This is a genomic window from Providencia sp. 2024EL-00732, assembly GCF_044006275.1.
Classification (GTDB): Bacteria; Pseudomonadota; Gammaproteobacteria; order Enterobacterales; family Enterobacteriaceae; genus Providencia; species Providencia huashanensis.
Genome location: NZ_JBIPDG010000007.1, coordinates 1 through 57,671, shown reverse-complemented (window position 1 = coordinate 57,671; position 57,671 = coordinate 1). Strand labels below are relative to the sequence as shown.

52 protein-coding genes, 1 tRNA gene and 1 other RNA gene (1 of these 54 running past the window's edge) are annotated in these 57,671 nt (G+C 39.3%); 22 read left to right on the top strand and 32 right to left on the bottom strand.

What is annotated here, in order from left to right; genetic code table 11:
• Nucleotides 1-294, top strand: partial view of a LysR substrate-binding domain-containing protein gene (locus ACHB7C_RS12605; protein ID WP_187550652.1) — the 3' end only. Its footprint begins 561 nt before the window's first position; the window shows 294 of its 855 coding nt (coding positions 562-855); its start codon lies beyond the left edge, outside the window; it ends in the stop codon at nt 292-294.
• A 2-nt stretch (nt 295-296) separates the two neighbouring features.
• Nucleotides 297-665, top strand: coding sequence for a DUF4440 domain-containing protein (locus ACHB7C_RS12600; protein ID WP_395347487.1), 369 nt, complete (start codon nt 297-299; stop codon nt 663-665).
• 51 nt (nt 666-716) lie between these two features.
• Here ACHB7C_RS12600 and ACHB7C_RS12595 read toward each other — a convergent pair whose 3' ends face one another.
• Entirely contained in the window at nt 717-1,682 is a 966-nt protein-coding gene (locus ACHB7C_RS12595; protein WP_240133343.1) for an agmatinase, read from the bottom strand.
• A gap of 38 nt (nt 1,683-1,720) precedes the next feature.
• Nucleotides 1,721-2,941 (bottom strand): sodium/glutamate symporter, encoded by a 1,221-nt coding sequence (locus ACHB7C_RS12590; protein WP_048608321.1) that lies wholly within the window; start codon nt 2,939-2,941, stop codon nt 1,721-1,723.
• 281 nt (nt 2,942-3,222) lie between these two features.
• Between ACHB7C_RS12590 and ACHB7C_RS12585 the strand changes: the two genes are divergently transcribed.
• Nucleotides 3,223-4,098: a LysR family transcriptional regulator gene (locus ACHB7C_RS12585; protein ID WP_129466851.1), complete on the top strand. Its 876-nt coding sequence runs from the start codon at nt 3,223-3,225 to the stop codon at nt 4,096-4,098.
• 64 nt (nt 4,099-4,162) lie between these two features.
• On the opposite strand, the gene fbaA is transcribed toward ACHB7C_RS12585, so the two are convergent.
• The 12 genes from fbaA to dnaQ all read right to left on the bottom strand — a co-directional run bounded on the left by fbaA (nt 4,163) and on the right by dnaQ (nt 19,383).
• On the bottom strand, nt 4,163-5,239 hold the full coding sequence (fbaA, locus tag ACHB7C_RS12580) for a class II fructose-bisphosphate aldolase (protein ID WP_042846877.1): 1,077 nt from the start codon (nt 5,237-5,239) through the stop codon (nt 4,163-4,165).
• 60 nt (nt 5,240-5,299) lie between these two features.
• On the bottom strand, nt 5,300-6,463 hold the full coding sequence (gene pgk / locus ACHB7C_RS12575) for a phosphoglycerate kinase (RefSeq protein ID WP_166685884.1): 1,164 nt from the start codon (nt 6,461-6,463) through the stop codon (nt 5,300-5,302).
• A gap of 96 nt (nt 6,464-6,559) precedes the next feature.
• The gene (gene epd, locus ACHB7C_RS12570) at nt 6,560-7,588 is read right to left on the bottom strand and encodes an erythrose-4-phosphate dehydrogenase (RefSeq protein WP_042846879.1); all 1,029 of its coding nucleotides are present in this window, start codon (nt 7,586-7,588) and stop codon (nt 6,560-6,562) included.
• Nucleotides 7,589-8,079: 491 nt separating this feature from the next.
• Complete coding sequence (tkt, locus tag ACHB7C_RS12565) at nt 8,080-10,074, bottom strand: transketolase (protein ID WP_042846880.1); 1,995 nt, start codon at nt 10,072-10,074, stop codon at nt 8,080-8,082.
• 603 nt (nt 10,075-10,677) lie between these two features.
• Complete coding sequence (locus ACHB7C_RS12560; protein ID WP_042847024.1) at nt 10,678-11,367, bottom strand: hypothetical protein; 690 nt, start codon at nt 11,365-11,367, stop codon at nt 10,678-10,680.
• Nucleotides 11,368-11,401: 34 nt separating this feature from the next.
• A complete protein-coding gene (locus ACHB7C_RS12555; RefSeq protein ID WP_349483907.1) occupies nt 11,402-13,018 on the bottom strand; it encodes a fimbrial protein in 1,617 nt (538 codons plus the stop codon).
• Between the two features lie 7 nt (nt 13,019-13,025).
• The gene (locus ACHB7C_RS12550) at nt 13,026-15,524 is read right to left on the bottom strand and encodes a TcfC E-set like domain-containing protein (RefSeq protein WP_166685883.1); all 2,499 of its coding nucleotides are present in this window, start codon (nt 15,522-15,524) and stop codon (nt 13,026-13,028) included.
• Between the two features lie 18 nt (nt 15,525-15,542).
• The gene (locus tag ACHB7C_RS12545; RefSeq protein WP_048608337.1) at nt 15,543-16,226 is read right to left on the bottom strand and encodes a hypothetical protein; all 684 of its coding nucleotides are present in this window, start codon (nt 16,224-16,226) and stop codon (nt 15,543-15,545) included.
• A gap of 91 nt (nt 16,227-16,317) precedes the next feature.
• Nucleotides 16,318-16,923, bottom strand: a complete 606-nt coding sequence (locus ACHB7C_RS12540) for a common pilus major fimbrillin subunit EcpA (protein WP_395347482.1) — start codon at nt 16,921-16,923, stop codon at nt 16,318-16,320.
• A 131-nt stretch (nt 16,924-17,054) separates the two neighbouring features.
• Nucleotides 17,055-17,375 (bottom strand): helix-turn-helix transcriptional regulator, encoded by a 321-nt coding sequence (locus ACHB7C_RS12535; protein WP_042846884.1) that lies wholly within the window; start codon nt 17,373-17,375, stop codon nt 17,055-17,057.
• 1,017 nt (nt 17,376-18,392) lie between these two features.
• Nucleotides 18,393-18,469, bottom strand: a tRNA-Asp gene (locus ACHB7C_RS12530).
• A 152-nt stretch (nt 18,470-18,621) separates the two neighbouring features.
• Nucleotides 18,622-19,383 carry a DNA polymerase III subunit epsilon gene (gene dnaQ, locus ACHB7C_RS12525; protein WP_042846885.1) on the bottom strand — a complete coding sequence of 254 codons (762 nt, stop codon included), beginning with the start codon at nt 19,381-19,383 and terminating at the stop codon, nt 18,622-18,624.
• Between the two features lie 54 nt (nt 19,384-19,437).
• On the opposite strand from dnaQ, the gene rnhA reads away from it, so the two are divergent.
• Entirely contained in the window at nt 19,438-19,908 is a 471-nt protein-coding gene (gene rnhA, locus ACHB7C_RS12520) for a ribonuclease HI (protein ID WP_042846886.1), read from the top strand.
• On the opposite strand, the gene ACHB7C_RS12515 is transcribed toward rnhA, so the two are convergent.
• Nucleotides 19,905-20,639, bottom strand: a complete 735-nt coding sequence (locus ACHB7C_RS12515; protein WP_210856240.1) for a class I SAM-dependent methyltransferase — start codon at nt 20,637-20,639, stop codon at nt 19,905-19,907. The two genes, rnhA and ACHB7C_RS12515, sit on opposite strands and share 4 nt — an antisense overlap.
• 33 nt (nt 20,640-20,672) lie before the next feature.
• Here ACHB7C_RS12515 and gloB point away from each other — a divergent pair, with 33 nt between their 5' ends.
• The 4 genes from gloB to ACHB7C_RS12495 all read left to right on the top strand — a co-directional run bounded on the left by gloB (nt 20,673) and on the right by ACHB7C_RS12495 (nt 24,053).
• Entirely contained in the window at nt 20,673-21,425 is a 753-nt protein-coding gene (gloB, locus tag ACHB7C_RS12510; protein WP_042846888.1) for a hydroxyacylglutathione hydrolase, read from the top strand.
• 81 nt (nt 21,426-21,506) lie between these two features.
• A complete protein-coding gene (gene mltD / locus ACHB7C_RS12505) occupies nt 21,507-22,877 on the top strand; it encodes a murein transglycosylase D (protein ID WP_048608373.1) in 1,371 nt (456 codons plus the stop codon).
• A gap of 529 nt (nt 22,878-23,406) precedes the next feature.
• A complete protein-coding gene (tomB, locus tag ACHB7C_RS12500; protein ID WP_042846890.1) occupies nt 23,407-23,775 on the top strand; it encodes an Hha toxicity modulator TomB in 369 nt (122 codons plus the stop codon).
• Nucleotides 23,776-23,849: 74 nt separating this feature from the next.
• Nucleotides 23,850-24,053 (top strand): HHA domain-containing protein, encoded by a 204-nt coding sequence (locus ACHB7C_RS12495; RefSeq protein WP_042846891.1) that lies wholly within the window; start codon nt 23,850-23,852, stop codon nt 24,051-24,053.
• A gap of 343 nt (nt 24,054-24,396) precedes the next feature.
• Here ACHB7C_RS12495 and ffs read toward each other — a convergent pair.
• Nucleotides 24,397-24,493, bottom strand: an RNA gene (gene ffs, locus ACHB7C_RS12490) — signal recognition particle sRNA small type.
• 143 nt (nt 24,494-24,636) lie between these two features.
• Complete coding sequence (locus ACHB7C_RS12485) at nt 24,637-25,095, bottom strand: YbaY family lipoprotein (protein ID WP_166685880.1); 459 nt, start codon at nt 25,093-25,095, stop codon at nt 24,637-24,639.
• 239 nt (nt 25,096-25,334) lie between these two features.
• Here ACHB7C_RS12485 and tesB point away from each other — a divergent pair, with 239 nt between their 5' ends.
• Nucleotides 25,335-26,201 (top strand): acyl-CoA thioesterase II, encoded by an 867-nt coding sequence (gene tesB, locus ACHB7C_RS12480; RefSeq protein WP_042846893.1) that lies wholly within the window; start codon nt 25,335-25,337, stop codon nt 26,199-26,201.
• A gap of 140 nt (nt 26,202-26,341) precedes the next feature.
• On the opposite strand, the gene amtB is transcribed toward tesB, so the two are convergent.
• From amtB to ACHB7C_RS12455, 5 genes are all read right to left on the bottom strand, one after another.
• Nucleotides 26,342-27,625 carry an ammonium transporter AmtB gene (gene amtB / locus ACHB7C_RS12475; RefSeq protein WP_042846894.1) on the bottom strand — a complete coding sequence of 428 codons (1,284 nt, stop codon included), beginning with the start codon at nt 27,623-27,625 and terminating at the stop codon, nt 26,342-26,344.
• 10 nt (nt 27,626-27,635) lie between these two features.
• On the bottom strand, nt 27,636-27,974 hold the full coding sequence (locus ACHB7C_RS12470) for a P-II family nitrogen regulator (protein WP_042846895.1): 339 nt from the start codon (nt 27,972-27,974) through the stop codon (nt 27,636-27,638).
• Between the two features lie 172 nt (nt 27,975-28,146).
• The gene (locus ACHB7C_RS12465; RefSeq protein WP_042846896.1) at nt 28,147-29,931 is read right to left on the bottom strand and encodes a SmdB family multidrug efflux ABC transporter permease/ATP-binding protein; all 1,785 of its coding nucleotides are present in this window, start codon (nt 29,929-29,931) and stop codon (nt 28,147-28,149) included.
• Nucleotides 29,928-31,673 carry a SmdA family multidrug ABC transporter permease/ATP-binding protein gene (locus tag ACHB7C_RS12460; RefSeq protein WP_071547717.1) on the bottom strand — a complete coding sequence of 582 codons (1,746 nt, stop codon included), beginning with the start codon at nt 31,671-31,673 and terminating at the stop codon, nt 29,928-29,930. The genes ACHB7C_RS12465 and ACHB7C_RS12460 overlap by 4 nt, the downstream gene beginning before the upstream one ends.
• A 75-nt stretch (nt 31,674-31,748) precedes the next feature.
• Nucleotides 31,749-32,210 (bottom strand): Lrp/AsnC family transcriptional regulator, encoded by a 462-nt coding sequence (locus ACHB7C_RS12455; protein WP_042846899.1) that lies wholly within the window; start codon nt 32,208-32,210, stop codon nt 31,749-31,751.
• 278 nt (nt 32,211-32,488) lie between these two features.
• Here ACHB7C_RS12455 and queC point away from each other — a divergent pair, with 278 nt between their 5' ends.
• Nucleotides 32,489-33,190, top strand: a complete 702-nt coding sequence (queC, locus tag ACHB7C_RS12450; RefSeq protein WP_198861145.1) for a 7-cyano-7-deazaguanine synthase QueC — start codon at nt 32,489-32,491, stop codon at nt 33,188-33,190.
• A 41-nt stretch (nt 33,191-33,231) separates the two neighbouring features.
• Here queC and ACHB7C_RS12445 read toward each other — a convergent pair whose 3' ends face one another.
• The 9 genes from ACHB7C_RS12445 to bolA all read right to left on the bottom strand — a co-directional run bounded on the left by ACHB7C_RS12445 (nt 33,232) and on the right by bolA (nt 44,268).
• Nucleotides 33,232-33,660 (bottom strand): thioesterase family protein, encoded by a 429-nt coding sequence (locus ACHB7C_RS12445; protein WP_129466855.1) that lies wholly within the window; start codon nt 33,658-33,660, stop codon nt 33,232-33,234.
• 195 nt (nt 33,661-33,855) lie between these two features.
• Complete coding sequence (locus ACHB7C_RS12440; protein ID WP_071547714.1) at nt 33,856-34,227, bottom strand: ComEA family DNA-binding protein; 372 nt, start codon at nt 34,225-34,227, stop codon at nt 33,856-33,858.
• A gap of 144 nt (nt 34,228-34,371) precedes the next feature.
• Entirely contained in the window at nt 34,372-36,243 is a 1,872-nt protein-coding gene (gene ppiD / locus ACHB7C_RS12435; RefSeq protein WP_349483829.1) for a peptidylprolyl isomerase, read from the bottom strand.
• A gap of 175 nt (nt 36,244-36,418) precedes the next feature.
• Nucleotides 36,419-36,694 carry a nucleoid-associated protein HU-beta gene (gene hupB, locus ACHB7C_RS12430; protein ID WP_004914513.1) on the bottom strand — a complete coding sequence of 92 codons (276 nt, stop codon included), beginning with the start codon at nt 36,692-36,694 and terminating at the stop codon, nt 36,419-36,421.
• Nucleotides 36,695-36,920: 226 nt separating this feature from the next.
• Nucleotides 36,921-39,359 (bottom strand): endopeptidase La, encoded by a 2,439-nt coding sequence (lon, locus tag ACHB7C_RS12425; protein WP_042846905.1) that lies wholly within the window; start codon nt 39,357-39,359, stop codon nt 36,921-36,923.
• Nucleotides 39,360-39,564: 205 nt separating this feature from the next.
• Nucleotides 39,565-40,842 (bottom strand): ATP-dependent protease ATP-binding subunit ClpX, encoded by a 1,278-nt coding sequence (gene clpX, locus ACHB7C_RS12420; RefSeq protein WP_395347479.1) that lies wholly within the window; start codon nt 40,840-40,842, stop codon nt 39,565-39,567.
• A 116-nt stretch (nt 40,843-40,958) separates the two neighbouring features.
• Nucleotides 40,959-41,579: an ATP-dependent Clp endopeptidase proteolytic subunit ClpP gene (gene clpP, locus ACHB7C_RS12415; protein ID WP_042846907.1), complete on the bottom strand. Its 621-nt coding sequence runs from the start codon at nt 41,577-41,579 to the stop codon at nt 40,959-40,961.
• A 695-nt stretch (nt 41,580-42,274) separates the two neighbouring features.
• Entirely contained in the window at nt 42,275-43,579 is a 1,305-nt protein-coding gene (tig, locus tag ACHB7C_RS12410; protein ID WP_042846908.1) for a trigger factor, read from the bottom strand.
• A gap of 350 nt (nt 43,580-43,929) precedes the next feature.
• The gene (bolA, locus tag ACHB7C_RS12405) at nt 43,930-44,268 is read right to left on the bottom strand and encodes a transcriptional regulator BolA (RefSeq protein ID WP_071547712.1); all 339 of its coding nucleotides are present in this window, start codon (nt 44,266-44,268) and stop codon (nt 43,930-43,932) included.
• 265 nt (nt 44,269-44,533) lie between these two features.
• Between bolA and ACHB7C_RS12400 the strand changes: the two genes are divergently transcribed.
• The 9 genes from ACHB7C_RS12400 to ACHB7C_RS12360 all read left to right on the top strand — a co-directional run bounded on the left by ACHB7C_RS12400 (nt 44,534) and on the right by ACHB7C_RS12360 (nt 55,018).
• Nucleotides 44,534-45,115 carry a YajG family lipoprotein gene (locus tag ACHB7C_RS12400; protein ID WP_042846912.1) on the top strand — a complete coding sequence of 194 codons (582 nt, stop codon included), beginning with the start codon at nt 44,534-44,536 and terminating at the stop codon, nt 45,113-45,115.
• Nucleotides 45,116-45,260: 145 nt separating this feature from the next.
• Nucleotides 45,261-46,763, top strand: coding sequence for a muropeptide MFS transporter AmpG (gene ampG / locus ACHB7C_RS12395; RefSeq protein ID WP_042846915.1), 1,503 nt, complete (start codon nt 45,261-45,263; stop codon nt 46,761-46,763).
• Between the two features lie 272 nt (nt 46,764-47,035).
• Entirely contained in the window at nt 47,036-47,806 is a 771-nt protein-coding gene (locus tag ACHB7C_RS12390) for an outer membrane protein OmpK (protein WP_198861143.1), read from the top strand.
• Between the two features lie 428 nt (nt 47,807-48,234).
• The gene (gene cyoA / locus ACHB7C_RS12385) at nt 48,235-49,206 is read left to right on the top strand and encodes a cytochrome o ubiquinol oxidase subunit II (protein ID WP_042846918.1); all 972 of its coding nucleotides are present in this window, start codon (nt 48,235-48,237) and stop codon (nt 49,204-49,206) included.
• Nucleotides 49,207-49,210: 4 nt separating this feature from the next.
• Nucleotides 49,211-51,202, top strand: a complete 1,992-nt coding sequence (cyoB, locus tag ACHB7C_RS12380) for a cytochrome o ubiquinol oxidase subunit I (protein ID WP_042846919.1) — start codon at nt 49,211-49,213, stop codon at nt 51,200-51,202.
• Complete coding sequence (locus ACHB7C_RS12375) at nt 51,192-51,806, top strand: cytochrome o ubiquinol oxidase subunit III (RefSeq protein ID WP_042846920.1); 615 nt, start codon at nt 51,192-51,194, stop codon at nt 51,804-51,806. Before cyoB ends, ACHB7C_RS12375 begins: the two co-directional genes overlap by 11 nt.
• Nucleotides 51,807-52,139 carry a cytochrome o ubiquinol oxidase subunit IV gene (locus ACHB7C_RS12370; RefSeq protein WP_042846921.1) on the top strand — a complete coding sequence of 111 codons (333 nt, stop codon included), beginning with the start codon at nt 51,807-51,809 and terminating at the stop codon, nt 52,137-52,139.
• A gap of 12 nt (nt 52,140-52,151) precedes the next feature.
• On the top strand, nt 52,152-53,039 hold the full coding sequence (gene cyoE / locus ACHB7C_RS12365) for a heme o synthase (protein ID WP_042846922.1): 888 nt from the start codon (nt 52,152-52,154) through the stop codon (nt 53,037-53,039).
• A 614-nt stretch (nt 53,040-53,653) separates the two neighbouring features.
• Complete coding sequence (locus ACHB7C_RS12360) at nt 53,654-55,018, top strand: MFS transporter (RefSeq protein ID WP_042846923.1); 1,365 nt, start codon at nt 53,654-53,656, stop codon at nt 55,016-55,018.
• Between the two features lie 61 nt (nt 55,019-55,079).
• Here ACHB7C_RS12360 and ACHB7C_RS12355 read toward each other — a convergent pair whose 3' ends face one another.
• Entirely contained in the window at nt 55,080-55,571 is a 492-nt protein-coding gene (locus ACHB7C_RS12355) for a YajQ family cyclic di-GMP-binding protein (protein ID WP_042846924.1), read from the bottom strand.
• Nucleotides 55,572-55,760: 189 nt separating this feature from the next.
• Between ACHB7C_RS12355 and panE the strand changes: the two genes are divergently transcribed.
• The 3 genes from panE (at nt 55,761) to ACHB7C_RS12340 (ending at nt 57,640) form a co-directional block, all read left to right on the top strand.
• A complete protein-coding gene (gene panE / locus ACHB7C_RS12350; RefSeq protein ID WP_395347476.1) occupies nt 55,761-56,672 on the top strand; it encodes a 2-dehydropantoate 2-reductase in 912 nt (303 codons plus the stop codon).
• Complete coding sequence (gene yajL, locus ACHB7C_RS12345) at nt 56,635-57,228, top strand: protein deglycase YajL (protein WP_042846926.1); 594 nt, start codon at nt 56,635-56,637, stop codon at nt 57,226-57,228. Before panE ends, yajL begins: the two co-directional genes overlap by 38 nt.
• Before the next feature lie 268 nt (nt 57,229-57,496).
• On the top strand, nt 57,497-57,640 hold the full coding sequence (locus ACHB7C_RS12340; protein WP_004914564.1) for a Hok/Gef family protein: 144 nt from the start codon (nt 57,497-57,499) through the stop codon (nt 57,638-57,640).
• Nucleotides 57,641-57,671 lie beyond the last annotated feature (31 nt).

Genomic DNA, 57,671 nt, shown 5'->3' with positions numbered 1-57,671 from the left:
GAAAATGGCCTATACCGCAATGATATGTTTAAACTATTGGATAGTGAACAACGCCCTTGGCACATTACCTATACCTGTTCCAGCCTTGCTGGTATCCAGAGCGCTATTGCTGATGGGTTAGGCGTTAGTTTATTACCTCTACGTGCGAAACTCCCGCAACATCGGGTTTTAACAGAAGAAGAAGGTTTTCCTGTTGCTCAAGAAATGGAAATCGCCATGCATTTTCACACTAATACCTCCGATATAATTAATCAATTAGCCGAAAAACTGGCTCAACAATTAGGGGAGCGCTAGCTATGGAAGCATTATTTAATAAATTAATTGATGTAGAAAAAAAGCTACATCTTTCAACTAACCGGCAAAATATTAATTTCCTTCGTGAGGTGCTACATGAGGATTTTTTTGAATTTGGACGCTCAGGGAGGACGACGAATAAGACCAATACTTTATCCGTACTTGTTGATGAACAGCCTAAAACAATTTATTCAGAAGATTATCATTGCACGTTATTGAGTGATAATACGCTGCTAATGACCTATACCAGTTTTGAGCGACAACAAAATATTAAAATAAAGTTAACCCATCGCTCATCTATTTGGCTGAAAAACTCAAAAAACCAATGGCAATTAAGGTTTCATCAAGGGACGCCGACGGGCGGTCAATAAAGTGGGAAAATATCTCCCACTTTATGATGAGTACGATATTAGTTCGTTGAGTTATTTCTTATCAAAATACCCTGCTCGAATCGATGCGCCAATTAAATTCACGACAAAACGCCCCGCGGTCACCCCTGTTAATTTCGAGGGTATATCCTTAGCTGGGGTGATTTCGACGATATCCATCCCCACAACTCGGCCTTTTTTCACTAAGCCGTGAATTAAGCTACGCGCTTGTAAGTAAGTCACCCCGCCCGGTGCAGGGCCATCAACCCCCGGCATAATGCTTGGGTCGATACCATCAGCATCAATACTGATATAGTAATTTGAGTTATCTGGAATACGGTCTAAAATTGCCTGTATCCCCACTTCATGCAATTCGTAGGCAGGAATAACATGGGCTCCATGGTCTTTGGCAGCTTGGTAATCTGCGGGACGACCACTTCCTTGAGCACGCAAACCAATTTGGAATATTTCACCAATATGTTTCATTTCAGATGCGCGACGAATAGGGCTCGACAGGCCAGTATCTACCCCATTAACCTCTTCGCGCCAATCTAAATGAGCATCAATATGAACCAAAGTAACAGGGCCTACCTCGTCAAAACCTTGCAAAATAGGCGTGGTAATTCCATGGTCTCCACCTAAAACAATCGGTAGTGCATTTGCTCTTAATAATTGCCGAATAGCTTGTGCTGCTCGTTGGTGATGCTCTCCCAATGGTTTTGATAAGTCAGGGATGACATCACCGCAGTCGACAAATTTGATGTCTTCCCGCCCTTGTAATAATGGCCCGTCAATATCAAAATCATAATGATCTGGGTGTCTCACAATCCTATCACTCATATCACGTAGATATTGTGGAGCCCTCGACTGATCATTGGTAAAAGCATGGGCACTGTAAGCTGAGCTAAATGGCATCCCTAGTATGGCAATATCCGCTTCAATATTGGTCAAGTCAGTCACAAGCTCTGAATATAAAAATGTTTTATGACCAACATGAGGAGGTGTCGTTAATTTTTTCATATAACATAATCCTTATTAAATTTATTTTTATTTCTTAATTAGCTGCCAAATGTATTGGCTAAAAAGACAAATAATGGAACTCCGACAATATCTGTTAATACCGTTCCGGCAATAGGGATAATGATGAAGGCTTTTCGCGAAAACAGCCCATATTTATTACAAATTGCATCCATTACGACTAACCCATTTGGTGTCGCACCTAACCCATGACCAATAAACCCTGCTGACATGACAGCAGCATCATAATTTCGCCCTAATGCACGATAAACAATAAATATAGCAACGAGCACTGTTGCAATAACCTGAGTGATTAATATTATGGTTAATGGCAATGCTAATTCGTAAAGTTCCCAAAGCTTTAATTTCATCATCGCCATAACTAAAAACATTTCTAACGATATTGTTGAAATTAATACCACTGTACTACGCGATATTTTGATAATTGGTTTTCTTTCATTAAATGAATGGAAAATAACACCAACAAATAAACTAAAAATATGTCCTGGAATAGTAAACCCTGTAGCTTCACTGATCCATTTAGCTGTTGGCATACCAATAGCAAGTATTGATAAAATAACGGCCCCTGTGACGATACACTGCTGAGGCGTGACCTTATCTTCCTTACTTTCCTTTTCAGTTAAGTCATCCAAATCAATATGATCGGTTTCAATTTTTAAGTTATTTCTTTTTATCAACCAGTTTCCTACTGGCCCACCTAATATTGAGCCGGCGATCAGCCCAAATGTTGAAGCGGCGAGTCCGACATTCAGTGCTTGGTCGTAGCCAAAAGATTCGATAAGAGGAGCCAAAGAAGCCGCCATACCGTGGCCACCTTGCATGGAGGCTTGGCCCGCCATCATCGCAATTAATGGTTCGATATCTAAAACATAAGATAAGCCAAGGCTAACACCATTTTGGGCGAACGCTAGCCCCCAACAAATAACCATATACAATAATAATATCTTACCGCCACTAACAAGTAATTTAACCCCCGTCATCAAACCGATAGTGACGAAAAACACATACATAGATAAATCATATAATGTATTATCAAAACTTAGTTCTACAATATTAAATTGGTATGCTAACCACATAATGACGGAAAATATAAACCCGCCAATAACAGGGCTAGGAATCGAATACTTCATAAAAAATGGAAACTTTTTTATAATTACATTGCTCGCAATTAATAATAAGGCCCCTAATGCTGTAAATGTAATCATATCCAGTTTTATTGTTAACATTTCATCTGTGACCATAAATTAGAATCCTTTTGTATTTATATATATTTGGATTAATTATTATTTTGTGGCGCCACTTTGGTAATAATTTATTAACAACTACAACTTTAAGATATACATATCTGCTAAGAATAAAAGTGATATTTTTGATCCTATGGTTTCATAAAATGAAACCTTTTCTGAAATAAAAAATAATTTTAAAAATTAAAATAAAAACATATCAATTATGTTATTTGTGTCTCAATAGAAAGTAAGTTAAATTAACAATTAGTGATTGATTTCACGTAATAGGTATAAATATGCATAATAAAAAATTAACTGAAAAAGATTTAAAATCATTGCGGGTTTTTATTTCCGTTGCTGAGGCGGGGGGCTTTTCTATCGCAGAGAAAAAACTCAGTATGTCTAAAGCCTCAATAAGCCGTCACATCCGTGAAATTGAAGATAAATTAGGAGTACAGCTCTGTGAAAGGGGCCCCGCAGGCTTTAAACTCACAGAATCGGGTTTGTTAGTGATTGAAAAAGCTAACATGGCCTTGACAGCTTTGGATAATATTAAGACAGAAGTAGATGAGTTACATGGAGTTTTATCTGGGACACTTGTGATTGGTGTTATCGAACATATCTTGATTGACCCACTTTGCCACCTTTCATCCACCATTTCTCAATTCACCCAAGCGGCTCCCAACGTTAAATTAGAGCTGATTATACTCAACCATAACCAATTAAACCGAGCACTTAGTGATAGAACTATTCATATTGGTATTAGGGGGCAATATCATGAAAATAGCCGTTTTAATTACCAATTTTTATTTATTGAAAAACATAAGCTGTATATTTCGGCTAAAAGCGCTCCAAATAAGCACAATCTAGCATTAGTCTACCGCCCTCACCCATTCACAGAAAGTATTCTAGCTTCAGGTGAATTTAATAAAGGCCCTGAAGCTGCGGGGCTTGAAGCTGTCGCAACCTTTATTGCATCAGGTCACTATGTCGGAATATTGCCTGAAAATTACGCATCTCAAATTAATTTTCGCCATTCCCTTATAGAAGTGGAACACTCTCCCGTTTTTCATAACCGAATTTGTGCTATCACTGAAGCCAGCAAACCCCTCACACAAAGTGAGTCATTATTTTTAAAATTACTCTCACATTCAGGTGAACAACTTGATTAAACAAATAAAAAACCCCCAATAAGTCACCTTACCGGGGGTTTATTAAAAATTAAATCAGTATCAATTATAGAACATCAATACAGTTTAATTCTTTAAATGCCTGCTCTAAACGAACAACCATTGAATCTTGTGCTTTACGCAGCCATACACGTGGGTCATAGTATTTTTTGTTAGGTTTATCAGCACCCTCAGGGTTACCTAACTGACCTTGTAAATAGCCTTCGTTCTTTTTGTAGTACTGTAAGATACCATCCCAAGTAGCCCATTGGGTATCAGTATCGATGTTCATTTTGATCACACCGTAGCCTACAGCTTCTTTGATTTCTTCAGCGCTTGAACCTGAACCGCCATGGAATACGAAATCTAAACTGTTGTGTGGCAGGTTATATTTCTCAGAAACATAGTCTTGTGAATTACGCAGAATTTTTGGCGTTAACTGTACGTTACCTGGTTTATAAACACCATGGACGTTACCAAATGAAGCCGCAATAGTGAAACGAGGGCTAATTGCGCTCAGTTTCTCATAGGCGTATGCAACATCTTCTGGTTGAGTATACAGTTCTGAGCTATCCATACCAGTGTTATCAACACCGTCTTCTTCACCGCCAGTACAGCCTAATTCGATTTCCAGAGTCATATCGATTTTAGCCATACGCGCTAAGTATTTAGAACAGATTTCAATGTTTTCTTCTAAAGATTCTTCTGATAAGTCAATCATATGGGAAGAAAACAGTGGTTTACCTGTTTTCGCATAGTGTTTTTCACCTGCATCCAGTAAACCGTCAATCCATGGCAGTAATTTACGTGCGCAGTGGTCAGTATGCAGAATAACTGGAACACCGTAATGTTCTGCCATTTGATGTACGTGATAAGCACCTGAGATTGCACCTAAAATTGCTGCTTGTTGCCCTTCTGCTTTCAGGCCTTTACCTGCGATAAATGCAGCACCACCATTTGAAAACTGAACGATAACTGGTGCACGTACTTTTGCAGCTGCTTCAAGTACCGCATTAATTGAATCAGTACCAACACAGTTCACTGCTGGCAATGCAAAGTTATTTTCTTTGGCAACTGCGAAAACTTTCTGTACATCATCACCCGTGATAACACCCGGTTTAACAAAATCAAAAATTTTAGACATGTGAAAAGGTCCTGTGGTGAACAGGCAGCCTACGCTGCCTGTTGTGTATGAAAAAATTAATTACGATTTAGCTCGTTCTTCTAGCATCACAACGGCAGGGAGTTTCTTACCTTCAACGAACTCAAGGAAAGCACCACCGCCCGTAGAGATATATGAAATTTTGTCAGCGATACCGAATAAATCGATAGCTGCTAAGGTGTCACCACCTCCTGCGATAGAGAATGCGTCGCTATCTGCGATTGCTCTCGCCACAATTTCAGTTCCTTTGCGGAAATTAGGGAACTCAAACACGCCAACAGGGCCATTCCATAAAATGGTTTTTGCATTTTTGAGGATTTCGGCCAAACGCTCTGCTGACTTATCACCTAAATCCAGAATTTGCTCGTCATCTTTAATTTCAGTGCTTGATTTTAATGTTGCTTCTGCGGTTTCTGAAAACTCGGTTGCAACACGGACATCAGTCGGCACTGGAATTTGGCAGTTAGCCAGTAGTTTTTTCGCTTCTGGGATTAAATCATCTTCATACAAAGAGCGACCAACATTGTTCCCTTCAGCTGCGATGAAGGTATTTGCAATCCCCCCACCTACAATCAGTTGGTCAGCAATTTTAGACAGAGAATCTAATACTGTCAGTTTAGTGGATACTTTAGAGCCACCCACAATCGCCACCATTGGACGTGCAGGGTTACCCAATGCTTTACCCAGTGCTTCCAGTTCATTGCTTAACAGTGGACCCGCACAAGCAACTGGAGAGAATTTTGCAACGCCATGAGTTGACGCTTGCGCACGGTGAGCCGTACCAAATGCATCCATGACATATACATCACATAGTGCTGCATATTGTTTTGATAGCGTTTCATCGTCTTTTTTCTCGCCTTTATTAAAGCGAACGTTTTCCAGAACAACTAATTCGCCATCTGCGATTTCGACGCCGTTTAAGTAGTCTTTAACTAAACGAACAGGGTAATCAATTTTGTCGGCCAGATAGTCAACAACAGGTTGCAGTGAAAACTCTTCGTTGTACTCGCCTTCGGTCGGGCGACCAAGGTGAGAAGTGACCATGACTTTAGCGCCTTGTTTAAGAGCAGCTTCAATGGTTGGTAATGAAGCACGAATACGTGCATCAGAAGTAACTTTGCCATCTTTTACAGGGACGTTTAAGTCAGAACGGATGAAAACACGTTTACCCGCTAAGTCTAAATCGGTCATCTTAATTACAGACATGGTGAATCCTCTTGTTGATTCTCTATAAAGTTGCTATTAACTACTGCGCGGAAGCTATCTAGGATAGTGTCCGTTGTCTGTCAGTAGCCAATTAGTTTAAACCTGTTCGCCGAAACCGACGGCTGCCATCGCTAGTGTAGTATCTAGCATCCGGTTAGCAAACCCCCATTCGTTATCACACCAAACCAGGGTTTTAATTAAATGTTTTCCGCTAACTCGCGTTTGCGTACCATCAATGATAGCACTGTGCGGGTCATGATTAAAATCCATCGACACGAGCGGTAATTCTGTGTAGTCCACTATACCACGAAAATGCCCTTGTGCAGCGCTTCGCAATAGTTGGTTCACTTTTTCGACGCAAACATCGTCATGTACGGTAACACTCAAATCAATCGCTGTCACATTGGTCGTGGGTACACGGACGGAAATCGCTTCAAAGTGATCTTTAAATTTAGGGAAAATACGGGTAATCCCCGCAGCTAATTTGGTGTCAACTGGAATAATCGACTGGCTTGCCGCACGTGTTCTGCGTAAATCTTTATGATAAGCATCGATAACGGGTTGGTCATTCATGGAGGCGTGGATAGTGGTCACAGTGCCCGATTCAATGCCAAAGCTGTCATCCAGTAATTTGATAATCGGGATAATGCAATTTGTCGTACAAGACGCGTTAGAAACAATGTTATCGCTTGCCGTTAAGCTTTCATGATTAACCCCATACACGATCGTGGCATCAAGGTCATCCGTACCGGGGTGTGAAAATAATACTTTTTTTGCCCCTGCGGTTAAATGTTGCAAGCCATCATCCCGCGAGCCATAAACCCCACTACAATCAAGAACGATATCAATGCCTAATTCTTTCCAAGGTAGCTCACCAATATCGGCTTGGTGAAATAAGCGAATGTTGTCATCACCAACCTGTAAAAGTTCACCGCTAAGCCTTACATCCCACGCAAACCGCCCATGACTAGAGTCATACTTTAGCAAGTGCGCAACCCCTTCCGGTTCAGCGAGTTCATTAATTGCGATAACTTGAACTTCGGCTCGGCGGCTAGTTTCATATAACGCCCGTAATACACTGCGACCGATTCGGCCAAAGCCATTAATTGCTACCCTGATAGCCATTGCGTACCTTGTATATAAGCAAAATCATACGGTTGCTAAAGACTGCTGACGCATGTGAGTTTATTTTCAACTTACCCCGTAAACAGACTTTAGTCATGATATTTAAACCTGTGATTTGAAGTCATTAGCTGCTAACTATTTAGTATAAAACATAAGCACTTACTACATTCAAACCTGAAGTGAGTCACTAAAATAACCAGAGAACTTCAGCAGGCCATAAGGATAACTGACTCACATTAACTCTACTGCTCATTTTAACAGTCAAACATCAAAAATGTGCTACAACCGACATTTTTTGAAAAAATTTTCATTCTACGCTACTCAACTGAAACGCTTCAGCTTATCTAGAGTTAGATTAAGGGATATATTTACAGAACGCAATAGAAAAGCAGATATTCATGCACAAAAAAACAACGCCCAACTCATCGTCAAGCGTTGTTAAGTCACATAACCGGAATTAGCCGTAAACCCCTGCTAATTCCTTAACATTTTTATTTCAATAAAGACTTAGCCGCTTCAACCGCTTTTTCTACGGTAATGCCAAACTCTTTGAATAGCTCTTCAGCCGGTGCAGACTCACCAAAAGAATGCATACCGATGATGGCGCCATTTAAGCCTGTATATTTGAACCAGTAATCGGCAATACCAGCTTCAATAGCAACACGTGCGCTAACATTTGCAGGTAATACCGCTTCACGGTAAGCCGCATCTTGTTTATCGAATGCATCGGTAGAAGGCATGGATACAACACGAACTTTACGGCCTTCTGCTGACAGTTGTTCTGCCGCTTTAACCGCTAATTCCACTTCAGAACCTGTCGCAATAAAGATTAGCTCAGGAGTGCCCGCGCAATCTTTCAGGATGTAAGCACCTTTCTCGATATTCGCTAGTTGCTCAGCAGTACGTGGCTGTTGCTCTAAATTCTGACGAGAGAAAATCAGTGCGCTTGGGCCATCTTTACGCTCAATGGCATATTTCCATGCAACCGCAGATTCAACTTGGTCACAAGGACGCCATGTGCTGAGGTTTGGAGTAACGCGCAGGCTAGCTAACTGTTCAACTGGTTGGTGAGTTGGACCGTCTTCCCCCAGACCAATAGAATCATGTGTATAAACGAAGATGCTGCGAATTTTCATTAACGCGGCCATACGAACAGCATTACGTGCGTATTCAACAAACATCAGGAATGTTGCACCGTAAGGGATGAAACCACCATGTAATGCAATACCATTCATGATAGCTGACATACCAAATTCGCGTACACCGTAATGAATGTAGTTACCTGCAAGGTCAACATTCAATGCTTTCGAACCTGACCACATGGTCAAGTTACTTGGCGCTAAGTCCGCAGACCCACCCATAAATTCAGGTAATACTTTACCAAACGCTTCTAAAGCATTTTGTGATGCTTTACGGCTTGCAATGTTCGCTGGGTTTTGTTGTAGGTTTTCAACAAACTGTTTCGCTTCAACATCAAAGTTTGCTGGTAATTCACCGTTCATACGACGAGTAAACTCAGCCGCTAACTCAGGGAACTGAGCGGTATACGCTGCGAATTTTTTATCCCATGCGCTTTGTTTTTCTTTACCTGCAACACGCGCGTCCCAAGCTTCATAAATATCTTTAGGGATTTCGAATGGGCCGTAGTTCCAACCTAATGCTTCACGTGTTGCTGCAATTTCTGCATCACCCAAAGGTGCACCATGGACAGACTCAGAACCCGCTTTATTTGGCGAACCAAAACCAATAATGGTTTTGCACATAATCAGCGTTGGTTTGTCTGTTTGGTTTTTCGCTTCATTAACAGCCGCATTGATTTGCGCTGCATCGTGACCATCAATATCACGGATCACATGCCAGCCATAAGATTCGAAACGTGCTGCTGTATCATCAGTAAACCAACCTTCAACTTCACCATCAATCGAGATGCCGTTGTCGTCATAAAAAGCGATCAGTTTATTTAATTTGAGAGTACCCGCTAAAGAACAGGCTTCATGAGAGATACCTTCCATCATACAGCCATCACCCATGAAAACATAAGTATGGTGATCAACAATATCATGGCTAGGACGGTTGAATTGCGCTGCTAATGTGCGCTCTGCGATAGCAAAACCGACTGCATTTGCAATGCCTTGCCCTAAAGGACCTGTCGTAGTTTCAACACCTGGAGTATAACCATATTCAGGGTGACCCGGTGTTTTAGAATGTAATTGGCGGAAGTTTTTTAACTCTTCAATAGGTAAATCATAACCTGCAAGATGCAACAAGCTATAAATTAACATAGAGCCATGACCATTGGATAATACAAAGCGGTCACGGTTCGCCCAGTGTGGGTCTGCTGGGTTATGATTCATATGGTCACGCCACAGCACTTCAGCAATATCAGCCATGCCCATTGGCGCGCCAGGATGCCCTGATTTTGCTTTTTGAACCGCATCCATACTTAGAAAGCGGATAGCATTAGCAAGGGTTTTACGAGTCGTCATCAGTATACTCCAGGTAGGATAAAAACGTACTTAAACCAATTTTTACAACGCGATATAAATACTTCTACTTCTATTAACACCTACACACCAACCATTCAGTTTATCAATGCATAACAACTTTTTCAGTCTTTTAACTGATACCATTAGCCACAAGAGCTTACACATGACAACTTGAATATTATGAGCAGAGTGATTGAAAGTAACGTAATTCCATTCATACCGCAATATTTGCTATGTTCATGGCAGCAGATCGAAAAAAATTAAACTGCTGCAAAGCTGAATCCATTCCATTGCGCAAAATATCCCTTAGGGCTTACATTTTTGCGCAATTGACTAGTCTTATTAAACCTGAGTTCACGGTCTGGGATCAAGGTGATTTATCCATCTTAAGCATTTAGCTGCCACAATAGTGATAATAGGCAAAGTTTTAGGCAAAAAAAGTATGAAAAACTACCGACTGCTTCCGAGTGTAAACCTAAGCAAGGTTGGCTCCAAAAGGGGTTATATTTCAAATCATAAGAAAAAAGCCAGAGACTGGCTAATCTCTGGCTTATCATTGGCCCATACTGAAAAATAGCCCGCTTGATGAGTGGCTTTCTTACTCTACTTAGCCCCTTCGCAGTTACCAATTGAATAATATTTATTAAAAATAACGATATACTTACGGCTTTTCTTTTTCATACTACTATCACGAAACTCTTGCTGAGGTAGTAGATACAGCATTAATGGCACCTCATTTTCATCAACCTCACAGCTTTGATGAATCAATACACGAAAATAAGTATTTCCTGTATTTTTCAATACGCCGCTATCACTATTTATTTCATATTTAAAATCAATATTTTTAGGCCTTACCACAAAGTAAGTTTCCAAACTGACTGTTGGATAAAATAAAGATTGTCGGTTTTGCCTGTTATCACTTTGAACATCAAGGGCTGTTTCACTAATCACAATCTTATAGTAACGTTCTTTATTATCTTCTTGACCACGATAAAAAATTTTAAAATATTCCTGTTCTCCTGGTAGTAGGACTTTTTTCAATGGAGTGAAAATAATTTCCCCATCCTTAATCGCGTTTCCTTGTTCTTTTTCGTTTGGTTTATCAATTTGATAAGCACTAAAAGTATATAAATTTACCTTTTTCGTATCATTAACATACGGTTTTGAAAAAAAACTATTATTAGGTTCTAATGAAGAAATATCCGAACTCAAATAAAGCGCATATGCCTTTCCAAAAAATAAAAGCAATAGTAACAACAAGCTACTGAATAATTGTTTTCTACGTACTTTCATTATTATATTAGCGGACAGGAGCATCGACTTAATATTACAAATGTACATCTGGTCCCGTCCAAGTCGCTTTTACAGCCACAGTTCCACTTGCCGATACCGTTCCTAGCCAATCAATACCATCTAACGTAAACAAAGAGTTTGAATCATTCATTGGGAACCGTAAATCTAAGTTGGTACGATAAAAAGAGCCTAAATCTTGATTGGGAATATCCCATGGAGTTTCCGTCCATAATGCATTATCCATAGAGACTTCCGTGCCATCGCAACTTGAACGATAAGACTCCTCAACTCCCGATGCGTTCTTAAACGAAAGGTAAGCTGGAAAAGGGACATGGAACTTATCATCATCCGAACTAAATAAGCAGTAAGCTTGCCCACTCACATTAACCGTAGGCCCCTCTACTCTAGCGGTAATTGAGTCGGCCTGCCTTGGACCACTTGTTGTTACAATATAATTAAACTCAATTGCAGGTTCATTGGCTCCAACTTTACCTGTTTTTGACGGATTTGGAATAAAATCAGAAGGAACAATACTGATACTATAGTCACGAGGCTTAATCACTAACTGATTTGAGGGGGTAAATTCATAATATCCCGATTGTGGCGCTGCAGCTGGGTTAGTAAATGAAAAAGTAAAGAAATCCTGGCTATTAGTAAAATCGACGTTGTTCGTAATTAACTGCTTAAAAAACGTATTGGAAAAAAAGATAGATACGGAATCATTCGAAGTTTTGAAATAAGTGCTTGCTGCGTAAGTAGAATTATAATTCCGCCAAATATTTGACCCATCATCAGGACCAATTTTTATTGATGCACCCGCTGGCGTAAATGGAATTAACGTTGAGTTAACTTTTAAACTCAATAAGATATTTGCAAAAATATCCCCTGATGTCTCATGCTTAACAACTTGGCATATCAAGCCATTCACATTAGCAACAATGCCAATCCGGCAAAATTGAGCCCCTGGCCCCAAACTTGGATTACCATTGCTATCAATATAAACCTCTTGCATCGCACCTGTTGAGCTCAACTTTATATGCCCTGCCTTCGTCATCGTAAATTCATGAGAAGCAATAATATTTCCACCGACTCCTTGGCAGGTCTCGCCCTTAGAAGGGTCATAATCAATATTTGTCATGCAGGCACGATAACTATATGTCTCAACCGCACCAACAGGGAGTTTCTGAAAATATTGGTAAGTCGACTCACTAAATATACCTCGAGCATAAATGCCTTCACCTAAGGTGTCAGATTGCACTATCTTATATGCACCGTTTTTTCCAATATATTGAGCTGGCCAATAACCGCTATCACGATGACAGTAATTACGCATACAGCGGTTACCAATAAACGGGCTGTCGATGGGGGAGTTTTCAAACCAAATATCTACATTTTGGTTTGCTCTAATGGCAGTATTGGTATACCCCATATAACCTAAGCTCTCCTGTGATTTTGCTGAATAACGGGAAAACTTATTCGCCCCTGTAAATCGTGGGTCTAATGATCTGGGAGTAACGAAGTATTCATCATCTATCCCATTTTCAATAAAAACATAGGAATTACTAAGGGCTATCGCTATGACAGAGGAACTATAAAAGCCACTAAGCAATGCTAACACCGGAAGTAATGTATACATTATTTTATTTATCATAAAATTCTCATTGTCTTAATGCGACGGTTTTCTGTGGATCACAGGTTACATCACCTAACCATAACGCCCCTCTAGCACCCTCTAAATTCAAATCAGCTTCGCAAATTGTTTGCTCATCTTCTTGTAAAAGAGAAATAACGGGGTAACGAATATCGACATCCATCGAAAATTCGCCATTATGATCTGTTTTTGTTCGGCCAATATGATTGCGGATTGATGCATATTTTATAAACTCACCATCAGGGGATTTAAGGCGACCAAATACCGTGACTAATTGCCTGACCTCTGGTTTATAAAAAGCGATATTTCCAGGGTATAAAGTGACAGATTTATTTCGTCCAGAGACAATATCAAAACTATCTTTAGACTTAGCGTCATTCATTAATTGAATGTCATAATCAGAATAAGGTGATAATGGGATAAATGTGTTCGTACCACTAATTGGATAACTTTGCCCATTAACACGAGCTGTCATACTCCCCGCGCCATGTATATCCGAATGGATAATAACACCCGACTTCCCTTGTTGACCGCTCGGCATAACTGTTCCATTGCTATATGCAACAGCACCTCTTGAGGTAAAATTACCATTTATTCTATTGCTGTCAGGTCGGTTAATAGTCACCATGCCCGAGTTATATTTAGTTTCATAAGAGGCGTAACCCATGGTTGAGAAATCAGACTCCCCATTATTTTTATCTCTAACCAACTTAGAAACTGAGCCGCCTATATTCGTAATTGCCGAATTTTCAAAATTTTTATTAGCATAAATATTTGCTTTCATGTTGCCATTACTTGATGAAAGCCCAGTGCTTAACCATGTTGATAAAGGTAATGAAAAATCAAGGCTAATAAATTTTTCATTCATACTTTTTTGGTCATCATAGTGGTAACGCTGTACGCCTGTTCTTAAGCCAACCGTACCATAGCGGCCTGAAAATAGCGTATTTGCATACTCATAGTTGATAGAATCACCGCCAATACGTTTATCTGTTGTACGACTAATGGTAAATGACCCTGCTCGCTCAAAGACTTTATCAATATTTAATGTTGCACCGTAAGAGTAGCTATTTGAGTCATAGATAGGTAATTCGCCTTTTACTACCGCTTTTTCTTTTGATGCCCAAATAGAACCGTAACCATCAGGAATACTTGACGATAGGGTAGCAATATTCCGATGACTACCATGATTCTCAAACATCCCCTGCCAAGACAATGAGATATACTGATTTAAAGAAAGGTTAATGCTACTTTCATTAATCAAAAAATCATCATAGCCGTAATTAGACATCTGAATGTTAACCCCAGATAAGACAGGGAAACTTTTTGCTGCAGAAACCCCGAATAAATAACTTTGCTTGAGCGGCTCACGTTGAGTGTATTTCCCTCTCACATAACGCTTCTTATCAAAATCAACATATCCCCCGTAAATCTCCCAGTTGAGTTTGTCAAAATTGACACCTCTTCCCCCGAAAGATTTATTAATAGTTTGATGTTGAGTTGTCACAATCTTGCCATCCACAACCGTTTCAATAGTAACGTCATAGATACCAAATGGTAGAATACTGGTGTCTACTTCAAAGCTTCCCATTGGGAAATTTTGAATGTTTAATAATTTTCCATCGCGATATATACGAGCTTCACCAGGACTATTCAAAAAGACGTAAATAGGGGTTAACGAATATTTTGAATTGACCACGACACTCGAAGCATTATTACCAACTGAAACCGCATAAATTTTGCTGCTATTTAACGTTGTTAAACTAGCGATAGACTGTAAGTTCCATGTACTCATTAACCCAAGAGCGAAGCGTAACCCATTAAAATCACGCTCATACATTGCTCGATAGAGCTCAGTATTAGAGTTTGACTTTCCAATACTGTACGCCGAAGCATTAATATTGATATGATGCTCTGCGATCGCAAATAGGGTATCTAAATTAAAATAACTACTAGATGAATTTTTACCTTTTTTTATCTGACTCTGAAAAATACCGAAGTCATAATTAACAACGGAAGAGAAAGCATCAACAGACGAATTTCCAAGAGAAAATTGGCGTATTTTTTCCTGAGGAGCAAATGCATCACTATCCACATCTAAAGATAGATTAAATGAGGATACATCGAGTTGTAACCATGCATTTTTATCAACTTCAATATTATTTGTCTCATTGAAGAATGACTCTTTCTTACTTTCTAATTTTTCAATTAATAATTGGTTTAATTTTGGTCCTTGACTAGCATCAACTAAATGAATGTTCGCAAGCTTAATCTTTCCTTGTTCTACAACTATAATAGCATCTGCTATCTTATCTTCACTTTGATTCTTCTCTATATCGCTATTTAGACGTAAAAATACAGGGACAGACATACCTTCTTCCAACGCAATAACAAAAGCAGGAGGAATAATATACCCTCCAACTTTAATACGCTTTATGTCCCTAGCATAAATAGCATTTGAAAAAATAAAGCTTATTATTGATAACGTAATAATACTTTTATGCATAATTAAGCCCTAACCCTGCTATTTGACAACAATGAAATTCCCTTTGTGCCAAATACCAATACTTGTTTTTTTATTATTTACATTGACTAATTGAAGTTTCACTGCCAAGTTTGGCATCAAGTAATAACGCTCTCGACATATACCTTCAATTCCAAAAGTTATTTTTTCTGTTAAGCAAGGGCCAGATGCAACAACACGGAAAGAAGTATTTCCTAAATTAGCAACTTGGTACTTTTCATATTGATATCGAAAGTTTTCCACCCTAGGAGCGACAACAAGTATCGTGCTTATCGTCGCTGATGTTGTTGCAGAGGCTGATTTTGAACTTTTCGTTATTCCGCTTTCACTTATTGGGTCATCTTTCCAATTTAATCGGTAGTAACGTTCTTGATCATCTTTAGGACCATTATAAATAATTTTAAATATGTCTCTTGCTTTGCCCGGAAGAATAATATTCGCTGGTGTTGACAATATCTCATTAGGGTCATTAACGGGAATAACTTTTCCATTCTCTAAAGGAGAATCTATTTTTTCAATGCTTAAATTTACCAACCTTGCTGCATCGACCGTATTTTCAATTTCCTTTGACAAGGTGTTTTCTTCAGAAGAAATAATTTCTGTTATATTCCCAACATTAACAGCCAAACTATTTTTCAGTGGAATAATTGATAATAAAATGAGCGCAAGAATTGTTTTTTTCATAATAAAACTCAAATAAAAGACGATAAAGATACTATTTCCTTATATTATCTTTATCGTAATAAAGGATTTGTTATTTAATTAATGAAATAACTTATGGTGTAACAAAAGTTCCTTCCCAATTTGCAGTAAATTGAACTTTTACATCACCATCCCAAACGCCATCAGCAAGATCTTTAAATTCAGCTGCCGCACCTGCAGATTCTGCACTTGCAATAACGAATGTAAATTCACCACGGTCTGTTGCGCGGTCAGAACCATTATAAACACCATCAGCAGCTAAATTATCTAAACCAGACGTTAAACCACCAGCAACATCAATTAAAGTTGTCTCCGTTGCCGTATCTAAGTCAGTTCCATTCCATTTAACACCCACTTTTAATGTGGAGTTATCAATAGTTCTTGATAATGTATTAGCAATCACTTTTGAGGTTAATTTAAAATCTGTAGCACCTGACTGCCCTTGAATAGCAACATCAAATGCCCCATTTTGCTGATTAAAACTTTGTTGGCCTTCGGCATAATTAAATGTCAGGCTTTTTAACGGAGTAACAACTAACATACTTGTTGTATCTTTAATTGCGGTTGCTTGCCATGTTGCGGTCGCTTGTGCAGTGCGCGTATCCGCATTCGCAACAGTAGCAAAAGAAGCAGCAATAATCCCAGATAATAGTACAGACGATATTCTTTTATTAAACATTGTTATTCTCTCTAATTAAAATTAAATACATACCAAATAAAAATTACATAGTATAAAAAACACTTTTAGTTGTGTTTTTTATAAAATATAATCTTGACCACTAAAAATGTAATTAAAAAATATTTTTATTATTATTTTTTATTTAAAAAATTATCCATTAAGTAATTACTTAACAAGTAATTTTTTTTATTAGATTCTTCCTTAGCCATTTTTATATCAAAGTCATGTTCATTTTGAACAAACATTATTAGTTCAACCCAATTTTTATCGAGTATATTCAAAAGTTGACTTAGTTGATCTATGGTCAAAGATGTTTTTCCAGTTTCATAGCGTGAAATTTGTTGCTGGCTGACATGCATTAACTTTGCTAGTTGCTTTCCCGTTAGATTTTTTTCTTTTCTGGACTTTCGTAAAAAAACCCCCGCATAATAACTTAAGTTATTTACTTCCATAAGCATTTCCAAAATTTTCCCGATGACAAAATTCAAGTAAAATCATTCAATAAATGATAATCATTAATATATTTATATTTAATAGGATAAATTATTTGATAATAATTCTCTGACTATTAATTTATGCTTAATAATATAAATTGATTAAAAAACGTGTAAAAATGTTTAAACCTATCAATGTTAGAAAATCAATAGATTAACTCTATTTAGGTGTTTTTTATGAACCACATTTCAGTTTTATCACCAGATAAAACACGTAGTCAGAGTAGAAAAATGATAAGTAACTATGTGATAAGTAAATTATTTTTTGATGTGAAAATATTGTTTTTTATATTAGTAAAATAAGTTGCAAAAATTATTTTAATTAAAACATAATATATTTAATGGACATTTAAATTAATACTATTTTTCATTTTGTTACAATTTGGCATGTAATGTATAAATAAATTATTACAATAACACATAATATGAGTATTAAGGATTAATCTCTACGAAGAGATCATTATTTAGCGTTAAGATCGAGTATGATATATTTATTGATGTAAATCAAAAATGTATTCAGTTAATTTTACTCTTTTGAAGAATTTAAAAAATAAAATAATAACTAGAATAACAATCGTAACCGAAACAATTCATCAATGATATAAAAAGTACACACCCTCAACTCGCCAAATACAGCATAAAAATCGACCTATTTTAGCCCATTAAATTAATAACCAAATAAAATAGTTTCAGTAAAAAAATTGATTAACCTACCACAAAATAGGTAACCATTTGCTAAAAAACAGCTCTTATTAATAAACTGATTGTTATCTATTTAGTCATTCAGCCTTTCAATGATACAGCGCAGTTGATAGTGACAGCTCTCCATCCGATTGAACAAAGGTCTAAAATTAAACTTTTTTAGTCTAATATACAGATGGTTAAGCAACTGATAATGAAATAAAACTATTTTGACAAGATGAGATGATGAGACAAAAAAAAAGCCCCGAGTTAAAAACTCAGGGCTTTAATATTTGGCGGAACGGACGGGACTCGAACCCGCGACCCCCTGCGTGACAGGCAGGTATTCTAACCAACTGAACTACCGCTCCGGATGTTCCCTTCTGGGAACGCCAAGCATATTACGAATACTTTGCAGCCCCGTCAATACTTTTTCTTGGGAAATCGCGCAGTTGAGCAGTTTTTAGCCTTAAATAGCACACTTAATTTGCATGCCATCATTTGTACCAATACATTCTATATATCAATGTAAATTTTCAGCCTCATCAGAAGACTGCCGCCAAAGACAAGGTTTTCCCCCTTTCTTATCGACAATGTCTAATCGCGCTTCGTGGGCAATGACCTCTTCATCGGAAGCATAGAGTACTTTCAAGCCTGTTGTCGGTCGTTCAATTCTTTGTATTTCATTGGCTTGCTCATTATCGGCGGACTCAGACTCCATCGAAAATGACAACGATGTTTGCCCACCCGTCATTGCTAAATAGACGTCAGATAAAATCTCCGCATCGAGCAATGCCCCGTGTAAAGTACGCTTAGTGTTATCAATTAGATAACGATCGCACAATGCATCTAAGTTGTTTCTCTTTCCGGGGAAAAGGCGACGAGCTAAAACCAAGCTGTCCGTGATCGTACAAAAGTCAGCCGTTGGTGGAATACCTTTATTGAGCTTACGAAATTCATGATCCATAAACCCGATATCGAAGGGGGCATTATGAATGACTAATTCAGCGCCACGAATAAATTCAATAAATTCATCCGCAATATCTGCAAAAACGGGCTTATCTTGCAAAAACTCATCGCTGATCCCATGCACTTCAAATGCTTCAGGGTCCACTAAGCGATCGGGTTTAATGTACACATGAAAATTACGCCCTGTGAGTCGGCGGTTAATCACTTCAACTGCACCAATCTCAATTATATTGTGCCCTTCATAATGAACACCGAGTTTATTCATACCGGTTGTTTCAGTATCAAGAACAATTTGTCTGGTTATCACCGTGCTCATAATGTTTTTTTGTGTCAAACTAGAAAGGAACGAATAATATAGAGTGTAACAGAAATGACAAAGCAGGTAGAAATTTTCACGGACGGTTCCTGTTTGGGTAACCCTGGCCCGGGGGGATATGGTGTTGTTCTACGTTATCAACAGCATGAAAAAACGTTGAGTGATGGGTATTTTTTAACCACAAATAACCGGATGGAACTACTTGCGGCTATTGTCGCCCTAGAATCACTGAAACGGCCTTGTGATATCATATTAACCACTGACAGCCAGTACGTCCGCCAAGGGATCACCCAATGGATCCACGGTTGGAAACGCAGACAATGGCGTAAAGCGGATAAGTCTCCTGTTGTCAATGTAGACTTATGGAAGCGCCTCGATGAAGCTATCCAACGTCACACTATCGACTGGCGTTGGGTTAAAGGGCACGCAGGTCACCCAGAAAACGAAAAATGCGATGAGCTTGCTCGCGCGGCGGCGTCATCTCCAACCAAAGAAGATACCGGCTACCAACCTGCACAAGATTAACGATTATGGTTAACTTTAGTGCGTTCACTCAGCTCTTTTGCCGCACCTAAAGCCGTGCCTATTTTAACTTTCGGCTGCTTAAATTTTAACGGCGTTGGCGTGAGCGGATAAGTCCGTTTTCGCGCCACAATAACACTTAGTACCCCTATACCACCGCCATGTTTATTAATCCGTCTGTGTGAATTCATCCAAGGGATAACATGACAATTACGATGATATAAAACTTCATAGTTTAATAAACTTAGCCAATCAAATACCCTTAAAGCAGGAAAAAACCGGCTACAATAAGGTTGCCGTTTACGTAGAACAGGTACTAACTTTGCTAACCCTGCTAAGCTAAAGGGGTTAAACCCTGAAATAACTAGCCACCCATCATCAATTAATACACGGTCGACCTCCCTTAGAAGCCAATGTGGGTCGCTATCATAGGCTAAACAATGAGCCATTAAGCATGCATCAATTGATTTCTCAGTAAAGGGCAACGCCCCCGGTTGAGCAATAAGATTAAACCGCCGGTCATTATTCCCAACATTGAACTGATGAGAAATTAGGCACTCTTGGGTCTGGATTTCAGTACTTAAATGGCCTAACTTAAGGAGATGAAAACCAAATATCTTTGGCCACCAAGGCCTTAATTGGTTTTCTATAGACTGCCGGTATTGCTCTCCAAAAGGAATATCACACCAACTAACGGGCATTTGGAGCTTTTTATCAATACGTGCAGGCTTCATGAAATTCCCCTATTAACAAGTATCGAGGTCGTTATGGAGTTAATTCGAGTCCCAGCTTTAAATGATAACTACATTTGGGTTTTAGCTGATAACCAGCAGTGTATCATTGTTGACCCTGCGGAGGCAGAGCCTGTGCTCGAAATAATTACCGCACAACATTTAACGCCAGTCGCTATCCTCTTAACTCACCACCATAATGACCATACCGGCGGTGTAAAAGGCATTTTAAACAAATTTACATCGCTACCTGTTTTTGGACCTAAAGAAACTGAAAATAAAGGTGCAACAGAATTAGTCGAAGAAGGTGATACTGTCATTATTAACCAATTTAAATTCCAAGTAATTGCTTTATCTGGGCATACCCTTGGGCATATTGGTTTTTACCAAGCGCCTTATTTGTTTTGCGGTGATACTTTATTTTCGGCTGGTTGTGGGCGTATTTTTGAAGGTACACCAGAACAAATGTGGCAATCTATTCAAAAAATTGCAGCGCTCCCAGACGAAACATTAATATGCTGCGCCCATGAATATACCTTGTCGAACCTTAAATTTGCTCACCATATCTGGCCTGAAAATGAAGCGATTACACAATATTTACAAAAAATAACGCAAATGCGTGACAAACATCAAGCAACAGTTCCTACCCTATTGAAAGATGAGAAGAAAATAAATATTTTCTTGCAATGCGACAATCAACAATTACAAAAAAAACTCGAAATTAATATGCAAAATCCCCCTTTGAGAGCAGTTTTTACCCTTTTACGTCAATTAAAAGATCAATTTTAAAGTTTAATGATTGTCATCATGGGGTGGGATAAGTATTATTGTTCGACTTTTAAACATTGCAACGAAGAACAATAGAATAAAATGAAGAAAATCGCGACACTTATCGCCATTGTTCTGCTGGCAGGATGCCAAACCGCCCCAAAAAATGTTAAGCAGAACAAACCTTCAGCCAATCACACAATTGAAACTGTTGCCTCTCACAACCAAGCAGCAAGTAGACAACTTCCAAAGGTAGATTATGACCTTTGGGGTTACATCAGTGATGAGCTAAAAATGGATATACCTGATAACCCACAAATCAGGGAAATGGCTAACAGTTACCTAAACAAACAACGTTTTGTCTACGATGTGGCATTAAGAGCAGAGCCCTATATGTACCTCATCGTAGACGAAATTAACGAACGTAACTTGCCGATGGAATTAGCATTAATTCCGATTATTGAAAGTTCTTTCAACCCTAAAGCAACTTCACCAGCAAAAGCCGCAGGCCTGTGGCAAATCGTTCCAATTACAGCGCGTTCTTATGGGCTAAAACAAACTCAATGGGTTGATGAACGTAGAGATGTTGTTTCATCAACTAAAGCTGCATTTGATTTACTTGAAAACCTAAATATCATGTTTGGCCATGATTGGGAGCTCACGTTAGCTGCGTATAATTGTGGTGAAGGTTGTGTGCTAAATGCTATTAAAAAGAATGAGGCTGCTGGGTTGCCGACTGATTTCTGGTCCCTTTCTTTGCCAAAAGAAACTAAACAATACGTACCCAAAATTCTAGCTCTCAGCCAAGTGCTGAAAACCCCAGAAAAGTACCAAGTTAACCTGCCAACCAGTAATAAAAATAGGGCGTTAACTCAAATTGATGTAGGCCAGCAAATTACACTATCCCAAGCCGCTGAGCTAGCAGGGCTTACTGTAGAATCAGTGAAAACCTATAATTCAGGCTATACTCGAGGCATCACATCGCCAACAGGCCCACATTATATTATGTTACCAACAGCAAAAGCGGAGCAATTTAAAACATCGTTATCTGATCAAGACGTTTTAGAAACCATCCGCCTTGCCGCAATACAAAATCAACAAATTAAAACGGCACAACCGACGGCAATTTCAACAGCTCGCCAAAACCGAGCAAAAATTACGACTTATAAAGTACGTAAAGGGGAATCAGTCGCCAGTATTGCTAAAAAGTTTAATACCACAGCCAAAAATATTCAGAAGCTAAATGGGTTAAAAACGGCGAGTGTGATAATGCCAGGGCAAACATTAAAAGTTTCTAGTCCAATATCGGCAGCGAACAATCGTAAAACGAAAACCTATAAAGTCAGAAAAGGCGATTCCTATTATAGTATTGCAAAACGCCATGGTATCAAGCTCAATGATTTAATGACTTGGAACTCAGGCGTAAAAATGGCTGATTTAAAACCAGGGGTAACCTTAAACCTTTACCTCTAAGTTACCTCCATGAAAAACCTCCCCAATTTTGGTCGAGGTTTTTTCTTATTTAATTATCTTATTTCATTGGTAAAATTAAACTATTTAAATACTCTGAATGGAGTAATACTTTTTATAACATCTTTTGTGTAAACATTTCATATTAGCCGTACTAAAATAACCAAATGGTTAAACGTAATTTAAACATTTTATAAAATTGAGTTTAAGTCGAGCATTTATAGCTCTATTTTAGTCACTTACTAATAAAAATGAAAAAAGTAGTTGATTGGTGGTGACTTATGTAATAATAATGCTATTATTATATCGCGGCTAAACTAGTCCAAGCTGCCAGTCCGTGTTCGAATGTCACTTATGTATAATATTAATAATCTTCGAAAACTTAACGAACTAGCAATAACTTTATATTTTTCAATATATTACTGCTTTATATATGTATATTGAACATAGGTGCTTTTAATTAGTTAACGTGACATTATTATTGATATAACAATACACATAGCAAAAGTCAGATTCGCCCGCGGAGGTGATTATGGATGAATACTCACCCAAAAGACATGATATAGCAGAACTAAAATACTTATGTAACAGTCTCAATAGAGACGCTATCTTAAGTTTGCAAAAAACCAATACACATTGGATTAACGATCTAAGCTCTGCACAAAGTGCAGCTCTAAATGAACTCATTGAACATATCGCAGCTTTTGTCTGGCGATTTAAGATCAAATATCCAAAAGAAAATCTCGTTATATCATTAATTGAAGAGTACCTCGATGAGACTTATGACTTATTTGGTAGCCCAGTCATCACATTAAGTGAAATTATAGATTGGGAAACTATGAATCAAAATCTAGTTTCAGTGCTGGATGATGACCTAAAATGTCTGACCAGCAAAACATAAAATCATTATTTATCTTTAATCAAACAATAACATCGTATGTTACTAAGTTATATTCCATATAAAGAAAGGGCGTTATGACCAAATCTGATTATCTGATGCGTTTGAGAAAATGCACAACAATTGAAACACTTGAGCGTGTCATTGAAAAAAACAAGTATGAACTATCTGATGATGAACTAGAGTTATTCTACTCAGCGGCAGATCATCGTCTTGCTGAACTCACTATGAATAAGCTCTACGATAAAATTCCACCTTCTGTATGGAAGTTTGTTAGATAATACTGTATTAACACGCGCAGATAGTGAATGGTTATAGCCGGTAAATCCACTTATCGGCTGAACTTAATACAATTTTATTTTTAGCACTAATATAGTGCTAGTAGGTTTTTTATTTCTAATTTCCCTGCCTTCTGTTTTTTATCACCATTATAATTAACAATTAATGCGATATTTTTAACTTTATTCTATTTTAATATTAGATATTATTTTAAAGAATAAAAATAAACTTCATATTTATAAATACAATTAAATACAGAACACAAAACTAGCCAATTAATTTGATATAAAAATAAGGGGATTTTTTCTAGTTTAGATGAAAGCAGTGGGATAAATTGGGTGGGAGCCCTGCCAGCGACATCCCGGCACACACGACCCCTGCTATGGCTGCTTCCTTCCGGACCTGACCAAGTTAACAAGTTAGCGTTGCGGGAGAACCAACAGAGCCCCCATTGATTGCTTCTTTCAAAGCAGGGGCATTATGCTTGATAGTCACTAAAATAGCAAGAAAGCCACAGCCAAGTGCTGGTTTATTACACAAGAACCAACATAAGAGATAGAATACTGAAAATTAGCTGCCATCAAATTAGTTCGCTGGTACCATCAGCAACTCTACATCTTTAGTTATACCATTATTGATAACTTCAGCATCAGAATCAGCAATGTATAATAGCTTCCCGTCAGCTTTAATCGTCGCATTGACGGTCAGGGTACCCTCTTGTCTAACTTCATTTTTGAGATAAGTTAGCTCAAATGGAATTGTCGGTCGATTATTCAATGAATTGTAATATTTCTGCGATAATATCAATGCAGGCAGATCTACAACAGATGTATCTGCAAGAGTTACCGTGACAATCGCACTTTCTGGTAAAACAGAATCTTGCAAAATCACCACTCGCCCTTCAATTTTCCCTGAATCAACCATTTGGTTATTGTGGCTACTTTTAGCATTAAGTGTTTTTGCGCTTGGCTTTGTGCTATTCCCTTCACAGCCAATCAACGTCAAAACGACCAATAAGCTAACTATATGGCGAAAGAAACTCATAGATATTACCTGTAAGCCTATGTTTTATTTAAAACATTTATGGTAGAGAAATAAACACATCATTTTTAGATATGGGAATAGGGTGAAGTATAACCAATATAAATAAAATAATAAATTAATATTTCAAAATGTAACATTAAGTGAATTAAAATTTTCTACGCACAATCATCCTACCTATTTAAAGTAAATAATGGGAAAATACCAATATCTAATTATGTCCAAGTGAACCGAAGATAACTATGAGCCCAGAATTAAAGAACTTAATTAGCCTAATTGAGCTTGAAAAGATTGAAGAAGGTATTTTTCGAGGACAAAGTGAAGACCTTGGTTTACCACAAGTTTTTGGCGGACAAGTTGTCGGACAAGCTATGTATGCTGCGAAGCAAACCATACCAGAAGATAGAGCTATTAACTCTTTCCATAGCTATTTTCTACGCCCTGGTGATAGCTCGCGCCCTATTATCTACGATGTTGAGATACTGCGTGATGGTGGAAGCTTCAGCGCCCGACGTGTCAGTGCTATCCAAAATGGAAAACCAATCTTCTTTATGACTGCCTCATTCCAGTCTGAGGAAACAGGCTATAATCATCAAAACCTAATGCCAGACGTCCCACCACCAGAAAAATTAATTTCTCAAGACGATATTATACAGCGCTTAGCGGATCAACTCCCCGAATCAGTTAAGAAATACGCCCTTCGCCCAACGCCTTTTGAGTTCCGTCCAGTGGAATTTTATAGCCCATTTGATGCACCACCTCAGGAGCCATTTCGCTATATTTGGTTTAAAGCCAAAGGGCAACTGCCCGACTTACCCTCACTACATAGCTATTTACTTGGCTATGCTTCTGACTATAACTTTTTACCTGCCGCTTTACAGCCACACGGTCGAGGATTTATGGAACGCGACTTACAAGTAGCGACTATCGACCACTCAATGTGGTTTCATCGCCCATTTAAGATTGATGATTGGTTGTTATATGCCGTAGAAAGCCCTTCGGCATCAGGTGGGAGAGGTTTTGTAAAAGGCCAAATCTATAGTCCCCAAGGGGAGCTAGTCGCAACAGCGGTTCAAGAAGGTGTGATACGTCACAGGCAACCTCGTTAATCCGCAGTAAAAAAGTAAGTGAATACTTACAGACTAAAAAAGAAAAGGTAATGGCAGCAAACAATAAACTGCCATTATCAATTCGAATAGAACACAGTATTTATCCTGTTTTCAGCATTATCATATCGTGCCGTACTTGTTTAATTGTAAGCACTTTCACCATGAGAAGTTATATCTAAACCTTCCCTTTCTTTCTCTACTGTAATTCTTAGACCGAATGTTTTAGCTGCTATCTTAAAAGCAATAAAGGCAACAATCGCAGTCCAAACCACACAGACTAAAATGCTAACAGCTTGAATACCAACTTGTTTCATCATAGTAATTCCTTCTGCATAACCACTTCCGCCTAATGTGCTGGCAGTAAATACCCCTGTCAACAAGCACCCTAAGATACCGCAGACCCCATGAACACCAAAAACATCACAAACATCATCTACTTTTAACCAACGTTTAAGAATGACCACGCCCCATAAGCCGGCGATCCCAGAAAGCAAACCGATGATTAGCGCCCCACCAACCCCGACAGTTCCTGCGGCAGGAGTCACACCAACCAACCCCGCTAAGCAACCAGAGCAAGCACCTAACAATGAGGGCTTATCCCTAAAAATCCACTCGGCAAATGTCCAAGACAGGATTGCTCCAGCCGCTGCCGCAATCGTATTGATAAATGCCAGAGCAGCAATACCATCTGCACTTCCCGCCGACCCTGCATTGAAGCCAAACCACCCAACAAATAAAATAGATGTCCCCATAAATACCATCGGTAAGTTATGAGGTTTAATTGCTTCCTTTCCTAATCCTGTTCGATGCCCAAGTAAGTAAGCACCAACTAAACCTGCAACAGCGGCATTAATGTGTACAACAGTGCCCCCTGCAAAATCAAGCGCACCATCTTGAGAAAGAATACCGCCTCCCCAGACCATGTGAGCCATAGGTAAGTAAGCAAATGTAGTCCAAATAACGGTAAAAATGAGAATGGCAGAAAATTTAATGCGTTCTCCTAATGCGCCAACAACTAATGCAACAGTTAAACATGCAAATGCACCTTGAAACGCCACATGCACAAACTGGGGAATTGAACCGGATAAACTTTCTACTGAAATGTTTTTAAGTAACACTTGGTTAAAACCACCAAAAAAAGCATTTCCTTCACTAAAAGCCAAACTATAACCATAAACAATCCAAATAACAGATACCAATGCAAAGATCACCGTTGTTTGCGCCATTAAAGAAAGCACATTTTTACTTCTTAATAACCCGCCATAAAACAGTGCAATACCCGGTACAATCATAAAAATAACCAATGCAGTAGCTATCATCATAAAAGCATTATCGGCTTTATCGACTTCTTTTGGCGAAGCAAACACGCTCATTGGAAAACCCATTAATACCCATATATATACGACTAGGAACCATTTACGCATCGTCATTCTCCTACAGTGCTTCATCTTGTTTTTCACCCGTACGGATCCGTACAGCTTGCTCTAGAGGCAAAACAAATATTTTTCCGTCCCCTACCTGTCCGGTACAAGCAACACCCTCAATGGTCTCAATGACCTGCTCTAACTGTTCATCTAACACCGCTATTTCCATTCGTACTTTGGGCAAAAAATCAACAGTATATTCAGCTCCTCTATATAACTCTGCGTGCCCTTTTTGCCGCCCAAACCCCCTAACTTCAGTAATGGTAAGCCCTTGAATACCAACATCAGACAGCGCTTCTCGAACCTCATCTAATTTAAATGGCTTAATAATTGCGATGATGTATTTCATATTTACTCCTATAAGTCATACCAATAACCCACTCAATTTAGCGAGCAGTACTGACGTCAGAGCAAAACTTATGCCAAAATGTTTTTTTGCTTAAAAATCAAAAAGAAAAGACAAAATAAAAAACCACTCGGCTGAGTGGTTTTAAGGTGTGCATTATAATGGTGCAGAATAATTAACTGGTTACAACTTCTTTTTCAGCATCACTGAGGGCATTCAACGACTCCCCAACTTGTTGTAACTGGTACATTTGATAATAACGCCCTTTTTGTTGTAAAAGTTGTAGATGTTGACCTTGCTCAACAATTGCACCACGATGTAACACAACAACTTGGTCGGCATCAACTATCGTTGATAAACGATGGGCAATCACCACCAGTGTTGTATGTTGACGGATCACTCGAAGCGCTTTTTGTATCGCTTGCTCTGTCCCTGAATCTATATTTGCAGTTGCTTCATCTAGGATTAAAATTTTCGGGGTCACCACCAGCACCCTAGCCATCGCTAATAACTGCCTTTGACCTACAGATAAGGTATTTCCTTGTTCACCTAATACTGTGTCTAACCCCTCAGGTAAAGTGCGAACTAACTCTGCAAGTTGAACAATTTCAAGAACATCCCAGACTTTCTCTTGATTAATATCACGCCCAAGCGCCACATTGTCAAAAAATGAAGCTGCAAGTACGACAGGGTCTTGCTGTACCATCGCAATACCATTTCTTAATACATGGTGAGACAATGAATTTAAATCTCGCCCATCTAATAGGATCTCACCTTTTTGCCATGGGTAATAACCCATAATTAAATTAGCAATAGTACTTTTACCACTTCCTGTGTGACCAACTAAAGCTATAAAATTATTATCAGGTACGTGTAAGTTGATATCTTGCAACACTATTTTGTCATTACGATAGGCAAAAGATAGGTGGTTAATGGTAATTGAGCCACCTTGCAATGGGACAAGGCTTTCGCCATAACCCTGTTGTGGGCTATCCATTAATTCAAAAACTCGCTCACCTGATACAACCGCTTGCTGTAACATGGATTGTTGAGAGGTTAATTCAATTAATGGTTCGTTTAATCGCCCCAAATAATTAATAAATGCATATAAAACACCAACACCAATCGTCGTTGTTCCTTCAAACCCAAACAGTAGTAACAACCCACACAATACTGATGCAGAAAATAAACTCAGTAATGGTCTTAGTAACAAACCATCTAATTTTAAAGCTTTCATCCGTGCAAAATAGTGGTCTTGGTTGACCTCTTGCATTTTTGCCCCGAACCTTGCTTGCTGTAGAAACTGCTGAATAACGGTCATTCCATTAATCACTTCATTAAAACCGTTGTTAATATCAGCAAGGTAAGACCTAACACGACGTACTATCGGTGTGCTCAACCTCTGATAAACAATCATCACCACAAATACAGCAGGGAAAATCATCACAGCAATAGATGCCATTCTCCATTCTAATGAAAACATCGCAACTAACATGGCACAAATCAGTGCTAAACTGCGAAAAACCGTTGGCACGACCATGACAAACAGGTCTTTAATCACCTCGGTATCATTAGTCACTCGTGAAATTAGCTGGCCAACAGGCTGTTTATCAAATGCACTTAGTGGCTGTCGCAAGGCAGCATTCATCACATCAGTTCGTAATGTTTGCACAACCCCCACTGATGCTTTGTTAAATAAAATAATCTGATAATAATGTAATAACGCAGCAATAACTTGAAGCAATATAAAGCCAATAGCCATATATAACGTCAATGGCATAATGATTTGCTTTTTCGCGACCATATTATCAATAAAATAACTGATCAATAGCGGCCCACTGACCTCTGCAATCGCGGCTAACCATAGCATAGCAATGGCAATTCCCATTGTACCCCGGTATGCTTTGCCATAAGATAATAAGCGCTTCAATGCTGGCCAAAGTGGTTTTTTCTGGCTCATAAATCACCATCCAAAGCAGCTTCAATTTGTTGATAATGATACATATCTTTATACCAACCAGTCTGGCTAATTAACGCCTCATGCCTACCTTGAATAACCATAGCTCCTTGGGATAACACTATAATATTGTCTGCTTCAACCAATGCAGATAAGCGATGAGCACTAATAATTAAGGTTCGCCCTTGTCGCCAGCGGCTTAAATTTTGCAAAATAGTAAACTCTGTTTGCCCATCTACTGCTGAAAGCGCATCATCCAATATAAGTATTTCTGCATTTTGTAAGATAGCCCGTGCTATTGAGATCCGTTGCTTTTGCCCTCCAGAAAGCATCACTCCACGCTCACCGACTTGGGTTAAGTACCCCTCAGGCAGACGTAAAATATCATCATGTACACAAGCAATCCGAGCCGCCTGCTCTATTTCTTCTTGGCTAGCTTCTGGTCTTCCTAGAGCAATATTCCCTGCGACAGTTTCTGAAAATAAAAATGGAGATTGGTTTACTACCGATAGCCTTGCGCGCCATTCATCTAGTAATACTTCAGACAAGGGCTGCCCTTGATAACAAATAGCCCCTTCAGTGATATCAAACTGACGTTGTAATAATGCCAGCAATGTTGATTTCCCCGCCCCCGTTGGCCCACAGATACCTAAAAACTGCCCTGGTTGCAGGTTAAATTGAATATCATGTAATGCGACTCGCGTTGTTTCTGGGTAACTAAACCTTATTATGTTCACATCCAACGGCCCTTTTTCAGGCTGTAATGAATGGGAACCATCTTGAATAACGAGAGGCTCATTTAATAAACTTAAGATACGGCTGTAAGCCGCACTTCCTCGTTCGACAATGTTAAACATCCAAGCAAGGGCTAACATTGGCCAAATCATCAACCCTAAATACATCACGAAACTAGTTAACTCACCTAAAGTCAAAGTGCCATTTAGCACCATCCAACTTCCGCCACCAATAGCGAGCAAATTTGCCATGCCTATCGCTAAAAAAATTGTTGGATCAAAACGAGCATCGACTTTCGCAACATGCATATTACGACGCCCCGCTTCCGTTGCCACTTGTTCAAATTGATTCGACTGATGATCTTCAAGGCCAAACGCTTTGATCATACGAATACTGGTTAAGCTCTCTTGTGCGTGATTGTTCAAAGATGAAAACGCACCTTGAGCGTGCTTGAAACGATGATGGAGCTGATCGCCGTAACGCTTAATAACCATTGCCATGATCGGCATCGGAATAAGCGCAAGCAATGTGAGCTGCCAACTAATTTCAACGCTCATCATGATTAATACTGCACACCCCATAACCAATGAGTCTACTAGCGTTAAAACCCCCTCTCCAGCAGCAAATACCACACGATCCACATCATTTGTTGTACGAGCGATTAGATCCCCAGTTCGATATTTAAGATAAAACTGTTGATTTTGTAAGCTTAATTGTCGATAAAATTTTTGGCGCAATTGAACTGCCAGCTTATAAGATGCCCCAAATAGCCATAGTCGCCAAACGTACCTCAGGCCATAAACAACCAATGCAATAAGCAGCATTAATAAGATATATGTCACCAACTGTTTTTTAGGCATAGTATCTTTACTTATGCCATCAACCACGACACCCACGATGCGCGGCGGAACCAGTTGTAGAATTGCAATAATAATTAAAAAGCAAACTGCGCCAAAATAGCGCTTCCATTCGCTCAAAAAATACCAACTTAGTTGTGAAAATAATCGCACGTATTACTGCCTTGGATAATGTTAATTTATTTATACATAACTGAAACGCTCGTGTCGTTTACCAACAAAATTGCGCTAATCGGGGATTGGCAGCACCGTGGTATATTTAATTTTTTCCATCGCAAAGCTGGACGTTACATCAATTAAGCCATGTACCCCATTAACCAGTTTTTTGTAAAACAAATCGTAGGATTTCATATCGTGAACTTCTACCTGCATAAGATAGTCATATTCACCAGCCATGCGATAAAACATTAGCACTTCAGGAAGTTGACTCACGAAAGACACAAACTGTTCATACCATTCACTATTATGGTGCTGTGTTTTAATTGTTACGATGACAGTTAAACCTAACCCAAGTTTCTCACCATCTAATAACGTTACTCTACCCCGAATATAGCCATCATCTTCGAGTCGTTTTAGTCTTTTCCAGCATGGTGTAGAGGTTAAATTGACAGCTTCTGCCAGGGTATTTAAAGATAGACTACTGTCATTTTGTAATAAAAAAAGCAGTTTTTTGTCTATTTTATCTAACATAATTGCCCTCATGGCTTAGGTGGAAATGCTCTTTTATCTTTCTATTATTTGAATTACCAATATTAAGCAAAATCTCATCATTTAAAAACAATAAAAATGTTACCAATTGACATTATTATAGAAGAATTTTACCCAGATAACCAAATAAGAGTACAAATAGCACGCTAATCAATGGAAATTTATAAAAATAGAACTGTTAATTAAATTACAGTGTCGCTAACATGAAAGCAGAGAATTAATACTCTTTTTAAGCAACGTGATATCACCAAGGAGTCCCTATGAAACGTGCAGTGGTGGTCTTTAGCGGAGGGCAAGACTCAACAACCTGCCTCATTCAGGCCTTACAAAACTATGACGAAGTGCATTGTGTTACCTTTGATTACGGGCAGCGTCATCGCTTTGAAATCGAAGTTGCACGAAAGTTAAGTGTATCACTTGGTGCCAATGCTCATAAGGTTTTAGATGTGACCTTACTCAATGAGTTAGCGATCAGTAGTTTAACTCGGGATAATATCCCTGTGCCTGATTTTACAGAAAGCGAATCGAGCAGTCTGCCAAGTACTTTTGTACCCGGTCGTAATATTTTATTTCTCACATTAGCGGCAATATATGCTTACCAAGTACAAGCTGAAGCCGTCATTACTGGTGTTTGTGAAACTGACTTTTCCGGTTACCCTGATTGCCGAGATGAGTTTGTCAAAGCCCTTAACCACGCGGTTGACCTTGGGCTCGCTAAAAATATACGTTTTGAAACCCCATTAATGTGGCTGAATAAAGCCCAAACATGGGCTCTTGCCGACAGTTATGGCCACCTTGAGACCATTAGGAAGCAAACACTCACTTGCTATAATGGGATTCAAGGTGACGGATGTGGTGAATGTGCTGCATGCCACCTACGAAGCAAAGGCTTACATGAATATTTAGATGACAAAGAAGCTGTCATGCTCTCTCTAAAACAGCAGCAACAAAAAACAAACTAAACCGAACAGAGATACGCCTGCCTAACCACTTTTTAGGTAGGCTAGTTCTGAATGAAATCATCAGTCCCTGATTTGAACGATGCTAGTTTTTCACGTAACTCATCATCTATAACAATGGCTTTATTAGTTATATTATCGATAAAAACAAACGTAACATAAGCGTCAGATACCACTTCTGCTCCCCCCGCGTTATTACGGATAATTTGCTGATAGCACACCGCACTCTTAGAGCCTATTTTATCCATACGCGTTACAACAGTAAGCTCATCACCTAACAGCACTCCTTGGATATAATTTACGTTAATATTCACCGCAGCCATAGTTAGATTATTTTTTATCGCCCAATTAATGAAATTACGCTTATTCATCCATTCCCAACGGTCTGCTTCGTAAAATTCCAAATAACGTGCATTATTAACATGTTGGAAAACATCAATATGGTAACCATGGATCTTGACATGTGTTGTCATTCTAACTACTCCGACCAGTTTAATTTTAGATAACATAAAAATAACAAATGTACGGAAAATATGCTGAATGAATACCAGAAATAAGATCTAGCTCCCAAATTATTTACAATAAATTAATATTACAGCTCAATTACCCACCATTAAAATGGTATCCCCATACAATTGAATGAACCACAATGTATGGGGAATATTCAACTACAGTACAATTTTATCTTTATTTTTCTCTAAAAATGCAGGCCCTATCCCCTGAACTTCTAGAATATTTTCAATTGAATTAAAAGCCCCATACTTTTGCCTATATTCAACAATTGCTTTCGCTTTTTGTTTGCCGATGCCACTCAGCTTTTGTGCTAGCTCATCTACACTTGCTGAATTAATATTGACTTTGTCTGATTGCTCTGAAGATATGAGTTGTGAGTTCTCATTTGACGCTTTTTTTTGCACAAGTGCTGTTGTGGGTTTTTCCGCTTCAATCTTTTTCGCTAAAGAAAAAGAAGTAAAAGCCCCTAATAGAGAAAGAAGAAGTACGGTATTAGCCCCATGTTTCATCACTGTATTCCATAACATAATGATTCTCCTGTGTGTGTTGAGGAGTAACAATGACAAAGAAAAACAATGAAAGCTTTCAGAGGGTTATTTAAATGTGAAAGGCCACCCAAAGGTGACCTTTCATTTATAATGTTGCAAATTAAATTGCGAAGCTTCTCGCAATTATTCCATATTCAACACTTCAATTTTTGCATTTTCACGTAAGTTAAGCATCAGAGCTTCGTTAACCGCGGAGCTCATCGCCCCTTGGTATTCACGTGACAGCTGTTTTAACTCATCTTCCGTTGGTTGGCCTAAAGTGACTTTATCTAACTGAATAATCACATAATTATCAGCTTCATCACGTGCAATGGCATAGTTTGGTTTACCTTCAGCCGGTTCTGCCATTTCCATTGATGCATTGATAATCGCAGTCTGTGGCATCAAACGTGAAACTGTTTGAACATCCGTAAATTTAATGCCTGCTGCATTCAGAGCTTCTTCGCCTTTACCTGCTTTCAGCTCAGCCAGTAGTTTCTCACTCGTTGCTTTAAGTTCTGCTTCTGCTTTTTGACGTTTAACTAAAGCTTCTATTTCAGGCTTAACAGTGTCAAAAGGTTCAATGTTTTCAGGCTTATACTCTGTAACACGTACAACAAATGCACGGTCACCTTCTACGTTAATAACGTCTGAGTTAATACCTTTAGAACCATTTTTATCAACTAAGCGATCACTAAATACCTCGTTAATCACTTTCGGGAAGTTAAGTGCCGCCGGAGGATTATTGCGGTCAAACCAATCCGTTGTGATTGATTTCAAACCTGAAACAGATTCAACTGAAACTAATGATTCCATATCATTTGTTGCTGCTTCACTAACCTTTTGTTGTAAGTCATAGAACTGTTTGATGTTTTTATCTTGCAGTAAACTGTTTTTGATACTTTCTTTAACTTGTTCAAAAGGCTTAGTTAATTCTGGCTTAATATCATCTAAGCGGAAAATAATATAGTTATTTTGTGACTTGATTGGGGCAGAAAGTTGGCCTTTCTCAGTTAATTTTGCATCAGCAATCTCACTTGGTGTTGATGATGCTTCCATCCAACCAATAAGACCTTTTTGTTTAGCGCTGAATATATCCGTCGACTTTTCAGCTACAATGGCAGCAAAATCAGCCCCTGCTTTTAGTTCATTTAGGATATCATTTGCTTCTTTTTCTGAAGCTACTTGGATCATACTATATTGTTTTTGCTCAGCCTGAGTATAGTTTTTCAGGTTTTGCTCATAATATGCTTTCACATCTTCATCAGATACTGTTGCTGCTGGCATAGATGCCGCATCCATTTCAACATAGCTTACTTTCACTTTTTCAGGTGAAATAAAGCTATCTTGGTTAGCATCGTAATAAGCTTTTAATTCATCGTCTGAAACGGTTTGTTTACCTTGAACATCAGCTAAAGGTAACGTTGCCGTACGAATTTCACGTTCTTGCATATACAGTTGTGCATATGCTTTAACCTCAGATGGCAAAGCAAAATCTGTACCGGTAAAGGTTTTACCTAACTGTGCGCGTGTAAGGTCTTGGCGAATTTGTGCTGCAAAGCTATCTGCATTGATATTGTAACGCTGTAAAATCTCACGGTACTTTTCGCTATCAAATCGACCATCTGTTTGGAAAATTTGCATTGAGAATATAGATTGCTCAATTTGCTGATCGCTTGCTGACAGGTTTAGTTCATTAGCATATTGATTAATCAATTCATTGTTAATCAAGTTATCAAGTGCTTGGCGGCGCAGCAAATTCATGCTTTCTTCGTTACTAGCCACTTCTGAGAATTTATCTCCCAGATATTCTTGCAATGACTGACGTTCCTGCTGAAAGGCCTGCTGCAACTGTTCCCTGCTAATTGGCTGACCGTTAACTTCGGCTGCAGTATTTGCACTATTGCCTCCGATGCCGCCCATCATAACGCCACCTAACACAAATGAAAGGATTATCAGCGCTAGTATTATTTTGAGCAAAGGACTATTTGCCTTTGTGCGTAAATTTTCCATCATAAAAAGGCTTAACTCCGCTTTGTTGAATTCAATTTCCTGATAATACGCTAATCTTAACTCAGAAAGAAAAAAAAGCGCACCATTTACATGGTGCGCTTATATATTAGCTGATTAAAGACATTCCGTCAGTTTGAGTTTTCGCAAAAATGCAAGAAAGACAAACTTAAATACCTAATTAGCTATTAACAGCGTCTTTAAGACCCTTGCCTGGACGGAAAGCTGGAACTTTCGCCGCAGCGATTTTAATTTCTTTACCCGTTTGAGGGTTACGGCCTGTACGTGCTGCACGCTCACGAACAGAAAAAGTACCAAAGCCAACTAGAGCAACATCGTCCCCTTTACTAAGAGAGCCCGTTACAGTAGCGACGAACGCGTCAACAACACGACCTGCTGCAGCTTTAGAAATATTCGCATCAGAAGCGATTTGATCAATCAGTTGAGCTTTATTCACTCTTATCATCCCCATATTAGTTGGACTATAAATCTCTTAATTAACTCTAACGGTTATTAGTATAGTTAATTAATGATGCAGTCGTTATATCAATCCTGATTACCAATGGCAAGAGAACAGATTACATACAAACAATTATCAGAATCATCGCTAAAGTAGCTATGAAAAAAAAGGCTGACAAGCCCTAAATTAGCTATCAGCCTTAATTTTATACAAACTTCTTGATTCAGCTCACTCTTTTAGCTTTATTTTTTACAACTTCAGCCCCAAATGGAGGGTTAACTAAAGCCAAAGAAAGCACTTCTTCAATAGTTTTTACTGGATGAATTTCCAGATCAGCGATCACATTTTGAGGAATTTCTTCTAAATCACGTTCGTTTTCTTTAGGGATTAATACGGTTTTAATCCCTCCACGGTGTGCCGCCAATAGTTTCTCTTTTAAGCCACCGATTGGGAAAACTAACCCTCTTAATGTAATTTCCCCTGTCATAGCCACGTCTGCTCTAACAGGATTACCCGTTAAGCAAGATACCAATGCCGTTGACATGGCAATCCCCGCACTTGGACCATCTTTCGGTGTCGCGCCTTCAGGAACATGGACATGAATATCGCGTTTTTCATAAAAATCGCTATTAATACCCAATTTTTCTGCACGAGCTCTAACTACGGTTAATGCCGTTTGGATAGATTCTTGCATCACTTCACCTAAAGAACCGGTATAAGTTAACTTACCTTTACCTGGAACACAGGCGGTCTCAATGGTAAGTAAGTCACCACCAACCTCAGTCCAAGCAAGACCAGTAACTTGCCCTACACGGTTTTCAGTATCCGCTTGGCCATAATCAAAGCGACGAACGCCCAGATAGTCTTTCAGGTTGTCTGCATTAATTTCAATATGCTTAAGCTTTTTATCCATTAATAAAGCTTTAACTGCCTTACGGCACAGTTTTGAAATTTCACGCTCTAAACCACGTACACCAGCTTCGCGAGTATAGTAACGAATGATGCTCATTAGGGCGCTATCATCAATAGTAAGCTCACCCTTTTTCAAAGCATTACGTTCTATTTGCTTAGACAATAGATGTTTTTTCGCTATGTTCAGTTTTTCATCTTCTGTATAACCAGAAAGACGAATAACTTCCATACGGTCTAATAATGGCGCCGGAATATTCATCGAGTTAGACGTCGCAACAAACATAACATCGGACAGATCGTAATCGACTTCTAAATAGTGATCATTAAATGCAATATTTTGTTCTGGATCAAGGACCTCTAACAATGCAGAAGCGGGGTCGCCACGCATGTCAGATGACATCTTGTCAATTTCATCCAATAGGAATAGCGGGTTTTTCACCCCAACTTTAGCCATTTTTTGGATAAGTTTGCCCGGCATAGAACCAATATAAGTACGGCGGTGACCACGAATTTCTGCTTCATCACGTACCCCACCTAAAGCCATGCGAGTGTACTGACGGCCTGTTGCCTTCGCAATGGATTGCCCCAATGACGTTTTACCAACGCCCGGAGGCCCAACTAAGCAAAGAATTGGCCCTTTAATTTTGCTAACACGGCTCTGTACTGCCAGATATTCTAAAATCCGATCTTTCACGCGCTCTAAGCCGTAGTGATCGGTATCTAGCACTTCTTGCGCTTTAACTAAATCTTTTTTAACTTTGCTACGCTTATTCCATGGTACTTGTACCATCCAATCAATATAGCTACGAACAACTGTAGCTTCTGCAGACATCGGAGACATCATTTTCAGCTTCTGCAACTCAGCTTCGGCTTTTTCTTGTGCCTCTTTTGGCATTTTCGCTTCTTCAATCTTACGTTTTAGCGATTCATACTCGTCTGGCGCATCGTCCATTTCACCAAGCTCTTTCTGAATAGCTTTCATTTGCTCATTCAGATAGTACTCACGCTGGCTTTTTTCCATCTGTTTTTTAACGCGATTGCGGATACGTTTTTCTACTTGCAGCAATTCAGTTTCTGATTCCATCATTGCCATCAAGAATTCAACGCGTTCAGCAATATTTGCCATTTCCAAAACACGCTGCTTATCAGCTAATTTCAATGGCATGTGAGACGCAATGGTATCCGCTAGTTTATCTAGCTGATCTTGCTCTATTGCATGCAATGCCGTTAGTACTTCAGGTGGTATTTTCTTATTTAGTTTTATGTAGCTTTCAAACTGACTAACAATAGTACGATATAAAACTTCGTTTTCTTTTTCATCAAGTACACTTGATGACTGAGAGCCCGCGGTTGTTTCGTCATAAACTACGTTTTCAGCTTGTGTATCTTGTTCTGGGGCTAAATATTCCGCTTGTGCTAAGAAATATTCGCCATTATCAGTCAAGCTCGTAATACGTGCGCGTTTTAGCCCTTCAACGAGGACTTTAACGGTGCCATCAGGTAGTTTCAGCATCTGAATAACGGATGCAACAGTACCTACAGCAAATAAATCATTCACCCCTGGCTCATCAGTCGAGGCTTCTTTTTGCGCAACCAGCATCACTTGCTTGTCATGATCCATCGCTGCTTCCAGACTGTGAATGGATTTTTCACGTCCAACAAACAGTGGGATCACCATATGTGGGTATACCACTACATCACGCAGAGGCAATACTGGTATTTCAATGCGTTCGGAACGCTCAGGATTCATAAAGCTCTCTCTTCGTTTAGCTCACGCTAGTTTAAGGGTTTCTGTTTCTTATTCTAAAATTACTTTCTAAAACAAGGAAACCACACCTCAGAATATAAACTATATGGGGACAAGATTTTAGCATTCAATAGCTAGTTGAACATAAAAAACAAAATGAGGGAAACCCCTCATTTTGTTTGATTAATTATTGAACGTTTATTAAGGATTAGTTATCGCCAGAAGCTTGAGCCTCAGGTTTACTGTAAATCAACAAAGGTTCAGACTGTTCGTTAATTACATTTTCATCGACAACAACTTTCTCAACATCACTCATTGAAGGAAGGTCATACATAGTATTCAGCAATGCCGCTTCAACAATAGAACGTAAACCACGTGCACCCGTTTTACGTGCCATTGCTTTTTTCGCAATTGCCTTTAATGCTTCTTCACGAAACTCGAGTTCAGTCCCTTCAAGGCTAAATAACGCTTGGTATTGCTTGGTTAAGGCATTTTTTGGTTCTTGCAGAATCTGAATTAATGCTTCTTCGCTTAGTTCTGTCAGCGTTGCAACAACTGGCAGACGGCCAATAAATTCAGGAATTAAGCCAAACTTAATTAAGTCTTCTGGCTCTGCTTGAGTTAGCAATTCACCTTCCGTTGCTTTCTCTGATTCACCTTTAACTTCCGCAGCAAAGCCAATACCAGAACGCGTGTTTAAACGTTGCCCAATGACTTTGTCTAAACCGGCAAATGCACCACCACAGATAAACAGGATTTTTGATGTATCAACTTGCAAAAATTCTTGTTGAGGGTGCTTACGACCACCTTGTGGTGGTACCGCCGCAACCGTCCCTTCAATAAGTTTCAGTAACGCTTGCTGCACACCTTCACCGGAAACATCACGAGTAATTGATGGGTTATCTGATTTACGTGAAATTTTATCAATTTCATCTATATATACAATTCCACGCTGTGCTTTTTCAACATCATAGTCACATTTTTGCAAAAGCTTTTGAATGATGTTTTCAACGTCTTCACCAACATAACCAGCTTCAGTTAATGTTGTTGCATCAGCCATTGTAAACGGTACATCCAAGTAACGAGCTAATGTCTCAGCTAAGAGAGTTTTACCGCTACCTGTTGGCCCTATAAGCAAAATGTTACTTTTACCTAGTTCAACACCATCACTGGTTTTATCATCATTACGTAGGCGCTTGTAGTGATTATATACCGCAACAGCTAAGACTTTTTTTGCCTTTTCTTGGCCAATAACATAGTCATCAAGATGTTGCCTAATTTCATGTGGAGTCGGCAATTCACTACGCTCGCGATGCGGTGCAAGTTCCTTGATCTCTTCACGGATGATGTCGAGACATAAATCTACACATTCATCACAAATATAGACTGACGGACCGGCAATCAGCTTACGAACTTCATGCTGACTTTTTCCGCAGAAAGAACAGTAAAGCAGTTTGCCTGTCCCCTCTTTGCGTTTCTCTGTCATCAGTTGACCTCACTTTTATCTATACCACTTTGTTTTTCTTAATTAAAGCTAAAAACAAAGCCGCAATTTCTTAAAATAGTTTATGGTATAAACTAATTATACCAAAAGTTGACCCATTAACGGCTACTATAAATTTGGTCGACTAAACCATATTCTTTTGCTTCATTAGCCGATAAGAAACGGTCACGCTCCGTGTCACGGTTAATTTCTTCAATAGATTTCCCAGTATGTTGAGCCATTAGCTCATTCATACGTGCTTTCACTTTGAGGATTTCTTGAGCATGAATTTCAATATCTGTCGCTTGGCCTTGGTAGCCACCCAATGGTTGGTGGATCATGACTCGTGAGTTAGGTAAACAAAAACGTTTACCTTTCGTACCTGCTGTCAATAAGAAAGCCCCCATGGAACATGCTTGCCCCATACAAATAGTACTCACATCAGGCTTGATAAATTGCATTGTGTCATAAATTGACATTCCTGCTGTAATCACACCACCAGGTGAATTAATATACAGATGAATATCTTTTTCAGGGTTTTCTGCTTCAAGAAATAACATTTGAGCGACGATTAAGTTCGCCATATGGTCTTCCACTTGACCTGTCAGGAAGATAATCCGTTCTTTTAATAGACGTGAGTAAATATCATATGAGCGCTCACCACGGGAGGTTTGCTCTACGACCATTGGCACAAGTGCCATTTGGGATGCTAATTGTTCCTGACTGCCAAAATGTGACATCGAAATCTCCTATTAAAAACGTTCTGGTGCTTGCGCCTAATTTGCTTTCTGTCCGCTATATAGAGCAGAGATCGTGCCACAAACAACTGTCTTTAAAACATCTGCCTTAAAAAAAGACCGTGCCTGCAACCTGTTGCGATCTTCTTATTTTTAGTTTAGCTAAAATTTAACCGCGTCACAGATAAAAATTAAGAAGAAAATGCAGCTAAATATGCTGCAGTAAACAAGACGCTGTTGAAAATAGTTTAACACAAGTTAATTAGGTTACACGGATTATCCCATTAGAAAACCTTACCTGATTTTCAAAATTTGCGAAATAACTCGTTAGGCTGATATCAGCACTTTCTTCAATGTTAAGCTATTTAAAATAATTCAAATCTCAATTAAAGCTTTTCGCAAATCAAAAACTATACTCTAAATCATTCACGTGGTAGCTAGACCACAAGCCAATCAGCCTCTTAGAGTGCACATTTGTATGTAACTAGTATGTATAAACATAATCAACCACATTACAGCTTGAAGTATAGTGAGCACATTCATGCTACTTGAAGTATAGATAATATAATTAGGGTTTAAATGTGATTTTCAAGGCTAACCTAGCTAAATTCACAAAAGTGTTAATTTAACGGCTTTAATTGACAAAAAACCCGCAGTAACACACTACGGGTTTTTTATTTTCTACAGCAAGAAAAAAATTAACCAGCTTGAACTTGGTTCATCAGCTCAGTAAAGTTAGTTTCTTTTTCTGTCACTTTAGCAACCGCCAGTACAGTTTCAACGGCTTGTTCTTCTAAAGCTAAGTTACGAACGCTGTTCATTAACTCTTCGTTTTTGCTATAGTATTCGATAACTTCAGCTGGATCTTCGTATGCAGATGCCATCTCTTCGATTAGCGCTTTAACGCGATCTTCGTCAGCTTTCAGCTCATTTTTGTTGATCACTTCGCCTAACAGCAGGCCGATAACAACGCGACGTTTAGCTTGTTCTTCGAACAGTTCACGTGGTAATTCCATCGCTTGTTTTTCATCACCACCAAAACGCTGTGCAGCTTGGCGACGCAGAACATCGATTTCACCATCAACAACCGCTGCTGGAACTTCGATGTCATTAGCTTTGATCAGACCTTCTAATACTTGAGCCTTCACACGGTTACGAACTGCATTTTTCAGTTCACGTTCCATGTTTTTACGAACTTCTGCACGCAGACCATCTAAAGAACCATCAGCGATACCGAAACGCTTAATGAATTCTTCAGTGAATTCAGGTAATTCGCGCTGTTCTACTTTCTTCAGAACGATAGCAAATTTTGCTGCTTTACCTTTCAGGTTTTCAGCATGGTAATCTTCAGGGAAGTTAACTTCAATCTCAAACTCTTCGCCAGCTTTGTGGCCAACAACGCCTTCTTCAAAGCCTGGGATCATGCGACCTTCACCCATAACTAATGCGAAGTCTTCTGCTTTACCACCTTCAAACTCTTCACCATCGATAGAACCAGTGAAGTTGATAGTGATACGAGAATCAGCTTCTGCTGCTGCTTCAACTTCTTTCCACTCCGCTTGTTGCTTACGCAGAGTTTCTAACATGCTTTCCAGATCTTCATCTTTTACAGATACAGCCGGTTTTTCAACTTCAATCGTTTCTAAACCTGTTAATTCGATTTCTGGGTAAACTTCGAATTCAACTGAATAGACAAAATCTTTACCGTCTTCGAGTTGCTCTGGTTTGTAACTAGGCGCACCCGCTGGGTTGATTTTTTGCTCAATAATAGCGTTAATGAAGTTGCGTTGCATAACATCGCCCAGAACGTCTTGCATAACTGACGCACCGTAACGTTGTTTAACAATGTTCATTGGTACTTTCCCTTTACGGAAACCATCAATACGCACTTTTTTAGCAACGCTGACTAGCTCGCTATTTACTGCTTTTTCAATATCAGTGGCAGGAACGGTGATTGTTACACGACGCCCAAGGCCTTGAGTCGTTTCAACAGAAACTTGCATCTTCTTACCTCAAAATAAATCTTAGTGATCGGTCTACTCCAGAGTTATGCCATTAAATCATATTGGCTGTCTCCCTTCCAGAACCGGGGGCGTTACTTTCATAACGGTCATCCCTGATATCAGAAGCGTCCCGAAACCTTACTGAAAATTAGACGCAGCATTATACCGATGCATGCGCCCTGAGTCGAGAAAAGCTGAGAAAAGAAGCGATTTTTCCTCTTTATTTGTGACTTTTCTGACTAAATTTTTTATTTCCCTTCAAAATTTGAAGAAAAAATACTCATCAAACCCATCATAGGAATGATAAATTATCAAAAGAATAGTTTCAGTCTATTAACTGAAACTAAAAATTACCGGTTTACTCCACCAACACCACGACAGGCTGGCGATTTTAATGCCGTATTGGCAAGCTCATCCCATTCTTTTTGTGTATAAGTGTGCAAAGCAAGAGCATGGATGCCCCCCGCTAATTCATCGGCTAAAATAGCATAAATTTCACGATGACGAGCAAGCATTCGTTTATTCTCAAATTTATCGCTGACTAAAACTACCTTAAAATGGCTTTCTGAACCGGGTAATACATTGTGTTGATGACTTTCGTTGATCACATCTAAATGTGAAGGTTCAAAAGCAGTTTGTAATTTTTGGCTCACTCGATCTTGCATACTTTGCGATGCATTAGCGACCATAAAATACTCCTTAAATTGTGATTCTCTCTAGTATTGGTAAGTTCAGTAAACTATATTGCACATCTTAATTAATGTTGTCTTCTTATTATAGAAATACCCGATTATGATTTGGCAATGTTATGATAGCGATACGTTAGTGCGAATTTTTTTAAAAAATGTTGTCTAACCGTTCAGGGAAAATAAACCACAACATTCTATATTGTATAACGGCTACCCGCACCATAACGAAACATTTTCAATTAGGAAAGATGAACTGGGAAAAATTATGTTAAAAAAACTGTGTTTTCCACTTGTTGCGTTGTTCCTGCTCGCTGGATGTGCAACTAGCAGCAACACGCTATCACTTGAACCGAAAATTGCTTTACCTGCTAAAAACCCGACATTAAATGCAACATCGATTAGTGTCAGTAGTGTTGATAACCGCACTAATAAGTCCTTAGCAGAAGTGAATCGTAATGGTAGCTTAGTCGTGCTTAACCCATCGCGTGACCCGCGTTACCTCATGCAAGAAGCAGTAGAAAAACAAATGGCAGCGCGCGGCTTCATGGTGACATCGCCTGCAAATGTGAATTTAGTGGTTCAATTGAATAAATTAGAGACTAAAGTTGCTGAAGGCAGTTTACGCCACAATATTACCGTCAACTCTAGCGTTAGTATTATAGCTACAGCCCCGAATGGTTCGACCAAAACGCGTTCATTCACACGCAACTTTAATACGCAAGAATTGTTGGCTGCGAGTAATGCCAAAATAGAAACTGCTATCAATAGTGCATTGGCTGATTTAATTGCAGATATGGCTACAGACCAAGAAATCACCGATTTTATCAGACAGAATTCACGCTATTAATCGGGCAATCTACACTATAACGTATTAAGCTATCCAAGTTTTAATCACCATGACTTGGGTAGCCTAGCGCGGCGACTAGCTCCGCAGTGCAATGTCTCCCCAGTCAATGTATTGCAGCAATATAACATTAGGCCTAGAGGGGATTATGCCTCGTTTTACACTACCCAATAATATTACTTTAATTCTTTTAGGCTTTGTCTCAGGGCTGCCTTTAGCACTTACTGCGGGTACTTTACAGGCTTGGTTAACTGTTGAAAATGTTGATATCAGAACCATTGGTTTCTTTTCATTAGTCGGTCAAGCTTATGTATTGAAGTTTCTGTGGTCCCCTATGATGGATCGCTATACCCCGCCATTCCTCGGCCGACGCCGTGGGTGGTTATTAACAACTCAGATTTTGTTAATTATCAGTATTGCCGCGATGGGTTTCATGAACCCTTCTGAACACTTATGGTATCTTGCTGCGTTAGCTGTCACTGTTGCATTTTGCTCTGCCTCCCAAGATATTGTTTTTGACGCATATAAAACCGATTTACTCAGTGCAGAAGAACGTGGAATTGGCGCTGCGACCTCTGTGATGGGCTATCGGATCAGCATGCTCGTTTCTGGTGGGCTTGCACTTTGGTTAGCCGATAAGTTTTTAACCTGGAAACAACTCTACCTACTGATGGCAGGGTTAATGGTTATTGGTGTTATCGCAACACTGCTAGCCAAAGAACCTGAAGAAGATACTGCTCCTCCCACATCCCTAAAAAAAGCCATCTACGAACCCTTAGCTGAATTCTTTAGCCGCAACAATGCTTGGCTGATTTTATTACTGTTAGTGTTTTATAAACTCGGCGATGCCTTTGTAATGGCGTTGAATACTAACTTTTTATTGAATGCATTAGGCTTTAGCTTAAGTGAGGTTGGCACTGTCAATAAAACGGTTGGGATGGCAGCAACCATTATTGGGGCGCTTTTAGGTGGGTACCTAATGAAAAACATGAGCTTATTTAAGGCTCTGTTTCTTTTTGGGTTACTGCAAGGCGGGTCAAATATAGGGTATTGGTTTTTAGCAATCACACCTCCACACATTCTCACCATGGGTTCAATTATTTTTCTTGAAAATATTTTCTCTGGTATGGGAACAGCTGCATTTGTTGCCCTGTTAATGACATTGTGTAATAAATCATTGTCAGCAACGCAATTTGCACTGCTTTCAGCACTTTCTGCTGTAGGGCGTGTATATATTGGGCCAATTGCTAGTATTTTTGTCAGTAATTATGGCTGGCCGCTTTTCTACCTAATTTCAATTGGTGTGGCTGTTCCTGGGGTTTTACTATTATTAGCTTGCCGAACCTCTTTGGTTTACACACAGACTACAGGCTTATTTCAGCGCCGTGAGTTATATGCCAAAGGTTATCGCTTTGCCGTATATGCTCTAATTACTGCGGTCAGTTTTCTATCTATTTGGCTGCTTTCGCTACTTGTGTTCTCATTTAGTGGCATGAAACTGTATTTATTTACAACACAAATTGAGTTTTGGTTGGCTCTCCCTAGTTATCAAAATCTAATATTTAATACAGGTATTAGTATTGGCGCTATCAGTTTAATTATAGGTGGTAGCTTAGATTTTCTAGCTGTCCGTAAAACGTCTCAATCCTAGTCCTTCATTAAATCCCCCTCATCCATTAAATCAATTCCCTAAATAGAACTTATTAGTTTAGGGAATCTGATCTGTTGATTAAATTAGACCCAAATAGCAAATTTAACTAAATCCAACTCAATATCGTGATTACGATCACCATAACACTGAAATATATTTCTTAATTGCAATTTTAAAGACTAATATATCACAAGTTAAAGGCGGACTGTCTAATGCGTTAACAGATAGCGTACAACCCAACCTTATTAATCATTAAACGAAAATAATCTATTATGAAAAAAATCATTTGCATAGCAACCTTAGCATCTATAGCCGGAACGGCATATTCTGACGATTTTATTGGCTATCAAAATGGCTTTGCTGATATCAATGTAAACTATTTAGATTGGTCACATCGTACTGAAACAAAAACAAAAACGACTACGCGTAAAAAAGACTTTGCTTATATTGAATTAGAGGGAGGAGCTAATTTTAATTGGGGTGAATTATATGGTTTTTTTGATCTAGAAAACCCGTTCCACTCTCAGCACACCGATTCCGGACGTAATCGCCGCTATACCATTAAAACAACTGGTCGTTACTATTTAGGTGATACGGGTTTTAATTTGTATGGTCATGTTTATGGAACTTGGTCATTGCCGGGAGCTAAATATGGTGGCAACTTCCATGACGTCAATACGCTATATGGTATCGGTTATAACACCGCATTTGGTGACTTGTGGTTTAAACCGTTTATCGCATTGAATTATACAGACCAAACATTCTATTCCGGAAATAATGGCTATGTCGCAGGTTGGGTTGCCGGTTATAATTTCAACGTGTTAGAAGAAAACTTTATGATCACCAACTGGCACGAAATGGAATTTGCAAGAAATAAACGCTATAACGGTGGCAAACGCGATGGCATAAATGGGGCGGTCGCTTTTTGGTGGAATGCAACCAAGCACTTATCTGCGGGTGTGCAATATCGCTATGCTGACAATAAGTTAGGGGATACTTTTTACCAAGATGCAATCATTTATACATTAAAGTATACATTCTAACGCGCTCCAGAAAATTGCATTAGCATTTAATTATTTTTCTTTTTTTATCAGTAAAGTAATAATTTTTCTTTACTGTTTTGCTGATAAAACCATAAAAATGGTTTTATCAGCAATAAAAACCGTAACTTCCCTTAGCATTTTACTTATCATTCATATCAGTTCGCTTGTTTTTATGCTTCTTTTGTATATATTTTTCTTTGAATAATTACTAAGATAATTTAGTATTAGCGGGCTTTTATCAATATATACTTATAATACGTATCAATTTTAACTTTTTCTTTATAAGTTCTTTACATGTGATCATATTAACATAAAGAGCTAACAATTCCGTTTCTTTGCCTTACAATCATTTACACTCGCATAACCTTACCGTAAAATGCCCGCACTGATGAAACGACAATTAGAATCTTTGTCATTTGGGGTCGTGGATGAGACTTATGAACTACAAAAAAAGTATCGGAGCAATCTCACTCGTTGTAGCTGCCTTATTATTAGGTGGGTGCGATATGGTGTTGATGGATCCAAAAGGCGCCGTTGGCGTTAAACAAAAAGAGCTAATTCTTATTGCAATTGGCTTAATGCTTCTTGTTGTTATTCCTGTTATTTTCATGACGATCATCTTCGCTATGAAATATCGTGAATCCAACAAGTCAGCTACGTACCGTCCAAACTGGGCTCACTCAAATAAAATAGAGTTAGTCTGCTGGACTGTTCCTATCATCATTATCATTATTCTAGGTACTATTACTTGGAAAACAACACATGAGCTGGACCCATATCAGCCATTAGTTAGTGATCAGGAACCTGTCACAATCGAAGTTATTTCGGCTGACTGGAAATGGATATTTATTTATCCAGAGCAAGGTATTGCTACAGTTAACGAAATTGCATTCCCTACGGGTGTGCCAGTCAACTTCAAAATCACGTCAGATTCGGTGATGAACTCTTTCTTCATTCCATCATTAGGTGGCCAAATCTACGCGATGGCGGGTATGCAAACTAAGCTTCACTTAATCGCTAATGAACCAGGTACTTATAAAGGCTTCTCTGCAAGCTATAGTGGCCATGGCTTCTCTGATATGAAGTTTAATGCTATTGCAACTCCTGACCGCCAAGGTTTTGATGAGTGGGTACAAAAGGTAAAAGCTTCTCCTAAAACAATGGATACCATGCAGGCGTTCGACGAAGTCGCTAAGCCAAGCATGAACGTTCCTGTTACCTACTTCTCAAGCGTGAAACCTAAACTTTATGAAGATATCGTTCTGAAGTTTGGTCATGAGCACCATAAAGGTCACGCTCCTGTAGAAAATGAAGGTCATTCAATGACTGATCATAAAGAAACTACAGGCAATTCAATGCAAATGAGCCACAGTGCTCATGCAGCAGGCGCTGAGGAATAAGGGCATGTTCGGAAAATTAACACTAGATGCAGTTCCGCTCCATGAGCCAATTATCGTTGTCACACTGATTGGTATTGTCCTTGGTGGACTCGCACTGGTCGGTGCGATTACATACTTTGGTAAGTGGAAATGGTTGTGGAAAGAATGGTTGACTTCTGTTGACCATAAAAAAATTGGTGTCATGTACATCATTGTCGCTATGGTCATGTTGTTCCGTGGCTTTGCGGATGCGATTATGATGCGTGGTCAGCAAGTACTTGCTTCTGCTGGCCAAGAGGGCTTCTTAAACCCTCATCACTATGACCAAATCTTTACCGCACACGGCGTTATCATGATTTTCTTCATGGCAACTCCATTTGTTGTCGGTCTGATGAACCTCGTTGTACCTCTGCAAATTGGTGCACGCGACGTTGCCTTCCCATTCCTTAACTCATTGAGCTTCTGGTTCTTTGTAGTCGGTGTTGTTCTTATCAACATCTCTTTAGGGGTAGGTGAATTCGCACAAACAGGTTGGTTAGCTTATCCGCCACTATCTGGCTTGGAGTACAATCCGGGGGTCGGGGTCGATTATTGGCTCTGGAGTCTCCAGATATCCGGTATTGGTACACTATTAACAGGGGTTAACTTCATCGCAACTATTATCCGTATGCGTACGCCGGGTATGTCGATGATGAAAATGCCTGTATTCAGCTGGGCTGCGTTATGTACTAACGTATTGATTGTTGCTGCATTCCCTATCTTAACTGTGACGCTGACTCTTCTGACGTTAGACCGTTATTTAGGTACCCATTTCTTCACCAACGATATGGGCGGCAACATGATGATGTACATCAACCTGATTTGGGCATGGGGTCACCCTGAGGTGTATATCCTTGTTCTGCCTGTGTTCGGTGTATTCTCTGAAGTTGCAGCAACTTTCTCGAAAAAACGTTTATTCGGTTATACCTCATTAGTTTGGGCAACAATCGTTATCACCGTTATGTCCTTTATCGTTTGGTTGCACCACTTCTTTACGATGGGTTCAGGCGCGAACGTTAACGCCTTCTTCGGTATCGCCACGATGATTATCGCAATCCCAACAGGGGTTAAGATCTTCAACTGGCTGTTTACTATGTACCAAGGCCGTATCGAATATAAATCTCCAATGCTGTGGACTATCGGTTTCATCATCACCTTCTCTGTAGGTGGTATGACCGGCGTTCTGTTAGCCGTACCTGGTGCAAACTTCGTTCTGCACAACAGCTTATTCCTGATTGCCCACTTCCATAACGTTATCATTGGTGGTGTAGTATTCGGGTGCTTCGCAGGTATGACTTACTGGTTCCCGAAAGCTTACGGCTTCACGCTGAATGAGAAATGGGGTGTTCGTGCCTTCTGGTTCTGGATCATCGGTTTCTTCTTAGCCTTTATGCCGTTATACATTCTGGGCTTTATGGGTATGACCCGTCGCTTAAGCCAGAATATTGACCCGACTTATCATACAATGTTAGTCGTTGCCGCAGGCGGTGCTGCTTTAATCGCACTCGGTATTGCATGTCAAGTTATCCAAATCATTGTGAGTATCCGTGACCGCCATGAAAACCGTGATCTAACTGGTGACCCATGGGGTGGACGTACTCTTGAGTGGGCAACCTCTTCTCCACCACCATTCTATAACTTCGCGATTGAGCCACATGTTCAAACTCGTGATGCTTGGTGGGATCTAAAAGAAAAAGGTCTTGCTCATAAGAAACCAACTTCATATGAAGAAATTCATATGCCGAAAAATACAGGCGCAGGCGTTATTATCGCCGCATTTAGCTTGATTTTAGGTTTCGCAATGATTTGGCACATCTGGTGGATGGCAATCATTGGTTTCGGTGGAATGATCGTAACTTGGATTGCAAAAAGCTTCGACGAAGATGTTGATTACTACGTACCTGTGGCTGAAATCGAAGAAATCGAGAATAAGCACTTTGAAGAATTACGTAAGGCAGGTGTGAACGATGTCAACTAATACAATGACTAACCAAAATATCGCCCATGCTGAGCATGGGCACCACGATGCAGGTGGAACGAAAGTATTCGGTTTCTGGCTCTATATCATGAGCGACTTGATTCTGTTTGCTTGTTTGTTTGCTACCTATGTTGTTTTGGCCGATGGAACTGCTGGCGGTCCAGCTGGTAAAGATATCTTCAGTCTGAAGTTCGTATTAGGCGAAACTTTCTTACTCTTGGTAAGTAGTATCACTTATGGCTTCGCAATGATTGCGATGCATAAAGGTAAGATTGCTGCCGTTAACTTATGGCTGTTTGCAACGTTTTTGTTAGGTCTTGGCTTCGTTATCATGGAAGTTTATGAATTCCATGAGCTGATTGCTGAAGGTTTTGGTCCTGACCGTAGCGGTTTCTTATCTGGCTTCTTTGCACTAGTTGCAACGCATGGTTTACACGTAACTGCGGGTCTCATTTGGATTATTATCATGATGATCCAAGTTACTCGTCGTGGACTGACTGATGTAAACAAAACACGTTTGAATTGTCTAAGCCTGTTCTGGCACTTCTTAGACGTGGTTTGGATTTGTGTATTTACCGTTGTTTATCTTCTGGGGGCTATTTAAATGAGTCATGCAAAAGATGCTCACACTGGAGCAAGCCACGGTAGCGTTAAAACATACCTGATTGGCTTTATTCTATCAGTTATCCTGACCGTCATTCCGTTCTGGATGGTGATGGAAGGCACGGCGTCAACATCAACAATCCTCTGGACTGTTGTTGGCATGGCAGTTGTGCAAATACTGGTTCACTTAGTATGTTTCTTACATATGAATACCTCATCAGATGAGCGTTGGAACCTGGTTGCATTTCTGTTCACCATGCTAATTGTCGGCATTGTTGTTGTCGGCTCGCTGTGGATTATGTACAACCTGAACATCAATATGATGCTCGACTAAAGAGTTGCCGATATGTTTAAGCAATACCTGCAAGTGACCAAACCAGGAATTATATTCGGAAACTTGATTTCTGTGATCGGCGGTTTTTTATTAGCCTCTAAAGGCTCGATAGATTACCCGCTGTTCGTTGCGACTTTGCTGGGTGTATCACTGGTCGTGGCTTCTGGTTGTGTTTTTAACAACTACATCGACCGTGATATCGACCGTATCATGGAAAGAACAAAGAATCGCCCGTTAGTTAAAGGGCTGATTGACCCGAAAGTTAGCCTGATTTACGCAACTGTATTAGGTATTGCGGGTATGCTGCTACTACTTGTAGCAGCCAATGCTTTGGCAATGCTACTTGCAGTTATCGGTTTCATTGTTTATGTAGGCGTTTATAGCCTCTATATGAAACGTAAATCAGTTTATGGCACGTTGATTGGTAGTCTATCTGGTGCAGCACCACCAGTTATCGGCTACTGCGCTGTCACAAATGAATTTGATACAGGTGCATTGATCCTGCTATTAATTTTCAGCTTGTGGCAGATGCCTCACTCTTATGCCATTGCTATTTTCCGCTTCAAGGATTATAAAGCCGCAAACATTCCTGTGTTACCGGTTATCAAGGGGATATCTGTCGCTAAGACACATATTTTCCTATATATCCTAGCATTCATGGTCGCAACACTAATGTTAGCTATCAGTGGATATGCGGGCTATAAGTATTTAATCGTAGGTGCAGCAGTTAGCCTGTGGTGGCTCGGTATGGCTATTTCCGGTTTTAAAACCGAAAATGACGACCGTGTTTGGGCTAGAAAATTATTCATCTTCTCAATCGTAGCTATAACCTCATTGAGCGTGATGATGTCTGTTGATCCTATTGTTTCAAGCGATACTGTTATAGCTCTCGTCAGATAACTTTTCTAGTTACTGATGATAACTATGCCTAAACGGCGGGGTTTCCCCCGCCGTTTTCATTTACCATTCCTTGCGTTAATGACCCATTTTTACTTATTCTGCCTACCCTTATGACGCAATTTTATGGTTAAATAGCCCCTTGCTATTATAAGCTAGATATAAAACGCACTATTAAAAGCTATAATCCATTGATTTTATACATTAAAAATATCAGTTCTACTTATAAAGATTCAAAATAGATTGAATTATAGAAAAGCGACAAACGAAGATATCCTTGAGAACGTACATCAATATGTGACCTAGGTAGCTAAGAGATGCCAGCACCGCTACAACTCGAAATATGAAGAATATTATTGCAAGGCGGCAAACGAGGATATCTTAGGGAGCATACATCAGTATGTGACCTAAGAAGCCGAGAAAAGCCAACACCGCTACAGCTAACATACTGATAGTTTGGTTTAAATTATTTTGCTACAACATCACTTTTTTATTCAAAATAGTTCGTGTTGTAGCAAGGCGGCAAACGAGGATATCTTAGGGAGCATACATCAGTATGTGACCTAAGGAGCCGAGAGAAGCCAACACCGCTACAGCACGAAATATGAAGAATAAAAATGAATGATAATAAAATGACATCCACAGAGCTTAGATCCACTTGGGGGTTAGGTTCTGTTTTTTCCTTGCGCATGCTTGGAATGTTTATGGTTTTACCCATTTTGACCAGCTATGGGATGCATTTACAGGGCGCTAGCGAATTTTTAGTTGGTGTTGCTATCGGTATTTACGGCCTTAGCCAAGCCATTTTCCAAGTTCCTTTTGGCTTAATGTCAGACAAAATAGGCCGTAAGCCACTCATTATTATTGGGTTAGTGATCTTTATTCTCGGTAGCATTATTGCTGCATTAAGTGATTCTATTTGGGGAATTATCATCGGTCGGGCCCTTCAGGGAGCTGGGGCGATTTCTGCGGCTGTAATGGCATTACTTTCTGACTTAACCCGCGAACAAAATCGAACCAAGGCTATGGCATTTCTAGGCATTAGCTTTGGCTTAACATTTGCCATCGCATTAGTTTTGGGCCCTATTATTACCCATATGATTGGGTTAAATGGCCTATTCTGGGGGATCGCACTTCTCGCTGTCGGCGCTATCGCACTCACTATTTTTGTTGTTCCAGACACCAATACCCATGTTTTAAACCGTGAGTCAGCCTTTGTTCAAGGTAACTTAAAAACCGTTCTTGCTCAGCCACAATTACTGAAATTGAATATAGGTATTTTATGTTTACATACCTTGTTAATGTCGAGTTTTGTTGCCTTGCCACTCATTATGACAAAAGCTGGTTTTTTAGCCCCCGATCATTGGAAAGCCTACCTAGTTACCATGCTAATTGCCTTTGTAACAGTACTGCCTTTCATTATTTATGCTGAAAAATACCGCAAGATGAAGCAAGTCTTTCTATTTTGCATCGTACTGCTCGCTGCTGCTGAAGTGACATTATGGCTTTCAGGTAATCACTTATGGGTTATTTTCTTAGGTATTCAACTGTTTTTTATTGCCTTTAATATTATGGAAGCCATTTTACCATCACTGATTAGTAAGGAAGCTCCCGCTGGTTACAAAGGAACCGCAATGGGTGTTTACTCCACTAGCCAATTTTTAGGTGTCGCTATCGGTGGTATTGTCGGTGGGTGGTTATACAATTTTGAAGGGGCAAGCACTGTCTTTATTGGTGGCTTAATTTTAACGGTTATCTGGTTTGTTATTAGCTTAACAATGCAACAACCGCCTTATGTCAGCAGTATTCGCATCGAATTACCAAAACACATTGAAGATAGTCGCGCTCTTGAGCAAAAATTACAGGCACAAAATGGAGTCATGGAAGCGCTCGTTGTAGATGAAGAGTTAAGTGCTTACGTTAAAGTTGATAGAAAGATTATTAACAGGGAACAACTCGAAGCGATTATCAACTCACAATAAGCAATAAATAGTTAGCCCATAATAAATGGGCTAACTATTTAACATGTAAGTTTCACAATGATTAATCGCGAAAATTATTAAACTGGAAAGGTTGACCTAAATTACCACCACGCACGAGCGCCATAACCGATTGTAAGTCATCGCGAGCTTTACCTGTCACACGAACTTGGTCGCCTTGAATTTGCGCTTGTACTTTTAGCTTGCTGTCTTTGATCAATTTTATTATCTTCTTAGCAATAGCAGCGTCTATCCCTTGTTTGAATGTCACTTCAACACTATAGGTTTTCCCGCTATGTACAATATCATCTGGTACATTTAATACCGCACCATCAATACCGCGTTTTGCCATTTTTTCTCTTAAAATATCGACTAACTGAAGTACTTGGAAATCAGACTCACTGGTGATTTTCACTGACTCATTTTTGTCATTTAGTTCAAAGCTGGCTTCAACATTTTTGAAATCCCAACGGCTTGTTAGCTCACGCTGTGCATTTTCCACTGCGTTGCGCACTTCATTCATTTCAACTTCAGATACAATATCAAACGATGGCATAACTAAAACCTCGACTAATTATTTTTTAGGTTGCCCGCATAATACCGTCTTTGCTCCCCCTACTTCAAGTTATCAAGGACCACTAGATTTCGTTTACTACAACTCAACGTATTAACAGTATATACTAAGAAAAAATCACTTCCGCCTTACCTTATAAGACGTTAGAGATCCGATATGAAAGGGGAAACAATGAAAATAACCCTAATTGGTTGTGGTGCAATAGGTAAATTGTGGCTTTCCTCACTAACCTTGCAAGGGCACGAAACACAAGGTTGGTTACGTGTTGCTCAGTCTGATTTATTTGTCGATGTTAATGACCCCAGTGGGCGTACTTTCCGAGAACTTATTCCTTGCAATAATATTAACCATCTGCAAACAAGTGAGCTTGTTATCGTGTGTTTAAAAGCATGGCAAGTTTCCGATGCCCTACTCCCCTTACTCGGTAATATCCCTGAGAATACGCCAATTTTATTGCTCCACAATGGAATGGGAACAATCGAAGAACTCGCCCCTATACGCCACCCAATTTTAGCGGGTGTCACAACACACGCTGCTTGGCAAAAAAATAACCAAGTATTCCATGTCGCTCATGGTATTACGCATATCGGTGCAATTAATTCACAAGCACAAGCTTACTACCCAATTGCAGATATTTTACATGAAGCTTTACCAGACGTCGCTTGGCATAACCATATTCAAACAACCTGTTGGCGCAAACTTATCGCAAACTGCGTGATTAACCCGCTTACGGTTGAATATGACTGTAAAAATGGGCAGCTAATTGATTACCCGAAACAAATTTCACAAATCATAGATGAAATCTGCGCTGTTATGGAAGCAGAAGGGCTACATACCGATAAATTAGAGCTAACCGAGTATATATACAGCATTATTTATAATACTTCGGCTAACTATTCTTCTATGCTGCAAGATGTGCGCAATAACCGCCGTACCGAAATTGATTACATTACGGGTTTTTTAATCAAACAAGCGCGAGCTCATGGGCTTAGTACTCCTGAAAATGACCGCCTTTATCATTTAGTCAAAAATAGAGAACAACAATATGACGATTTCCGTTCTAATTTGCATCGCTCATGGTAGTGAAGAAATAGAAACCGTGACTAGCGCAGATTTATTAGTCAGAGCCGGTATTAATGTTACTTTAGCCAGTGTAACTGAGGATAGCTCCTTACAGGTTACTGCTTCTAGAGGAATGAAAATTGTCGCAGACACACCATTAATTAAAGTCGCAGATGAACCTTTTGACGCAATCGTACTTCCAGGAGGGCTTGCTGGCGCTGAGACTTTCCGTGATAGCCCTCTGGTTGTCGAAAAGGTTCGCCGCATGCATCTTGATGGCAAAATTGTCGCAGCTATTTGTGCAGCGCCAGCCATTGTATTGGAGTACCATCAACTATTCCCACTTGGCAATATGACGGGTTATCCTGCCATGAAAGATAAAATTTCAGCCAATAAATGGGTTGACCGCCGAGTTTATTTTGATGAGCGAGTTAATTTGCTAACGAGCCAAGGTCCCGCAACATCTTTTGATTTCGCCTTAAAATTAATCGAACTCTTAGTTGGTCGTGAAATTGCAGGGAATGTTGCCAGCCAGCTAGTTTTGCCGAATGGGATCAACGATTATTTAGAAGATTAAATGGAAATTTATAACATCGCATAATAGGTTATCAGCTAACATTAACCCACTGAATAATAATGATTATCAAATAAAATCATCAGTAAAAAGACTTCGTTTATAGCCCTTTTTTGTTATTATCATAGTGGGTGCTTGGATCATTTTGGTTCAAGCATTTGCTAAAGCCAAAAAGACGAAAGCCCCGAATTTAGATGTTAATCTTAATCCGAGGCAGTCTCAAACCCTAACAATTTGATTCTGTCTCCTTTTAGAAAAGGAGTCAAGAGGAATGGCCAAAATTGCCCTTCTGGGGCTAGTTACCGTGTGTCTTACGGTATTGTGTTTTTCATTGTTAATGCAAGAAAGGCTATGCTCTTTCAGTATCAGCAGCGGAAGCACGCTGGTTCAAGCGACGTTATCTTGCGATAACTAGTCTTGTGGGGGAATTTCCCCCACATTTCTCT

Bases quoted from the DNA above. Each gene is read 5' to 3' on its own strand.
- ACHB7C_RS12600 (WP_395347487.1), top strand. From the start codon at position 297: ATGGAAGCATTATTTAATAAATTAATTGATGTAGAAAAAAAGCTACAT.
- ACHB7C_RS12595 (WP_240133343.1), bottom strand. From the start codon at position 1,682: ATGAAAAAATTAACGACACCTCCTCATGTTGGTCATAAAACATTTTTA.
- ACHB7C_RS12590 (WP_048608321.1), bottom strand. From the start codon at position 2,941: ATGGTCACAGATGAAATGTTAACAATAAAACTGGATATGATTACATTT.
- ACHB7C_RS12585 (WP_129466851.1), top strand. From the start codon at position 3,223: ATGCATAATAAAAAATTAACTGAAAAAGATTTAAAATCATTGCGGGTT.
- fbaA (WP_042846877.1), bottom strand. From the start codon at position 5,239: ATGTCTAAAATTTTTGATTTTGTTAAACCGGGTGTTATCACGGGTGAT.
- pgk (WP_166685884.1), bottom strand. From the start codon at position 6,463: ATGTCTGTAATTAAGATGACCGATTTAGACTTAGCGGGTAAACGTGTT.
- epd (WP_042846879.1), bottom strand. From the start codon at position 7,588: ATGGCTATCAGGGTAGCAATTAATGGCTTTGGCCGAATCGGTCGCAGT.
- tkt (WP_042846880.1), bottom strand. From the start codon at position 10,074: ATGACGACTCGTAAAACCCTTGCTAATGCTATCCGCTTTCTAAGTATG.
- ACHB7C_RS12560 (WP_042847024.1), bottom strand. From the start codon at position 11,367: ATGAAAGTACGTAGAAAACAATTATTCAGTAGCTTGTTGTTACTATTG.
- ACHB7C_RS12555 (WP_349483907.1), bottom strand. From the start codon at position 13,018: ATGATAAATAAAATAATGTATACATTACTTCCGGTGTTAGCATTGCTT.
- ACHB7C_RS12550 (WP_166685883.1), bottom strand. From the start codon at position 15,524: ATGCATAAAAGTATTATTACGTTATCAATAATAAGCTTTATTTTTTCA.
- ACHB7C_RS12545 (WP_048608337.1), bottom strand. From the start codon at position 16,226: ATGAAAAAAACAATTCTTGCGCTCATTTTATTATCAATTATTCCACTG.
- ACHB7C_RS12540 (WP_395347482.1), bottom strand. From the start codon at position 16,923: ATGTTTAATAAAAGAATATCGTCTGTACTATTATCTGGGATTATTGCT.
- ACHB7C_RS12535 (WP_042846884.1), bottom strand. From the start codon at position 17,375: ATGGAAGTAAATAACTTAAGTTATTATGCGGGGGTTTTTTTACGAAAG.
- dnaQ (WP_042846885.1), bottom strand. From the start codon at position 19,383: ATGAGCACGGTGATAACCAGACAAATTGTTCTTGATACTGAAACAACC.
- rnhA (WP_042846886.1), top strand. From the start codon at position 19,438: ATGACAAAGCAGGTAGAAATTTTCACGGACGGTTCCTGTTTGGGTAAC.
- ACHB7C_RS12515 (WP_210856240.1), bottom strand. From the start codon at position 20,639: ATGAAGCCTGCACGTATTGATAAAAAGCTCCAAATGCCCGTTAGTTGG.
- gloB (WP_042846888.1), top strand. From the start codon at position 20,673: ATGGAGTTAATTCGAGTCCCAGCTTTAAATGATAACTACATTTGGGTT.
- mltD (WP_048608373.1), top strand. From the start codon at position 21,507: ATGAAGAAAATCGCGACACTTATCGCCATTGTTCTGCTGGCAGGATGC.
- tomB (WP_042846890.1), top strand. From the start codon at position 23,407: ATGGATGAATACTCACCCAAAAGACATGATATAGCAGAACTAAAATAC.
- ACHB7C_RS12495 (WP_042846891.1), top strand. From the start codon at position 23,850: ATGACCAAATCTGATTATCTGATGCGTTTGAGAAAATGCACAACAATT.
- ACHB7C_RS12485 (WP_166685880.1), bottom strand. From the start codon at position 25,095: ATGAGTTTCTTTCGCCATATAGTTAGCTTATTGGTCGTTTTGACGTTG.
- tesB (WP_042846893.1), top strand. From the start codon at position 25,335: ATGAGCCCAGAATTAAAGAACTTAATTAGCCTAATTGAGCTTGAAAAG.
- amtB (WP_042846894.1), bottom strand. From the start codon at position 27,625: ATGCGTAAATGGTTCCTAGTCGTATATATATGGGTATTAATGGGTTTT.
- ACHB7C_RS12470 (WP_042846895.1), bottom strand. From the start codon at position 27,974: ATGAAATACATCATCGCAATTATTAAGCCATTTAAATTAGATGAGGTT.
- ACHB7C_RS12465 (WP_042846896.1), bottom strand. From the start codon at position 29,931: ATGAGCCAGAAAAAACCACTTTGGCCAGCATTGAAGCGCTTATTATCT.
- ACHB7C_RS12455 (WP_042846899.1), bottom strand. From the start codon at position 32,210: ATGTTAGATAAAATAGACAAAAAACTGCTTTTTTTATTACAAAATGAC.
- queC (WP_198861145.1), top strand. From the start codon at position 32,489: ATGAAACGTGCAGTGGTGGTCTTTAGCGGAGGGCAAGACTCAACAACC.
- ACHB7C_RS12445 (WP_129466855.1), bottom strand. From the start codon at position 33,660: ATGACAACACATGTCAAGATCCATGGTTACCATATTGATGTTTTCCAA.
- ACHB7C_RS12440 (WP_071547714.1), bottom strand. From the start codon at position 34,227: ATGTTATGGAATACAGTGATGAAACATGGGGCTAATACCGTACTTCTT.
- ppiD (WP_349483829.1), bottom strand. From the start codon at position 36,243: ATGATGGAAAATTTACGCACAAAGGCAAATAGTCCTTTGCTCAAAATA.
- lon (WP_042846905.1), bottom strand. From the start codon at position 39,359: ATGAATCCTGAGCGTTCCGAACGCATTGAAATACCAGTATTGCCTCTG.
- clpX (WP_395347479.1), bottom strand. From the start codon at position 40,842: ATGACAGAGAAACGCAAAGAGGGGACAGGCAAACTGCTTTACTGTTCT.
- clpP (WP_042846907.1), bottom strand. From the start codon at position 41,579: ATGTCACATTTTGGCAGTCAGGAACAATTAGCATCCCAAATGGCACTT.
- tig (WP_042846908.1), bottom strand. From the start codon at position 43,579: ATGCAAGTTTCTGTTGAAACGACTCAAGGCCTTGGGCGTCGTGTAACA.
- bolA (WP_071547712.1), bottom strand. From the start codon at position 44,268: ATGGTCGCTAATGCATCGCAAAGTATGCAAGATCGAGTGAGCCAAAAA.
- ACHB7C_RS12400 (WP_042846912.1), top strand. From the start codon at position 44,534: ATGTTAAAAAAACTGTGTTTTCCACTTGTTGCGTTGTTCCTGCTCGCT.
- ampG (WP_042846915.1), top strand. From the start codon at position 45,261: ATGCCTCGTTTTACACTACCCAATAATATTACTTTAATTCTTTTAGGC.
- ACHB7C_RS12390 (WP_198861143.1), top strand. From the start codon at position 47,036: ATGAAAAAAATCATTTGCATAGCAACCTTAGCATCTATAGCCGGAACG.
- cyoA (WP_042846918.1), top strand. From the start codon at position 48,235: ATGAGACTTATGAACTACAAAAAAAGTATCGGAGCAATCTCACTCGTT.
- cyoB (WP_042846919.1), top strand. From the start codon at position 49,211: ATGTTCGGAAAATTAACACTAGATGCAGTTCCGCTCCATGAGCCAATT.
- ACHB7C_RS12375 (WP_042846920.1), top strand. From the start codon at position 51,192: ATGTCAACTAATACAATGACTAACCAAAATATCGCCCATGCTGAGCAT.
- ACHB7C_RS12370 (WP_042846921.1), top strand. From the start codon at position 51,807: ATGAGTCATGCAAAAGATGCTCACACTGGAGCAAGCCACGGTAGCGTT.
- cyoE (WP_042846922.1), top strand. From the start codon at position 52,152: ATGTTTAAGCAATACCTGCAAGTGACCAAACCAGGAATTATATTCGGA.
- ACHB7C_RS12360 (WP_042846923.1), top strand. From the start codon at position 53,654: ATGAATGATAATAAAATGACATCCACAGAGCTTAGATCCACTTGGGGG.
- ACHB7C_RS12355 (WP_042846924.1), bottom strand. From the start codon at position 55,571: ATGCCATCGTTTGATATTGTATCTGAAGTTGAAATGAATGAAGTGCGC.
- panE (WP_395347476.1), top strand. From the start codon at position 55,761: ATGAAAATAACCCTAATTGGTTGTGGTGCAATAGGTAAATTGTGGCTT.
- yajL (WP_042846926.1), top strand. From the start codon at position 56,635: ATGACGATTTCCGTTCTAATTTGCATCGCTCATGGTAGTGAAGAAATA.
- ACHB7C_RS12340 (WP_004914564.1), top strand. From the start codon at position 57,497: ATGGCCAAAATTGCCCTTCTGGGGCTAGTTACCGTGTGTCTTACGGTA.